General features: G+C 67.9%; 51 protein-coding genes, 1 tRNA gene and 1 pseudogene (1 of these 53 running past the window's edge). 30 read left to right on the top strand and 23 right to left on the bottom strand.

What is annotated here, in order from left to right:
* A pseudogene (locus BLV25_RS05220) lies at nucleotides 1-338 on the top strand (IS6 family transposase); the annotation flags it as partial.
* A gap of 86 nt (nucleotides 339-424) precedes the next feature.
* On the opposite strand, the gene BLV25_RS05215 reads toward BLV25_RS05220, so the two are convergent.
* The 5 genes from BLV25_RS05215 to BLV25_RS05195 form a co-directional block, all read right to left on the bottom strand.
* Nucleotides 425-1,141: an energy-coupling factor transporter transmembrane component T family protein gene (locus BLV25_RS05215; RefSeq protein ID WP_092731216.1), complete on the bottom strand. Its 717-nt coding sequence runs from the start codon at nucleotides 1,139-1,141 to the stop codon at nucleotides 425-427.
* Nucleotides 1,138-1,830, bottom strand: coding sequence for an energy-coupling factor ABC transporter ATP-binding protein (locus tag BLV25_RS05210; protein ID WP_092731214.1), 693 nt, complete (start codon nucleotides 1,828-1,830; stop codon nucleotides 1,138-1,140). The genes BLV25_RS05215 and BLV25_RS05210 overlap by 4 nt, the downstream gene beginning before the upstream one ends.
* On the bottom strand, nucleotides 1,827-2,408 hold the full coding sequence (locus BLV25_RS05205) for a biotin transporter BioY (RefSeq protein ID WP_021075234.1): 582 nt from the start codon (nucleotides 2,406-2,408) through the stop codon (nucleotides 1,827-1,829). Before BLV25_RS05205 ends, BLV25_RS05210 begins: the two co-directional genes overlap by 4 nt.
* Before the next feature lie 149 nt (nucleotides 2,409-2,557).
* Nucleotides 2,558-3,385: an undecaprenyl-diphosphate phosphatase gene (locus BLV25_RS05200; RefSeq protein WP_021075235.1), complete on the bottom strand. Its 828-nt coding sequence runs from the start codon at nucleotides 3,383-3,385 to the stop codon at nucleotides 2,558-2,560.
* Nucleotides 3,386-3,452: 67 nt separating this feature from the next.
* Nucleotides 3,453-4,196 (bottom strand): hypothetical protein, encoded by a 744-nt coding sequence (locus tag BLV25_RS05195; protein WP_092731212.1) that lies wholly within the window; start codon nucleotides 4,194-4,196, stop codon nucleotides 3,453-3,455.
* A gap of 145 nt (nucleotides 4,197-4,341) precedes the next feature.
* Here BLV25_RS05195 and BLV25_RS05190 point away from each other — a divergent pair, with 145 nt between their 5' ends.
* Nucleotides 4,342-4,953 carry a MaoC family dehydratase gene (locus BLV25_RS05190; protein ID WP_021073593.1) on the top strand — a complete coding sequence of 204 codons (612 nt, stop codon included), beginning with the start codon at nucleotides 4,342-4,344 and terminating at the stop codon, nucleotides 4,951-4,953.
* A 57-nt stretch (nucleotides 4,954-5,010) separates the two neighbouring features.
* Here BLV25_RS05190 and BLV25_RS05185 read toward each other — a convergent pair whose 3' ends face one another.
* Nucleotides 5,011-5,595 carry a zinc ribbon domain-containing protein gene (locus BLV25_RS05185; RefSeq protein WP_021073592.1) on the bottom strand — a complete coding sequence of 195 codons (585 nt, stop codon included), beginning with the start codon at nucleotides 5,593-5,595 and terminating at the stop codon, nucleotides 5,011-5,013.
* A 91-nt stretch (nucleotides 5,596-5,686) separates the two neighbouring features.
* On the opposite strand from BLV25_RS05185, the gene aspS reads away from it, so the two are divergent.
* Entirely contained in the window at nucleotides 5,687-7,000 is a 1,314-nt protein-coding gene (aspS, locus tag BLV25_RS05180; protein ID WP_092731210.1) for an aspartate--tRNA(Asn) ligase, read from the top strand.
* A gap of 10 nt (nucleotides 7,001-7,010) precedes the next feature.
* The gene (locus tag BLV25_RS05175) at nucleotides 7,011-7,874 is read left to right on the top strand and encodes a pantoate kinase (RefSeq protein ID WP_092731208.1); all 864 of its coding nucleotides are present in this window, start codon (nucleotides 7,011-7,013) and stop codon (nucleotides 7,872-7,874) included.
* 77 nt (nucleotides 7,875-7,951) lie between these two features.
* Here BLV25_RS05175 and BLV25_RS05170 read toward each other — a convergent pair whose 3' ends face one another.
* The gene (locus BLV25_RS05170; protein WP_092731206.1) at nucleotides 7,952-8,743 is read right to left on the bottom strand and encodes a CPBP family intramembrane glutamic endopeptidase; all 792 of its coding nucleotides are present in this window, start codon (nucleotides 8,741-8,743) and stop codon (nucleotides 7,952-7,954) included.
* 31 nt (nucleotides 8,744-8,774) lie between these two features.
* Nucleotides 8,775-11,126, bottom strand: a complete 2,352-nt coding sequence (lonB, locus tag BLV25_RS05165; RefSeq protein ID WP_092731204.1) for an ATP-dependent protease LonB — start codon at nucleotides 11,124-11,126, stop codon at nucleotides 8,775-8,777.
* A 170-nt stretch (nucleotides 11,127-11,296) separates the two neighbouring features.
* On the opposite strand from lonB, the gene BLV25_RS05160 reads away from it, so the two are divergent.
* A complete protein-coding gene (locus BLV25_RS05160; RefSeq protein ID WP_021073587.1) occupies nucleotides 11,297-11,818 on the top strand; it encodes a nicotinamide-nucleotide adenylyltransferase in 522 nt (173 codons plus the stop codon).
* Between the two features lie 28 nt (nucleotides 11,819-11,846).
* On the opposite strand, the gene BLV25_RS05155 is transcribed toward BLV25_RS05160, so the two are convergent.
* Nucleotides 11,847-12,743, bottom strand: coding sequence for an SDR family NAD(P)-dependent oxidoreductase (locus BLV25_RS05155; protein ID WP_092731202.1), 897 nt, complete (start codon nucleotides 12,741-12,743; stop codon nucleotides 11,847-11,849).
* A 49-nt stretch (nucleotides 12,744-12,792) separates the two neighbouring features.
* A complete protein-coding gene (ncsA, locus tag BLV25_RS05150) occupies nucleotides 12,793-13,806 on the bottom strand; it encodes a tRNA 2-thiolation protein NcsA (RefSeq protein WP_092731200.1) in 1,014 nt (337 codons plus the stop codon).
* A gap of 165 nt (nucleotides 13,807-13,971) precedes the next feature.
* On the opposite strand from ncsA, the gene BLV25_RS16670 reads away from it, so the two are divergent.
* The 4 genes from BLV25_RS16670 (at nucleotide 13,972) to BLV25_RS05130 (ending at nucleotide 17,339) form a co-directional block, all read left to right on the top strand.
* Nucleotides 13,972-15,462: a DUF7093 family protein gene (locus tag BLV25_RS16670; RefSeq protein ID WP_143114385.1), complete on the top strand. Its 1,491-nt coding sequence runs from the start codon at nucleotides 13,972-13,974 to the stop codon at nucleotides 15,460-15,462.
* A 206-nt stretch (nucleotides 15,463-15,668) separates the two neighbouring features.
* Complete coding sequence (locus BLV25_RS05140) at nucleotides 15,669-16,052, top strand: DUF5611 family protein (RefSeq protein WP_021073583.1); 384 nt, start codon at nucleotides 15,669-15,671, stop codon at nucleotides 16,050-16,052.
* Between the two features lie 223 nt (nucleotides 16,053-16,275).
* The gene (locus tag BLV25_RS05135; protein ID WP_021073582.1) at nucleotides 16,276-16,704 is read left to right on the top strand and encodes a 30S ribosomal protein S12; all 429 of its coding nucleotides are present in this window, start codon (nucleotides 16,276-16,278) and stop codon (nucleotides 16,702-16,704) included.
* A complete protein-coding gene (locus tag BLV25_RS05130; protein ID WP_021073581.1) occupies nucleotides 16,701-17,339 on the top strand; it encodes a 30S ribosomal protein S7 in 639 nt (212 codons plus the stop codon). The genes BLV25_RS05135 and BLV25_RS05130 overlap by 4 nt, the downstream gene beginning before the upstream one ends.
* Nucleotides 17,340-17,482: 143 nt before the next feature.
* On the opposite strand, the gene BLV25_RS05125 is transcribed toward BLV25_RS05130, so the two are convergent.
* Entirely contained in the window at nucleotides 17,483-18,214 is a 732-nt protein-coding gene (locus BLV25_RS05125) for a DUF5781 family protein (RefSeq protein WP_092731196.1), read from the bottom strand.
* A gap of 183 nt (nucleotides 18,215-18,397) precedes the next feature.
* Here BLV25_RS05125 and BLV25_RS05120 point away from each other — a divergent pair, with 183 nt between their 5' ends.
* The 7 genes from BLV25_RS05120 to BLV25_RS05085 all read left to right on the top strand — a co-directional run bounded on the left by BLV25_RS05120 (nucleotide 18,398) and on the right by BLV25_RS05085 (nucleotide 26,892).
* Nucleotides 18,398-20,587 (top strand): elongation factor EF-2, encoded by a 2,190-nt coding sequence (locus BLV25_RS05120; RefSeq protein ID WP_021073579.1) that lies wholly within the window; start codon nucleotides 18,398-18,400, stop codon nucleotides 20,585-20,587.
* Nucleotides 20,588-20,753: 166 nt separating this feature from the next.
* A complete protein-coding gene (locus BLV25_RS05115) occupies nucleotides 20,754-21,641 on the top strand; it encodes an acyl-CoA thioesterase (protein WP_092731194.1) in 888 nt (295 codons plus the stop codon).
* A gap of 186 nt (nucleotides 21,642-21,827) precedes the next feature.
* Complete coding sequence (gene tuf / locus BLV25_RS05110) at nucleotides 21,828-23,093, top strand: translation elongation factor EF-1 subunit alpha (RefSeq protein ID WP_092731192.1); 1,266 nt, start codon at nucleotides 21,828-21,830, stop codon at nucleotides 23,091-23,093.
* A gap of 3 nt (nucleotides 23,094-23,096) precedes the next feature.
* Nucleotides 23,097-23,405 carry a 30S ribosomal protein S10 gene (gene rpsJ / locus BLV25_RS05105; RefSeq protein WP_021073576.1) on the top strand — a complete coding sequence of 103 codons (309 nt, stop codon included), beginning with the start codon at nucleotides 23,097-23,099 and terminating at the stop codon, nucleotides 23,403-23,405.
* A 313-nt stretch (nucleotides 23,406-23,718) separates the two neighbouring features.
* Nucleotides 23,719-23,790 (top strand) — tRNA-Ala (locus tag BLV25_RS05095).
* Nucleotides 23,791-24,160: 370 nt separating this feature from the next.
* On the top strand, nucleotides 24,161-25,330 hold the full coding sequence (locus BLV25_RS05090) for a poly-gamma-glutamate biosynthesis protein PgsC/CapC (protein WP_092731190.1): 1,170 nt from the start codon (nucleotides 24,161-24,163) through the stop codon (nucleotides 25,328-25,330).
* Nucleotides 25,327-26,892: a Mur ligase gene (locus BLV25_RS05085; RefSeq protein ID WP_256335647.1), complete on the top strand. Its 1,566-nt coding sequence runs from the start codon at nucleotides 25,327-25,329 to the stop codon at nucleotides 26,890-26,892. The genes BLV25_RS05090 and BLV25_RS05085 overlap by 4 nt, the downstream gene beginning before the upstream one ends.
* A 6-nt stretch (nucleotides 26,893-26,898) precedes the next feature.
* On the opposite strand, the gene BLV25_RS05080 is transcribed toward BLV25_RS05085, so the two are convergent.
* The 4 genes from BLV25_RS05080 to BLV25_RS17285 form a co-directional block, all read right to left on the bottom strand.
* A complete protein-coding gene (locus BLV25_RS05080; RefSeq protein WP_021073575.1) occupies nucleotides 26,899-27,210 on the bottom strand; it encodes a hypothetical protein in 312 nt (103 codons plus the stop codon).
* A 145-nt stretch (nucleotides 27,211-27,355) separates the two neighbouring features.
* Entirely contained in the window at nucleotides 27,356-27,841 is a 486-nt protein-coding gene (locus tag BLV25_RS05075) for a DUF2062 domain-containing protein (RefSeq protein ID WP_021073574.1), read from the bottom strand.
* 134 nt (nucleotides 27,842-27,975) lie between these two features.
* Nucleotides 27,976-30,306: a nitric-oxide reductase large subunit gene (locus tag BLV25_RS05070; protein ID WP_021073573.1), complete on the bottom strand. Its 2,331-nt coding sequence runs from the start codon at nucleotides 30,304-30,306 to the stop codon at nucleotides 27,976-27,978.
* A 128-nt stretch (nucleotides 30,307-30,434) separates the two neighbouring features.
* Nucleotides 30,435-30,602 (bottom strand): hypothetical protein, encoded by a 168-nt coding sequence (locus BLV25_RS17285; RefSeq protein ID WP_176819435.1) that lies wholly within the window; start codon nucleotides 30,600-30,602, stop codon nucleotides 30,435-30,437.
* Between the two features lie 92 nt (nucleotides 30,603-30,694).
* Here BLV25_RS17285 and BLV25_RS17280 point away from each other — a divergent pair, with 92 nt between their 5' ends.
* Entirely contained in the window at nucleotides 30,695-30,856 is a 162-nt protein-coding gene (locus BLV25_RS17280; protein ID WP_021073571.1) for a hypothetical protein, read from the top strand.
* Complete coding sequence (locus BLV25_RS05065) at nucleotides 30,849-32,486, top strand: sodium/proline symporter (RefSeq protein WP_021073570.1); 1,638 nt, start codon at nucleotides 30,849-30,851, stop codon at nucleotides 32,484-32,486. Before BLV25_RS17280 ends, BLV25_RS05065 begins: the two co-directional genes overlap by 8 nt.
* A 12-nt stretch (nucleotides 32,487-32,498) precedes the next feature.
* Here BLV25_RS05065 and BLV25_RS05060 read toward each other — a convergent pair whose 3' ends face one another.
* The 3 genes from BLV25_RS05060 to BLV25_RS05050 form a co-directional block, all read right to left on the bottom strand.
* Nucleotides 32,499-32,966: a hypothetical protein gene (locus BLV25_RS05060; protein ID WP_218128603.1), complete on the bottom strand. Its 468-nt coding sequence runs from the start codon at nucleotides 32,964-32,966 to the stop codon at nucleotides 32,499-32,501.
* A 69-nt stretch (nucleotides 32,967-33,035) separates the two neighbouring features.
* The gene (locus tag BLV25_RS05055; RefSeq protein WP_092731188.1) at nucleotides 33,036-34,238 is read right to left on the bottom strand and encodes an NAD(P)/FAD-dependent oxidoreductase; all 1,203 of its coding nucleotides are present in this window, start codon (nucleotides 34,236-34,238) and stop codon (nucleotides 33,036-33,038) included.
* Between the two features lie 99 nt (nucleotides 34,239-34,337).
* Nucleotides 34,338-35,633 (bottom strand): RNB domain-containing ribonuclease, encoded by a 1,296-nt coding sequence (locus BLV25_RS05050; RefSeq protein ID WP_021073567.1) that lies wholly within the window; start codon nucleotides 35,631-35,633, stop codon nucleotides 34,338-34,340.
* 190 nt (nucleotides 35,634-35,823) lie between these two features.
* Between BLV25_RS05050 and BLV25_RS05045 the strand changes: the two genes are divergently transcribed.
* The 5 genes from BLV25_RS05045 (at nucleotide 35,824) to BLV25_RS05025 (ending at nucleotide 39,985) form a co-directional block, all read left to right on the top strand.
* Nucleotides 35,824-36,303, top strand: a complete 480-nt coding sequence (locus tag BLV25_RS05045) for an RNA-binding protein (protein WP_092731186.1) — start codon at nucleotides 35,824-35,826, stop codon at nucleotides 36,301-36,303.
* A 152-nt stretch (nucleotides 36,304-36,455) separates the two neighbouring features.
* Entirely contained in the window at nucleotides 36,456-37,298 is an 843-nt protein-coding gene (locus tag BLV25_RS05040; RefSeq protein ID WP_021073565.1) for a polyprenyl synthetase family protein, read from the top strand.
* A gap of 106 nt (nucleotides 37,299-37,404) precedes the next feature.
* A complete protein-coding gene (locus BLV25_RS05035; RefSeq protein ID WP_021073564.1) occupies nucleotides 37,405-38,118 on the top strand; it encodes a phosphoribosyltransferase family protein in 714 nt (237 codons plus the stop codon).
* Between the two features lie 111 nt (nucleotides 38,119-38,229).
* The gene (locus BLV25_RS05030) at nucleotides 38,230-39,609 is read left to right on the top strand and encodes an NCS2 family permease (RefSeq protein WP_092731184.1); all 1,380 of its coding nucleotides are present in this window, start codon (nucleotides 38,230-38,232) and stop codon (nucleotides 39,607-39,609) included.
* A gap of 121 nt (nucleotides 39,610-39,730) precedes the next feature.
* On the top strand, nucleotides 39,731-39,985 hold the full coding sequence (locus tag BLV25_RS05025; RefSeq protein WP_021073562.1) for a glutathione S-transferase N-terminal domain-containing protein: 255 nt from the start codon (nucleotides 39,731-39,733) through the stop codon (nucleotides 39,983-39,985).
* 109 nt (nucleotides 39,986-40,094) lie between these two features.
* Here the strand turns inward: BLV25_RS05025 and BLV25_RS05020 are convergent, their stop codons facing one another.
* Nucleotides 40,095-41,069 carry a transcriptional regulator gene (locus tag BLV25_RS05020; protein ID WP_021073561.1) on the bottom strand — a complete coding sequence of 325 codons (975 nt, stop codon included), beginning with the start codon at nucleotides 41,067-41,069 and terminating at the stop codon, nucleotides 40,095-40,097.
* Nucleotides 41,070-41,223: 154 nt separating this feature from the next.
* Between BLV25_RS05020 and BLV25_RS05015 the strand changes: the two genes are divergently transcribed.
* The gene (locus BLV25_RS05015; RefSeq protein WP_092731182.1) at nucleotides 41,224-42,681 is read left to right on the top strand and encodes a tRNA(Ile)(2)-agmatinylcytidine synthase; all 1,458 of its coding nucleotides are present in this window, start codon (nucleotides 41,224-41,226) and stop codon (nucleotides 42,679-42,681) included.
* Between the two features lie 58 nt (nucleotides 42,682-42,739).
* Here the strand turns inward: BLV25_RS05015 and BLV25_RS05010 are convergent, their stop codons facing one another.
* The 4 genes from BLV25_RS05010 to BLV25_RS04995 form a co-directional block, all read right to left on the bottom strand.
* Nucleotides 42,740-43,696 (bottom strand): succinylglutamate desuccinylase/aspartoacylase family protein, encoded by a 957-nt coding sequence (locus BLV25_RS05010; protein WP_021073559.1) that lies wholly within the window; start codon nucleotides 43,694-43,696, stop codon nucleotides 42,740-42,742.
* A 150-nt stretch (nucleotides 43,697-43,846) separates the two neighbouring features.
* The gene (ubaA, locus tag BLV25_RS05005) at nucleotides 43,847-44,659 is read right to left on the bottom strand and encodes an SAMP-activating enzyme E1 (protein WP_092731180.1); all 813 of its coding nucleotides are present in this window, start codon (nucleotides 44,657-44,659) and stop codon (nucleotides 43,847-43,849) included.
* 159 nt (nucleotides 44,660-44,818) lie between these two features.
* A complete protein-coding gene (locus BLV25_RS05000; RefSeq protein WP_021073557.1) occupies nucleotides 44,819-45,409 on the bottom strand; it encodes a 50S ribosomal protein L15e in 591 nt (196 codons plus the stop codon).
* Between the two features lie 273 nt (nucleotides 45,410-45,682).
* Nucleotides 45,683-47,044, bottom strand: a complete 1,362-nt coding sequence (locus BLV25_RS04995) for an aspartate aminotransferase family protein (RefSeq protein ID WP_092731178.1) — start codon at nucleotides 47,042-47,044, stop codon at nucleotides 45,683-45,685.
* Between the two features lie 343 nt (nucleotides 47,045-47,387).
* Between BLV25_RS04995 and BLV25_RS04990 the strand changes: the two genes are divergently transcribed.
* The 6 genes from BLV25_RS04990 to BLV25_RS04965 all read left to right on the top strand — a co-directional run.
* The gene (locus BLV25_RS04990; protein WP_092731176.1) at nucleotides 47,388-48,767 is read left to right on the top strand and encodes a substrate-binding domain-containing protein; all 1,380 of its coding nucleotides are present in this window, start codon (nucleotides 47,388-47,390) and stop codon (nucleotides 48,765-48,767) included.
* Between the two features lie 101 nt (nucleotides 48,768-48,868).
* Complete coding sequence (locus BLV25_RS04985; RefSeq protein WP_092731174.1) at nucleotides 48,869-49,291, top strand: GNAT family N-acetyltransferase; 423 nt, start codon at nucleotides 48,869-48,871, stop codon at nucleotides 49,289-49,291.
* Nucleotides 49,278-50,789: an amidase gene (locus BLV25_RS04980; RefSeq protein WP_092731172.1), complete on the top strand. Its 1,512-nt coding sequence runs from the start codon at nucleotides 49,278-49,280 to the stop codon at nucleotides 50,787-50,789. Before BLV25_RS04985 ends, BLV25_RS04980 begins: the two co-directional genes overlap by 14 nt.
* On the top strand, nucleotides 50,786-51,496 hold the full coding sequence (locus BLV25_RS04975; protein ID WP_092731170.1) for an ABC transporter ATP-binding protein: 711 nt from the start codon (nucleotides 50,786-50,788) through the stop codon (nucleotides 51,494-51,496). The genes BLV25_RS04980 and BLV25_RS04975 overlap by 4 nt, the downstream gene beginning before the upstream one ends.
* A gap of 1 nt (nucleotide 51,497) precedes the next feature.
* Nucleotides 51,498-52,214, top strand: a complete 717-nt coding sequence (locus tag BLV25_RS04970; RefSeq protein ID WP_092731168.1) for an ABC transporter ATP-binding protein — start codon at nucleotides 51,498-51,500, stop codon at nucleotides 52,212-52,214.
* Nucleotides 52,215-52,280: 66 nt separating this feature from the next.
* On the top strand, nucleotides 52,281-52,522 hold the beginning of the coding sequence (locus tag BLV25_RS04965; protein WP_021072549.1) for a branched-chain amino acid ABC transporter permease. Its footprint extends 631 nt past the window's final position; only the first 242 of its 873 coding nucleotides appear in the window; its start codon is at nucleotides 52,281-52,283; its stop codon lies off the right edge, out of view.

The following is a 52,522-nucleotide window of genomic DNA, read 5'->3' as shown; positions in this document are numbered from 1 at the left end:
CTGCAGACCCGCAAACCAGCGATCTGCTTCACGTCCGGTTGTTTTCCACGACCACGACATCGTTAACCGAGATCTTTCTTCGCGAATTACGAGACAAACACGATGTCGAAACTGCTGTCTTTCTCGTTGATGGCGCTCAACACCTCCAAACTGCGCTTTCCCGAGCCGGACTCCGATTTCAGATGTGTCGCCACGGAAATCGGAACGCTGTCGAACGGATCTTTCGAGAGCTGAAGCGCCGAACGTCGTCGTTCTCAAATTGTTTCAGCCACGTTGAACCGGAAACAGCAGAATCCTGGATCTTAGCCTTCGCTCGCTGGCACAATGCCACTAACTAAACACCACCATCCGGCGGTTATCACACGAAAAGTCGGATATAATATATAAATAAATAGAGCGAATGATCCGGTAGTATATAAATAAGTCACGCGACCGCGATGATCGCGGCGACGGTCAGTCCCGTCGCGAGCAGCACCGCCGGGACGTCGGTCCGCGAGAATCGAAGCGGCGGCAGCGTCGGGTTCCACGCGAAACACCGCGCCGTCAGCGCGGTCGCGAGCCGGTCGGCCCGCCCGATCGCGCGAGCGATCCCCGCGACCGCCACGATCCGCATTCGATGGTGAACCGAGCGTTCCGCGCCGCACCGCGCGTGAATCGCCGCGCGCGTGCTCGCGAGGTCGTGACGCAGCAGCGGGAGGAACCGGAAGACGAGCGCGACGCCGATGCCGAGGGCTCGCCCCGGCCGACCGGGGACGAGCCACTGGAGCGCCGCACGCGACTCCCGGACCGGCGTCGACCGGACGAACGAGGCCGCGACGAGCAACACGATCCAGACCCGGTAGCTCGCGAGCCCGGTCGTCAGCGCGTCCGCGGCCCGGATCCACGGCGGTCCGACGGTGACCCCCGCGACGACGGGCGCCGCGAGGAGGAACGGGGCGCTCCAGCGGTAGCCCCACGCGGCCTCACGAACGGTTCCGCCGGCGGCCCACACGCAGCTCACGGCGAGAACGGAAAGGACCGCCAGTCCTCGCGGCGTGGTGTACGCGTACGCGGCCGCGGCGAAGGCGACCTGGAGGAACAGCTTCGACCGCGGATCGAGCCGATGGAAGCGGGAGTCGTCCGGAACGTACGCGACCGTCATTCGGGATCGCCGAGGATCGGGCGATCGATATCGCGGTCATCGTCCTCGACGGCCGCGATCTCGCCGTCGGCGAGGACTACGCTCCGGTCCGCGAGATCGCGAACGGATCGGGGGTCGTGGGTGACGACGACCACGCTCGTGCCCTCGTCGTGGAGGGCCTCGAGGCGGGACCGGACCGACCGTCGGGCGGCAGCGTCGAGTCCGGTGAACGGCTCGTCGAGCACGAGATGGGACGGCCGCATCGCGAGCGCGCCCGCGATCGCGAGGCGCTGCCGCTGCCCGCCCGACAGCTCGTCCACGCGGGCGTCTCGCCGGTCGGAAAGTCCGACGGCCTCCAGGGCATCGTCGACCCGTTCGTCGATGGCCTCGCGGTCGAGGCCGAGGTTCTCCGGACCGAAGGCGACGTCGGCGGCGACCGTCGCCGCGACGATCTGGTCGCGCGGGTGTTGAAACACCATCCCGACCGCGCGTCTCGCGGCCAGCAGGTCCGCCTCGACGGGAGTCCCGTTCACGCGGACGGTGCCCGAATCGGGGGTGACCAGTCCGTTGAACGTCCGAACGAGGGTCGTCTTGCCGGCCCCGTTCGCCCCGGCGAGGATCAGGAACTCGCCGTCCGGAACCGTCAGCGAGACGTCATCGAGGGCGCGAACGCCGCCGCGGTCGACCGTCACCGCGTCGACGTCGATCATGTCGCGGCCAGGGCGTCCGAGCGCACGATCCCGACCGCGGCGGCGATCTTGGCGGCCTCGGCGGGGAGGAAGACGAGCGCGCCCTGGACCACGGCCTCGACCGGGGCGAGTCCGAGCACGAGCGCGAGCCCGGTCACGCCGACCGCGTAGATGACGACCGTGCCGGCGATCAGGCCGCCGACGAGCGTCGGAACGCCGACCCCATCGAGGTCGCGAAGCGCGGGTCCGCGATGGACGGCGAGGCCGACGACCCCGGCCGCGACCGGATACGACCAGAGGTAGCCGGCGGTCGCGCCGACGAGATGGCCGAGCCCGCCCGCACCCCCGGAGAAGACCGGCGCGCCGAGGGCGCCGGCCGCCAGGTAGATCCCGAGCGCCGCCGGCCCCCAGACGGGACCGAGCAGCACCCCGGCGAGGAAGACGCCGAGGACCTGCAGCGTGACCGGCGCGGGCGAGAGGGGAACGGGAAACGAGACGTACGCGAACGCACCGACGAGCGCCGCGAACAGCGCCGCTCGGGCGAGATTTCGGGTCGATTCGTGGCCGACGAGGTCGACCGACTCCGTGGCGGTTGACATACGCGAGCGTTTTCGTAAACCCACTTTAGAATTCTGGTTTACGAGACGGGCATCGAGTCGTGGTTCGACGATCGTGGAAAACCCACGGCTACGGAATCGATCCGGAAGTCATCGGAGAACGGTGCGGTCGACGGCGTTCCGGTCCGATATCAGGCGACGACGGAGACCACGCCGCCGCCGACGATCGCGAGGGTTCCGAGGGTGACGCAGACGATCCAGAAGGGGATGCGCTCGACGACCCGCATCAGCGCGTCGATCGTCAGGTAGCCGACCACGGCGCTGACCGAGAGCGCGACGGCCGCCGCCACGGGACTGATCCCGGGAAGGCCCCCGGCGCCCGCGATCGTCAGCGCGGCGGCGGCAAGGCTCGCGGGAATCGACAACAGAAAGGAGAGCCGGAACGCGGCCGGCGGCTCGTAGCTGCGGAACAACAGCGCGCTCGTGGTGACGCCCGACCGGGAGACGCCGGGGAGGATCGCGATTCCCTGGACGCCGCCGACGAGCAGGGAATCGAGGAGCGTCGGGGTCTCCCGTCCGCCCATCGCGACCGATTCGGAGGCCAGCTGCAGCGCGCCAGTGAGCAGCAGCAGGACGCCGATGGCCGCGATGAAGACGCCGCCCGCGAGTTGCCCCGCCAGATCGACGGCGAAGATGTATAGCGGAATGCCGACGAGCCCCGTCATCAGACAGGCGACGACCACGTACGAGACGATCGCGTTATCGGCGTCATACGCCGACCGGGGTCGCCACCCCGGGGCCGCGGCGAACGCGGTCGCGATGTCCGACCGGTAGTAGGTCGCCGCCGAGAGGGTCGTCCCGACCTGCAGAAACAGCGCGAGCTGAAGCGCGACCTGCGGGTCCGTCCCGACCGCGGTGAGCACCAACGCGAGATTGCCCTGGCTCGAGACCGGCAGCCATTCGACGACCCCCTGGACGATCCCGGCGAGGACCGCCACGGCGAGTTCCGTGAGAGTCACTATCGGGAGAGGGGGCGCGACGACACTTAAGGAGCGTCGATCCCGGTGGCGATCCGGGAGGATTCGGTCACTGGGACTTTCCCGGGTGGGAATCGGCGCGTTCAGTGGCAGGATCGTCCTCGGCGGTCCCGTCCCCGACGTCCCCGTTGGCGCCCGGCGGTTCCGGCGGTTCGGACGGTTCCGGCGGTTCGGGCGGCTCGAGCGCGGCGACGAGCAGCTCGACCGGCTTCGACTCCCGAAGGGTCGCCCACGACCGGTCGTCCCGGAGCGCGAGCGCGCCGCCCGCAACGAGCGCGAGCGCGAGGACGGTCGGCGCGCCGAGGGTCGGTCCGCCGCCGCCGACCGACGCGCCCAGGGTCGCGATGCCAGCGCCGATCGCGAGGACGCCCGCGACGCGCAGGGGCGCGGCACGGAGTTCGGCGTGAACCACGCTCGCGAGCGCGACGACCCGCGAATCGGCCACGCCGCCGGCGAGGCGGTCGAACAGATGGTCGAGCAGGCGAATGACGGGACCCACGGTCCACGTCTCCCGGAGGTCGATCACGATCACCTCCGGTTCGGGCTCGGCGGTGAGCCACCGGAACAACCACGATCGCCGGGTCGTCCGGACCAGAAACCGGCCGCCGTCGGCGAGCGTCGAGTCGGTCGCGGCGTCGCCCGCGCGGTCGAGTTCCCGGCGGGCGATGCCGAGGATCGCGGACTCGTCCGCGGCGGCTGAAAGGCGGGCCGCCGCGCCCGCGAGCGCACGGCCGATGAGCGACTCGCCCGGGTCGATCGACCGGGACGCGGCGGCGTCGGTGTCGGATGACATACGCTGGGTCGGCCTCGTGTCGATCGATCGCGGTTGCGGGCATAAAGAGATGCGCGATCCGTGCGGGCGCGATCCACGGCCGAAACGAAACCCCTGATCCGAGAAAAACGGAACCGCCTTGAGCCCGGTTTGCATACGCCGCGGTATGAGCGATCGACCCGAAAACGTCGAGACGACCACGAGCGGAGCGAGCGACGCGATGACGACCGGCAGCGAGGGGATGACCGACGACGAGGGGGCGGCGGGCGAAGATACGGCGACGGACGCGACGTCCGAGGCCGATGACGAGGACGACGGGACCATCTACTTCGAGGACGTCGAGCCCGGGACGGTCACGCAGTGCGGCTCGACGACGGTCTCGCGCGAGGAGATCCGCGAGTTCGCCGAGGAGTACGATCCGCTGGACATCCACACCGACCCCGAGGCCGCCGCCGAGAGCCCCTACGGCGACGTCATCGCCAGCGGCTACCACACGCTCGCGCTGTCCGTCCGCCTGCTGGTGGACGCCGCGCGGGGCGACCGGGCGGTCATCGCCGGGCTCGGGATCGACGACGTCCGGTGGCACGCGCCGGTCCGGCCGGGAGACACGCTCTCGGTCGCGTTCGAGATCCTGGACACGCGCCCCTCCGAGAGCAATCCCGACGCCGGGATCATCCACGAGGCGATCACGGTGACCAACCAGGACGGCGAGACGGTCCTCACTCTCGAGAACAACGAACTCGTCGAGCGGCGGGAACCGGCCGAGGGAGCGGAGTGAGAAGGCCGGGTCGATCCCGCGGTCGCCGTCCTCCCGAACGGCGCCGGTCCCGTCGTCCTATCGAACGGCGCCGGTCCCGTCGTCCTCGGCGGTCGGCAGCGGTTCGGTACACCAGTGACAGAAGTCGAGCTCCGCGTCGGTCTCCTTGCCGCAGTGGGGACAGGTCACCGCCGGAGTCTCCTCCGGCGCGGCGGGAACCGCGTTTCGCGTCGGAGGACGTTCGGTTCCGGTCGTGGTCGGTCCGCTCCCGGACGACCGGTCAGGCGTCCCGGACGAACGGTCCGACGTCCCGGACGAGCTCTCGGCGGGGCCGTCGGCGGACCGGTCGTCCGTTCCGCCGACGACCGTTCGGGCTTGGGTCCGAGCGCGATCGCGGTCCCGTCGCCCCAACACGTAGGCGTCGACGGCCGACAGGAGGACGAGGACCGTGATCGGAACCAACACGACGGCCGGGACGCCCTCGGGGTTCGTGAGCGGGTTCACGGGTTCCACGTCGTTGACGGAGTGGAGGACGACGGACGCGCCCACGACGGTGAGCAGCCAGACGAGTCCACGACCCCACCGACGGAGATACGCGTGACCGAGTCCGACGATCGCGAGCGCCAGCGCGGCGGCGATCCACGGCCGCAACCGGTGCAACATATTCGAGCGTTACGGGCGCGGCGTACTGAAACTTCTGGGTGGCGGACTCCGAATCAACGTCTTTTAAGCCTTCTCCCCGGAACGGGGAGGTATGCACGGACTCGAAGACCGCACGTACACGTCCGACGCCGAGCCGGGCGATCACGTCACGGTCGCCGGCTGGGTACACGAGGTCCGAGACCTCGGTGGCATCGCGTTCCTCATCCTCCGGGACACCGAGGGCCGGATCCAGGTCAAGTTCGAGAAGGACGAGATGGACGACGAGCTCGTCGAGACCGGTCTCGGCGTCGCACGCGAGTCGGTGATCGCGGTGACCGGCGCCGTCGACGAGGAGCCGCGCGCGCCGACGGGCGTCGAGATCACCCCCGATTCCGTCGACGTGCTCGCGGAGTCGGACACCGAGCTGCCGCTCGACCCCTCCGGCAAGGTCGACGCGGAGCTGTCGACCCGGCTCGACAACCGGACGCTCGACCTGCGGAAGGACGAGGTCAAGGCAGTCTTCGAGATCCGCGGCGAGATCTTCCGCGCGGCACGGGAGGCCTTCCGCGACGCGAACGCCACGGAGATCACGACCCCGAAGATCGTCGCGACCGGGACCGAGGGCGGAACCGAGCTCTTCCCGATCACCTACTTCGGCGAGGAGGCGTTCATGAACCAGTCGCCGCAGCTGTTCAAGCAGCTGACGGCGGGGTCGAGTCTCGAGCGCGTCTTCGAGATCGGACCGATCTTCCGCGCCGAGGAGCACAACACGCCGCGACACCTCAACGAGGCCACCTCGATCGACTTCGAGGGCGCCTTCTGTGACCACGAGGACGCGATGGACGTCTGTGAGTCGGTCATCCGGTCGGCCTACGAGGCGGTCGAACGGAACTGCGAGCCGCAGCTCGAGGCCCTCGGGCTCGAGGCGGAGTTCGAGGCGCCGACCGAGTCGTTCCCGCGGCTCACCTACGAGGAGGCGATCGAGCGGATCAACGCCACCGGCGAACTCGACGAGCAGCTCGTGTGGGGCGACGATCTCCCCACCGAGGGCGAACACGCGCTCGGGGAGGACGTCGGCGAGCACTACTTCATCACCGACTGGCCCTCCGAGATCAAGCCGTTCTACATCAAGGATTACGACGGCGACGACACGCTCTCGACCGGCTTCGACCTGATGCACCCGCGGATGGAGCTCGTCTCCGGCGGGCAGCGCGAACACCGCTACGAGGAGCTCATCGCGGGCTTCGAACAGCAGGGGCTCGACCCCGAGGAGTTCGAGTACTACACGAAGATGTTCAAATACGGGATGCCCCCGCACGCCGGCTGGGCCATCGGCGCCGAGCGGCTCGTGATGACGATGCTCGGCCTCGACAACATCCGCGAGGCGGTGCTGTTCCCGCGCGACCGCCAGCGGCTCAGTCCGTAACTCCATTCGAATGACCGACGATCGATCGAGCGCGTTCGTCCCCGGACACGTCACGGCGTTCTTCAGCGCCCATCCGGACGAGGTCGTTCACGCCGCCGGATCCCGCGGTGCGGGAGTCACGATTTCGGACGGCGTGACGGTCACCGTCGATCCGGTCGCCGAGCCGGGCGAGACGCCGACCCAGACCGTGAACGGCGAGTCGACGACGATCGAACCGGTGACGCTCGTTCTGTCGAAGCTGGACGTCGACGCACGCGTCGCGATCGAGACCGACCTTCCGCTCGGCGCCGGATTCGGCGTTTCGGGGGCGGCGGCGCTGGGGACCGCGCTGGCGGCCGCCGACGCACTCGAGGCCGGCCGGTCGGAAAACGACCTGATTCGGACCGCCCACGCCGCCGAGATCGAGGCCGGAACCGGACTCGGTGACGTCGTCGCGCAGGCGCGTGGCGGGATCCCGATCCGCCTCGAACCGGGTGCTCCCGGGTACGGGGCGCTCGACGGCGTCCCGGCGACCGCCCGCATCGAGTACGTCACCTTCGGCGAGCTTTCGACGGAGTCGGTCCTTGCCGACGACACTGCCGACCTCTCGGCCGCCGGCGAACGTGCGTTGACGACCGTGGAAGCGGATCCGACGCTGGAGACGCTGATGGACGCCTCACGGACGTTCGCACGGGAAGCCGGGCTGCTCGTTCCGCCGGTCGCGGAGGCGATCGACCTGGTCGACGACGTCGGCGGCGAGGCGTCGATGGCGATGCTCGGGCGAACCGTCTTCGCGCTCGGGACCGGTCTCTCCGACGCCGGCTACGATCCGACCGTCTGCCGCGTCCATCCCGGCGGCTCACGGGTGTGCGGGACGGACGACACGGCGGAGTGAGGCACGGCGGAGCAAAACAAGGCGGAGCGAAACAAGGTGGAGCGAGAAGCAAGCGGTGCGAGAAGCAAGCGGCGCCCTCACCGACCGAACCACGTGCCGATGTCCGGACCGGGTCCTTCGTGGACGACGAATTCGACCGCGTTGATGACGTAGTGGGCCACGATCACGACCACGAGGGATCCGGAGCGGACGAAGAGGCCGCCGAGAACCGTTCCGAGGACGGCGGTCACGACCACGCCGAGGCGTCCCTGCGCGCCGTGCCCGATCCCGAACACGATCGCGGATCCGACGACCAGCAGCCACGGATCGATCCCCAGTCCGGTCGCGAACGCGCCGATGAGCACGCCGCGAAACAGCAGCTCCTCGAAGACGGCGATCGTCGGCAGGACGACCACGAGCAGCACCGCCCACTCGACCGCGTCCGTCGGCGCCAGCGACTCCCGGAGTCGTTCCGGCCCCGGAAGCCCGACCCGGCGACCGATCCCCGCGCCGAGTTCGTTCAGAACGGCCACGGCGGCCCCCGCGAGGACGCCGTATCCGACCGAACGGACGGCGATCGGGTCCGCCGGGAGACCGAGGGTCGCTGCCGGCACGTCGTACCACCACACGAGCGCCACGACCGCGGCCAGGAACAGGCCCTGTGAGACCGCGACGTTCGCCAGGAGCAGTCGCGTGGTGATCGTCGGCGACGGATCGGAACGCACGCCGGAATTCGAATCAGCGTCGTGATTCGAACCGGGCGCGGTCCGTGAGGTCACGTCGTCGACGACCCGGACGTTCTCCAGTACGGCCTGCGACCGACGAGTCAGTCCCAGCAGAACGAGCGTGAGAACGGCGATCGCGAGCGTGAAACCGGTCCAGTTCGGCATACGAAAAGGCGAGGGCCGTCGGGGACGAGCCCTACTGCGGGCTCGGGTTGGAGGGGTTCGCGACGCCCTGTTCCTTCAGCGCCGATCCGGTGATCGACTTGAGCCGGGAGACGAGCGAGTCCTTCTCCCCCTCGCCCTCCAGCGCGATGTCGAGCACCTCGCTGATGTGGCTGACGGGGATGACCTCGATCATCTCCTCGTACTCGTCCTCGATCATCACGTCCTGTTCGTTGGCTGCCGGGATGATGACCCGGTCACAGCCGGCCTTGGCCGCGGCCTCGATCTTGTGGGTGACGCCGCCGACCGGGAGGACGTCGCCCCGGACCGACAGCGAGCCCGTCATCGCCAGGTTCTGGTCGACGCCGACGTTCTCCAACGCTGAGATGACGGCGGTCGCGACCGTGATGGACGCGGAGTCGCCGTCGACGCCCTGCTGGCCGGTCTGGACGAACTGGATGTGGATGTCCTTCTCGGAGATGTTCTCGTCGGAGAACTTCTTGATGATCGCCGAGACGTTCGAGACCGCCTCCTGGGCCATCTCCTTGAGCTGGCCGGTGGCGATCACCTCGCCGGGGCCCTGGGAGGGCGTGACCTCGGCCATCACGGGCAGCATAATGCCGGAGTCCTCGCCCATCACGGCGAGGCCGTTGACGCGGCCGACGACGTAGCCCTCCGAGACCTGCAGCTCGTAATCCTTCCGGCGCTCGATGAAGTCGTCGGCGAGCTGCTGTTCGATCGAGCGGGAGCGCCCCTTCGCCTGGAGCACGTGGTCGCGGGTGGTGTACTCCGCGCCCTCACCGCGGGCGATGTCGCCCGCCACGCGGACGAGCCCGCCGAGGTTCCGGAACAGCAGCGTCAGGTGGCCCTTCCGGCCGGCGCGGCGCTTCGCCTCGAGGATGACCTCCTCGATCGCCTCCGCGGTGAACTCGGGGAGCCGCCCGTCGTTGGAGACCTCCTGTGCCACGAAGCGGGCGTACTTCCGGCGCATCTCGGGGGTGTCCTCGATGGTGTCCTCCATATACACCTCGTAGCCGTACCCCTTGATCCGGGAGCGCAGCGCCGGGTGCATGTTCTCCATCGCGTCCAGGTTCCCGGCGGCGATCATCACGAAGTCCGTGGGGACGGGCTCGGTCTGGACCATCGCGCCCGAGGAGCGCTCGGACTGGCCGGTGATCGAGAACTCGCCCTCCTGGATCGCCGTCATCAGGTGCTGCTGGCTGCGGATGTCGAGGGTGTTGATCTCGTCGATGAACAGCACGCCCTTGTTCGCCGTGTGGATGGCGCCCGCCTCCACGCGGTCGTGGGAGGGCGTCTCCATCCCGCCGGACTGGAAGGGGTCGTGGCGGACGTCGCCCAGCAGCGCGCCGGCGTGGGCGCCGGTCGCGTCCTCGAACGGGGCGGTCTTCGTGTCCGCGTTGTTGACGAGCAGGTTCGGGATCATCGCGTCCGACCCGCGGTTCATGTACCGGAACGCGAGCCAGATGACGCCGGCCGCGATGATGCCGAGGAGGATCTGGCCGGCGATGATGAGCGCGTAGCCCAGCACGACGGCGATGATGATCCACATCAGGAAGCTGCGCATCTGGTTGCGCTTGCGGGCCTCCTCCTTGTGGGCGTCGACGATCTGTTCGCCCTTGCCGGCGGGAACCGTCCGGACCTTCGGGTTGTTCCCGTCGTCGGGGTTGTGGTAGACGAGGACGTCCTGCAGCTCCTCCTTCGGGAGCATCTCGGCCATCGCCTTCGCGAGCATCGACTTGCCGGTCCCCGGCGAGCCGATCATCATCACGTGGCGGCGCTGCTTGGCCGCCTTGATGATGACGTCGCGGGCGTGTTCCTGCCCGATGACCTGGTCGACGAGCCGGTCGGGGATCTCGATGTCCTCGGTCGAATCGACCTTGAGGCCGCCGAGGAGGTCGTCCTCGTCGGGGTCCTCCTCGACCTCGGCGCCGTGGACCTCCACGTCGCTGCCGAGCTCCTCGATCGACGGTCGGTCGTCCTCGGGCTCCCCGGGGTCCCGGTCCGCGTCGGGGCCCGCTTCCTCGTGGGGGACGTCCTCCGATATCTCGGTCGTGAGCGCGCCGTTCGAGTCGGGCCCGGGATAGATCATCCCGTCGGAGTCCTCCTCGGAACCGGTTCCGGTCGGCCGGTCGTGGTCGGGCCGATCGTCGGCGGCCGAACCGTCAGCTGGCCGATCGTCGGCCTCGTTTCGGTCGCCGTTCCGGCCCTGGTCGGTCGGTTCCTCGGATGCGTCCCCGTCCGCGTCCGGACGTCCGCGGTCGTCGCCGCCGCTCTCGCGGTCGGCTGGCGCCGCCGGATCGCCCTCCTCGGAGGGGGGTGCCCCGTGCTCGCTGGAGCGCTCGTTCTCGTCCTTCTCGTTGCTCATAGAATCGTTCGTCGCTGTTTGGATCGAGGTGACGGCGATTGATATACTTTCTCCCCTCGTCGTTATCGCCGAGGCGTTCGAGAACGGCCACGAGAGAGGCTGTCGGTCGCCATCACGGGAGCGAAAGGAACTCGCCGTCTTTAATACCCATCCCGCCGGTAGGTCCGGACATGCGGGGGTTCTACATCGGCCGGTTCCAGCCGTTTCACGACGGCCACCTCCATATGGTCGAGGAGATCGCCGAGGAGGTCGACGAGCTCGTCCTCGGGATCGGGTCGGCCGGCGACTCACACTCCACGCGAAACCCCTTCACGGCGGGCGAACGCGTGATGATGGTGACCAAGGCGGTCGAGGACCTCGATCTGACGACCTACGTCGTCCCGATCGAGGACCTCGAACGCAACTCCGTCTGGGTGAGCCACGTCCAGAGCATGTCGCCGGCGTTCCAGGTCGCCTACTCGAACAACCCGCTCGTCATCCGGCTCTTCGAGGAGGCCGGCGTCGAGGTCCGGCAGTCGCCGATGTTCCGGCGCGACGTCCTCGAGGGGACCGAACTGCGCGAGCGGATGATCCACGACCGCGACTGGCAGACCCTCGTTCCCGACGCCGTCGTCGAGGTCATCGAGGAGACCGACGGCGTCGACCGGATCCGGCGGATCGCCGAGACCGACTCGAACGGCAACTCGCTGTAGGCGCGGGGAGGTGGGCCGGCGACGCCGTCTACGCGGATCCGTCCGACGCCGACCCGTCCCGATCCAGCCGCCGTTCCCACTCCGCGGCGGGGTGTGACTCGCGGGTGACCCCGTCCGGTCCCTGCGCGAGCAGCCTGGTCGCCGCCTCGTCCATCACGTCCGGTTCGAGGACGTCGTCCCGTTCCTCCTCGGGGAGGTGATCCCAGAACCGCGTTCCGACCCGGCCGCCGGGGTCGAGACAGTTGACGTTCACGCCCGCGTCCGCGATCTCGTCGGACAGCGTGCGGCTGAATCCCTCGAGCCCCCACTTCGAGGCGACGTAGGGACCCCAGCCGGGCGCCGCGCGTCGTCCCAGCCCGGAGGAGACGTTGATCACGTTCCCGGCGCCGGCGTCGAGCAGTTCCGGAACGGCGTGGCTGACACAGAGAAACGCGCCCGTCAGATTGACCTCGAGGATCCGGCGCCAATCCGCGGGCTCCGTCTCCAGGACCGTGCGTCGCTCATCGTGCAGGCTCAACGTCCCGATCCCCGCGTTGTTCACGAGACCGGTCACCTCGCCGAACGCATCGACCGTCGCCTCCACGAGCGCGGCGACCGTCGCCTCGTCGGTCACGTCGGCGGGGACGACGATCGTGTCGCCCGGCGCGTCGGCAACCGATTCGGCGACCGCACGGAGGTCCGGCTCGCCGCGGGCGGAGAGCGCGACGTTCGCGCCCTCGCGAACGAACTGCCGCGCCATCGAGGCGCCCAGCCCGCGGCTGGCACCCGTGAGGATCACCGTCTCGCCGTGGAGCCGTCCGTCGCCGTCACGTCGATCGCCGTCGTCCCGACGATCGTCCCGGCGGTCGTCGTGCCGTCGATCAGCGTCCTCACCGCGTCGGTCGTCGGCATTCTGCCGGTCGCCGTCGGACGTGCCTCGCGTCATACCGGCACCTCGCCGGCGATCGATAAAAAGGGGGTGGCGACCGCGGCCGCTAGACCGCCTCGATCGACTCGATGAGCCGACACTTCCGGCAGACCTCGCGGCTCGTGGTCGACCCGCACTCGGTACACTCGCCGAGATCGGCGTCGTCATCGTCGCCGTCCTCGCGGTAGCGGTCGGCGACGATCCCCGCGATCTCCTCGTAGCCGGCCATGATCGAGTGGCGCGTGCCCGGGTGTGACTCCTCGAGCTCGTGGAGAACCGACTTGATCTCGCCGCGGTAGGCCTCCTCGGCGTGGGGACACTCGGCCATATGCGAGGGGAGATCGCGGAGGTGACAGTAGAGCGCGACCTCCTTTTCGGGAACGTCCCGGAGCGGCTTCGCGCGCGGAACGAAGTGGTCCGATTCGGCACGAGCGTTCGGGTCCGCCCCGTCGTCCGAGCCGGGATTCCGATCCGCGAAGGGCCCGAGCGAGGCGTCGAAGTGTTTGGCGATCTGGCGGACGTCCCCCTCGAGAACGTTCATCAGCGCCGTCTGTGCCTCGTCGTCGAGGTTGTGTCCGGTCAGGAGCTTGTCGGCGTCGAGCTCCTCGGCGTACGTCTCGAGGAGGTCCCGACGGAAGACGCCGCAGTAGGCGCAGGCGGCCATGTTCTCGGGGTCGGTCTCGACGACGTCGTCCATCTCGACGCCGAACTCCTCGGCGTAGGAGACCACCTCGTGGCGCATTCCGAGGTCGTCGGTCAGTTCCCGACAGGCCGCGAGGCTCTCGTCGCGGTATCCCTCGATCCCCTCGTGGATCGTCAATCCGATCAGCTCGACGCGGGGATCCTGGCCGAACGTCTCCTCGAGGATCGTCGCGAGGACGACGCTGTCCTTGCCGCCCGAGAGCCCGATCACCCACCGATCGGGGTCGTCAGGCGTGGCGTCGGGATCGAGCAGGCCGTCCTCGCGAACGCGTCGCCGGACGCGCTTCTCGACCGACCGGCGGAAGTGCTCCCCACAGAGGTGGGCCCCGGAGTAGGCGGCGTGGGTCACCGCGTCGGCGCCGCACTTGTCACAGTCCATCGCGCGTGAGTTGTCGACCGGGCGGGATACGGGTTTCGGGCCGAGCGCGCCGGGGACGGGCTGACCGCGCGCCGGTTTCGGGCCGGACTCGCGTCCGATCCGTCCGCCGCCCGTCGGACGCCGACGGCGACGTTTTTTACGTTCGGACCGCACAGGGCACGGTAAATGGGACTCAGGTGTCTGCTCGGACACGACTTCGGGGAGCCGGAACTCGAGCGCGAGCGCGAGGAGGAGGGGGAACAGGTCGTCGTGACCGTCCGCGAGGTGAAACGGTGTGACCGCTGCGGCGAATCGCAGGTCGTCAGCGAGAACACTGAAGTGACCTCCCTCGACCGCCTCACGGAGGAGGCGAACCGCGCCGATCGGGACGGGACGCCCGCGGACGCCGGGTCCGCCGACGGGAGGATCGAGGACGATGCCGGATCCGCGCCCGGGGACGAGCGGGGCATCGAAGCCGAGGCGACGACGGAGGACGCGGAGATCATCGAATCGACGACGACCGAGCAATCGGCGACAACCGGTCCGGACGCAACCACGGGGAACGCCGACGTGGCCGCCGATAACACGGCCGATCCGGCCACCGCCGACGCGACCGATCGAGCCACCGCCGACGCAGCCGATCCGGCCGGCGGAGCGTCGGCGGACGACCACGGGATCACGATCGAGGGGGACGTCCCGGCCGACGGCGACGTCGATCCCGACGCCGTCGAGGAGGCGCCGCCGGTTCACGAGACGACCGGCACCCTCTCGCCGGACGACGACGCGGACGCCACCGCTGCGGACGCGCCCGATACGGACGACGGTGCCGAACTGATCGATGCCGATGAAGACGGGGACGGGGCGGTCGGCGACCCGGGTGTGACCGCCGAGAAGACGGGATCGTCAGCGAGCCCGTCGACGGAGCCGTCGGCCGTCGCGGATGCCGAACCGGCGACGAGTTCGGCGACCGACGATCCCGACGGCGACCACCCGACCGACGACGGAGTCATCCTCGATGACGACTCCGGCGGCGCGGACGACGTCCCGGACCGGGAGCACGGCGAGTGGCCCGCGGAGGAGCGCACGCGAGCGAGCGCGGCCGACTCGAATCACGATGGAGCCAACGCAGCACACGGCGGATCCGACGCGGCGGACGCGTCGGGCGCGACCGACGTTGCGGATGAGGCCCGATCGGAGGGAGCCGGCGACGTCGGCACCGAGGACGGGGGAGGAGCCGAGGCCGATCTGCGCACCGGTCACTCGCCGTGGCCCGACCAGCGCGGCGAGGACGAGGGGTTCAGCGCGGACGCCGACCCGGACGCCGGCGAGTCCGTGGAGTCGGCGGTTTCCTTCGAGGGCGGACTGACCCCGGAGGCCGACGGCCCGACCGACTACGAGGAGGCGGCCGACGTGCTCGACCGCCCCGAAGGAGCCGATTCCGCCGTCGTATCCGGCACCGCCGGGGATCGTGGAGGATCGAGCGTGGAGGATCCCGGGATCACGGCGGCCCGCGAGGCGGACGTCGCTGCCGAGCCGGAGGAGTCGACGACCGAGTACTTCTGCCCCGAGTGCGACCTCGTCCAGCCGGCGGGCCGGAGCTCGATGCGGGCCGGCGACATCTGCCCCGAGTGCAAACGCGGCTACATCGCCGAACGTCCCGCCTCCGAATCGGCCTAGTTCGCGGCCCGATCCGGCATTCCCGAGGGTTGCTGCTCGCCGGAGGTTGCTGCTCGCCGGAGGTTGCTGCTCGCCGGAGGTTGCTGCTCGCCGGAGGTTGCTGCTCGCCGAGGGGTGCCGCTCGCCCGTACTCATCGCTCGGTAGCCCCTCACGCGCGTCGATCGTGACGAAACTGGTTTACCGCCCGCTTTCGAACGTCGCGGCAATGAAGGAGTACAAGATGCGCCGCGGCGAGTACCTCGAGGAACGGATGCCCGACCTGAAGGGCTCGATCGAGGAGTACTTCGGCGAGGTCACCGGCACCGAGGAGGCCAACGGTCACGAGCTGTACGTCGTCGAGGACCCGGAGAATCCGGTCTTCGAACGGATACTCGCCGGTGCGGCGAGCTACGACGGCAAGAAGGACAAGCTGGCGGTCCACTTCGAGGAGCGGCCCGCCGAGGAGGTCATCGCCGACGGGGACGCCGAGGCCGCCGCCGACGCGGTGGACGCGAAGAACGACTTCCTCCTCGAGGCGACCGGCCGCGACGCCAAGTCCCGCCGCGACTCGATGAAACGCGCGGTCGAGGACGAGTCGCCCGACTACTGACCGGAACCGAACCGCCGGGGACGGTCCATCGAACGGAGCGATCCGAGACGACCGCTGCGTGCTCGTTACCGGCTCATCGTTTCTGAGCGCCCGCCGCTCCGGTTCCCCTCCCGATCGAAAACCGGCTCAGATCCGACGAGGGATAGCTATCGCGGATTCTGAGCCGGTTTCGCCGGTCCGGAAAGCGGGCGCTTAAGTAGCTCCGTTCGGAAAGGAGGGTACGATGGCGAACGGTAAGTACGCGGCCCGCAAGCTCAAACAGGACCGGCAGAAGCGACGCTGGTCCGACTCCGAGTACGCTCGACGCGAGCGCGGGCTCAAGAAGAAGTCAGACCCGCTCGAGGGCGCGCCGCAGGGCCGCGGCATCGTCCTGGAGAAGGTCGGTATCGAAGCCAAACAGCCCAACTCCGCGATCCGGAAGTGCGTCCGGGTCCAGCTCATCAAGAACGGCAAGCAGGTCACGGCGTTCTGTCCGGGCGACGGCGCGATCTCGTTCATCGACGAACACGACGAGGTCACGATCGCCGGGATCGGCGGCGCGAAGGGTCGCGCGATGGGCGACCTCTCCGGCGTCAACTACAAGGTCGAGAAGGTCAACGGCGTCTCGATGATCGAACTGGTTCGCGGCAACGCGGAGAAGCCCGTCCGATGAGCGAGAGCGACGACTCGGAGGCGGCCGAGGCACAGACGCCCGAGCCGGACGCGCCCGCGGACAGCGAGACCGCCACCGAGAACGCCCTGCTGTTCGGCGTCTGGGACGTCTCGGAGATCGCCTACAGCGACCCCTCCACGAAGCGGTACCTCAACGTGACGCCGATCGCCCACACGATGGGCCGTCACGCCTCCAAGCAGTTCCAGAAGTCGGAGATCTCGCTCGTCGAGCGGCTCATCAACCGGCTGATGCAGAACGAGGAGAACACCGGCAAGAAACAGCAGGCCACGCGGATCGTCCGTGACGCCTTCGATCTCGTCCACGAGCGGACCGACGAGAACCCGGTGCAGGTCCTCGTGACCGCCGTCGAGAACGCGGCGCCGCGCGAGGAGACCGTCCGCCTCAAGTACGGCGGCATCTCCGTGCCGAAGGCCGTCGACGTCGCGCCCCAGCGCCGCGTCGATCAGGCCCTCAAGTTCATCGCCGACGGCGTCGAGTCGGCGACGTACAAATCCACCACCACGGCCGCCGAGGCGCTGGCCAGCCAGCTCACCGGCGCGGCCGACTACGACGTCGAGACGTACGCGATCTCCCAGAAGGAGGAGCGCGAACGCGTCGCGGCGGCGGCCCGCTAGGACGGGCCGCGTTTTCCCTCCCGTTCTCCGACCCGATCAGCGGCGGTGCCCGGCGGGTCGAGCGCCGAGGTCGCCGATCGGCGCCTGAGATCGTTCTCGGCGCTCGAATGGGCTTGGAGCGTTCTCGGCGCTCGAATCCATCTCTAGACCGCGTACGCGCGAGTCGCGTCGACCAACGCCTTTCGGTAGTCGCTCTCGGAGGGGTCGGGCCCGAGCGCGAGGAACCGGCGCTTGAAGTTCGCGACGTCGATCGCGGGGGCGTCGCTCCCGGCCGCCCGTGCGAGGTCGTACAGCCGGTGGTCGCGGTCGGCGAGGTCGTGGCGCTCGACGAGCGCGAGGGCGAACGCGGCGTTGACGGCGGTGATCTCCGGATCGGCCCCGGCCGTGACCGGGGTCGATCCCGGACGTGGCGGGGTCGGGCGGTCCGCGACCGCGCCCGCGAGGGTCGACTCGAGGAACCCGAGAAGCTTGTCCGCGGGCGCGACGGAGAGCGTGATGTCGTCGGCGTAGATGTCCTTCATATGGTTCGCGATCTGATAACAATGGGCGAGCTTCCGTCGCTCGATCGACTCGCCGGCGAGTCCGAGATAGAGCGCCTCCTCGGTGGACTGGGTGTGTGACGGATGCGACTCCTCGTGACGGACCATATGGGCGAACTCGTGGATCGCCAACTCGCGGGCCATCGCGCTGGTCGCCGCCCGCCTGGAGATGTTGAGCACGTGGTGGTCCGGATAGTGGGCGGCCCACGTTCGCTCGTCGGGATTCTCGCGGACGCGAACCCGGACCGGGTCCGCGACCGCGAACTCCGTCTCGAAGAGGTCGGCCGCGCCCAGGAACGGATCGGGGGCGACGTCGCCGTGTACTCGGAGGTCCATGGCTATCAGTACCACGGTCTACCGCCCTAAAGCGCTTTCGTGGATCCGGTCCGCGACGGACGATCGGTCCACCCGGCTGTGAGTCGGATCAACACGAAACGTGCCGAAACGGGCCGAGACGCCCGTCTCCGGCCGGCGTGAAACACTACCCTTTTGACCCCGCTGGCGGTACAACGCATCATAATGGGCCGACGCAAGAAAATCGTCCAGGAATGTGAACGGCTGATGGACAACCCGGAGCACATCCGGAACATCGCCATCGCCGCTCACGTCGACCACGGCAAGACGACGCTCTCGGACAACCTCCTCGCCGGAGCGGGGATGATCTCCGAGGACACCGCGGGCGAGCAGCTCGCGATGGACACGAAGGAGGACGAACAGGAACGCGGGATCACGATCGACGCGGCGAACGTCTCGATGACCCACGAGTACGACGACACCAACCACCTCATCAACCTCATCGACACGCCGGGTCACGTCGACTTCGGCGGCGACGTCACCCGCGCGATGCGCGCGGTCGACGGCGCGCTGGTGGTCGTCGACGCCGTCGAGGGCGCGATGCCGCAGACGGAGACGGTGCTTCGGCAGGCCCTCCGTGAGGGCGTCAAGCCGACCCTGTTCATCAACAAGGTCGACCGCCTCATCTCAGAGCTCCAGGAGGGTCCCCAGGAGATGCAGGAGCGCCTGCTCGCGGTCATCAGCGACGTCAACGAGCTCATCCGCGGGATGGCGGAGAACATGGACGACATCCCGGAGGACTGGACGGTCTCCGTCGAGGACGGGACCGTCGGCTTCGGCTCCGCGCTGTACAAGTGGGGCGTCTCGATGCCCTCGATGCAGCGGACCGGAATGGACTTCGGCGACATCATCGACCTGGAGCGCGCCGACAAACGCGAGGAACTCCACGAGCGCACGCCGCTGTCGGACGTCGTGCTCGACATGGTCTGTGAGCACTTCCCGAACCCGGTCGACGCCCAGCCCCGCCGTGTCCCGCGCATCTGGCGCGGCGACCCTGACTCCGAGCTCGCGGAGTCGATGCAGCTCGTCGACGAGGACGGCGAGGTCGTCTTCATGGTCACCGACATCTCGATGGACCCGCACGCCGGCGAGATCGCGACCGGCCGCGTCTTCTCCGGCACCCTCGAGAAGGGACAGGAGCTGTACGTCTCCGGAACGGCCGGCAAGAACCGGCTCCAGAGCGTCGGCCTCTTCATGGGATCGGAACGCGAGGAAGTGGAACGCGTCCCCGCCGGGAACATCGCCTCGGTCACCGGCCTGCGTGACGCGATCGCCGGTTCGACCGTCTCCTCCGTGGAGATGACGCCGTTCGAGTCGATCGAGCACATCTCCGAGCCGGTCATCACGAAGTCCGTCGAGGCGAAGAACATGGACGACCTGCCGAAGCTCATCGAGACGCTCCAGCAGGTCGCCAAGGAGGACCCGACCATCCAGATCGAGATCAACGAGGACACCGGCGAGCACCTGATCAGCGGACAGGGCGAGCTGCACCTCGAGGTCATCACCCAACGGATCCGCGACAATCAGGGCATCCCGGTCATCACCGGCGAACCGATCGTCGTCTACCGCGAACAGCCCCAGGAGGAGTCCCGCGAGGTCGAGGGGCAGTCGCCGAACCGCCACAACAAGTTCTACATCACCGTCGAGCCGATGGACCAGGAGATCGTCGACGCGATCCAGCTCGGCGAGGTTTCGATGGATATGCCCGAACTGGAGCGCCGCGAGGCGCTGCAGGAGGCCGGAATGGACAAGGACACCTCCCAGAACGTCGAGGACATCCACCGGACCAACATCCTCATCGACGACACGAAGGGTATCCAGCACCTCAACGAGACGATGGAGCTCGTTCTCGAGGGGCTCCAGGAGGCCCTCGACGACGGCCCGCTCGCCGCCGAACCGGTCCAGGGCGCGCTGTTCCGCCTGCACGACGCCAAGCTCCACGAGGACACGATCCACCGCGGTCCCGCCCAGGTCATTCCGGCGGTCCGTGACGCGGTCCACCGCGCGCTCATCGACGGCGAGGTTCGCCTGCTCGAGCCGATCCAGGACGTCCGCATCGACGTTCCCTCCGAGCACATGGGCGCCGCCTCCGGCGAGATCCAGGGCCGCCGTGGCCGCGTCGACGACATGTACCAGGAGGGCGACCTGATGGTCGTCGAAGGGATCGCGCCGGTCGAGGAGATGATCGGCTTCTCGAGCGACATTCGTTCGGCCACCGAGGGCCGCGCCTCCTGGAACACGGAGAACGCCGGCTTCCGCGTGCTCGCCGACAACCTCCAGCGTGAGAAGATCATGGAGATCCGCGAGCGCAAGGGAATGAAGCTCGAGCTGCCGCAGTCGATCGACTACATCTAGCGACGACCCCGTCGTCCCGATCCGTTTCGTTCTTCCTCCGTTCCCGGTCGGCCGCCGCTCCGCTTCCGCTCGGATTCACGCTGTTCGGCATCCAGCCGTTCAGCCAGGCGAGCCGATCCACGCCGGAACCTAAACGCTGTAGTGGATCGGCCGCGTTCCCCCGAGCGTGCAAACGATCGACTCACATCCGATCCGCTTCGGCGAACTGGCCGGACCGCTCGTCCACGGCTCCCTGTTCTTCGATTGGGAGCTGATCTCGACCCAGGAGATCACCGACGCCCTGGGGCACCGATTCCAGGACATCGTCGCGGCCGACGGGATCCCCTACGCACCCGTCGTGGCCAGCACCTCGGTCCACCGCTATCCGACCTTCGAGGACACGGTCTCGGTCGAGACCGTCCCCGTCGACGTCGGCGACTCGAGCGTCGAGCTCGTCTACGAGATGACCGACGGCGACGGCGAGGCGGTGGCGACCGGGCGGATCACGCACGTCACGATCGCGCCCGAGGGCGGCGCGCTCGATCTGCCGGACGCGACGCGGGAGGCCTTCGCGGACCGTCTCGTCGACCGAGATCCGGCCGTCGGACCGGATGCGCCGCGAATGAAAGCCGACGGGGCCGGGGGCGAAGACGGAGCCGCGGCCGAGACGGGGGACGCGCTCCCGACCTTCAGCGCGTCGTTCCCGATCCGGAGTCCCCACATCGAGGGCTCGGAGCTGGCGTACTTCGAGGAGTACCCGAGCTTCGCGGACGCCGCGCTCGAGGCGTTCCTCGAGGACGCGGGGACGAGCCGCGCCGCATTGAGCGGGGCGCGACAGCCGTTCCGGCTGGCGGACTGGCGCTGGGAGTTCACCTCGCCGGTGCCCGTCGAGTCCACGCTGCGGGTCGAGTCGGACGTCCGCGCGGTCGACGACCGTGCGGTCCGCATCGAACACACCCTGCTCAGCGACGACACGCCGAGCATCGAGGGCGTCACCGAGTACGGCTGCTTCGACCGGTCCGGGGAGCGCGTTCCGTTCGAAGCCGACGCCCTCGAGCCGTTCCGGTCCGCCTAGCCCGTCCCCGTCGCGGACGCTGACGCGGTCTCGAGGCATACGATCGCGAGAGGCCACGATCGACCCATATGCCAACTCGGCACAAACCGCCAGACGGCGTCAGATCGACCGTAGTCCGTATCGAAACCGTTTTAGTGGAATCTCCCGAAAACATCCTCACAGAGCGCCTTAGCGCGTGATTACCCCATGAGTGACAAACCGCACCAGAATCTGGCCATTATCGGCCACGTCGACCACGGCAAGAGTACGCTCGTGGGCCGACTCCTCTACGAGACGGGGAGCGTCCCCGAGCACGTCATCGAGCAGCACCGCGAGGAAGCCGAAGAGAAGGGCAAGGGCGGGTTCGAGTTCGCCTACGTGATGGACAACCTCGCCGAGGAGCGCGAGCGTGGCGTCACGATCGACATCGCCCACCAGGAGTTCGACACCGACGAGTACTACTTCACCATCGTCGACTGTCCGGGCCACCGTGACTTCGTGAAGAACATGATCACGGGCGCCTCCCAGGCCGACAACGCCGTCCTCGTCGTCGCGGCTGACGACGGCGTCGCGCCCCAGACGCGCGAGCACGTCTTCCTGGCCCGCACGCTGGGCATCAACGAGCTCATCATCGGCGTGAACAAGATGGACCTCGTCGACTACGAGGAGTCCAAGTACGAGGAGGTCAAGTCCGAGGTTCAGGACCTCCTCAACCAGGTCCGCTTCAACGCGGACGACGCCAAGTACATCCCGATCTCGGCGTTCGAGGGCGACAACATCGCCGACGAGTCCGAGAACACGGACTGGTACGACGGCGAGATCCTCCTGGAGGCACTCAACAGCCTGCCGGAGTCCGAGCCGCCGACGGACGCGCCGCTGCGGCTCCCGATCCAGGACGTCTACACGATCTCCGGCATCGGGACCGTCCCGGTCGGACGTATCGAGACGGGCGTCCTCAACACGGGCGACAACGTCTCCTTCCAGCCGTCGGACGTCGGCGGCGAGGTGAAGACGGTCGAGATGCACCACGAGGAAGTGCCGAAGGCCGAGCCCGGCGACAACGTCGGGTTCAACGTCCGCGGCATCGGCAAGGACGACATCCGCCGCGGCGACGTCTGTGGTCCCGCGGACGACCCGCCGACGGTCGCCGAGACCTTCCAGGCCCAGGTCGTCGTGATGCAGCACCCGAGCGTCATCACCGCCGGCTACACGCCGGTCTTCCACGCCCACACGGCGCAGGTCGCGTGTACGATCGAGTCGATCGACCAGAAGATCGACCCGTCCTCGGGTGAGGTCGCCGAGGAGAACCCGGACTTCATCAAGTCCGGCGACGCCGCAGTCGTCACCGTGCGCCCGCAAAAGCCCCTCAGCATCGAGCCGTCCGGCGAGATTCCGGAGCTCGGCAGCTTCGCGATCCGCGACATGGGTCAGACCATCGCTGCCGGCAAGGTGCTCAGCGTCACCGAGCGATAATCGATGCAGCAGGCACGCGTCCGCCTCGCCGGCACCCGCCCCGAGGACCTCGACGACATCTGCGACGACGTCCGCGAGATCGCGGACTCGACGGGAGTCTCCCTGTCGGGCCCGATCCCGCTGCCGACGAAGACGCTGGAGATCCCGTCCCGAAAGTCGCCGGACGGAGAAGGCACGGCGACGTGGGAACACTGGGAAATGCGCGTTCACAAGCGTCTGATCGACATCGACGCGGACGAGCGGGCGCTTCGCCAGCTGATGCGCATCCAGGTGCCGAACGACGTCAGCATCGAGATCGTACTCGAGGACTAGCGCTAGGGCGCATTCTCGCGCACCGCAGTTTCCTTCGTTTTTCGCGTCGATCAGCTGCAGGATCAGTGACGATTCTTTCGTAAGGAAGAGGACCGGGGTTCAAATCCCCGCGAGGGAACGAGGCTCACGTCGTTCGCCCCGTTCCCTCGCGTGGTCCCCCTCGCTCCCTGCGGTCGCTCGCGGGACCCCCGCGAGTCCATCGCGATCGAGACGGTGACGGCGTCCCCGTCGAACCAGCGACCGGTGGCTCGTACCACGGAGCCCGCGAAAAGTAAGGTACAAGTACGGCGGTCGGTTGGGTATTGATGTCGGCGGGCTCGTAGATCAGTGGCAGATCGCTTCCTTCGCAAGGAAGAGGCCCGGGGTTCAAATCCCCGCGAGTCCATCGGAGCGACCGAGTTCTACGAGGGAGCGAGAATGGTCGAGTCGGATTTGAACCCTACCAGTCGCAGCACCCGAGCGAAGCGAGGGTGACCGACTGGTTCTGGTTCAAATCCCCGCGAGTCCATTCGGCTCGCTTCGCTCGCCTCATTCCCTCGCGTGGTCCCGTTCGCTCCCTGCGGTCGCTCGCGGGACCCCCGCGAGTCCATCGGAGCGACCAAGTTTCTCGACGTGAGTTCATTCTTCGAACGCAGGTCGCGTCGTGCGTTCAGCGTTCGCAACACGGCGTTTCGTCCTGGCTTCCCATCACTCGTGGTAGTCACAACTGATATATGAGAGCCACCGGAACGCGCCGGTAGACAGCTGGTTTTTAAATGATCGTCGCCGTCACCGTCACCGCGCTCGGCGTGCTCGCGGTCGGGGTCATCACGCAACTGTTCGGCTACCGAACGGGAGGAACGATCGCGATCCCGGTGTTGGCAGTGTACACCCTGAAGAACGCGCTGATGTTGCCGATCTTTCTGCTCAGCACGTGTCTCGCATACCTCGGGCTGTCCGTCGTCAAACGGCGGACGCTCATCTACGGACGCGACGAACTCCTGGTGGCGATGGCCATCGGCAGCGGCGTTCCGCTCGTCCTTCTGCTCGCCATCTGGTCGGTGCTCCCGGAATCGCTCCGCAGCGTGGTCTTCATCGGCAGCATCCTTCCCGGACTCGCCGCGTACAACTACCATCAGATCAAGTCGCAGTATCGGAAGTGGGACCTTCTGACGACCGCCGGTCTGCTCGTGGGCCTGATCGCCGTCGGCTGGTCACTCGTGTCGCCATCGCTCGTCGGGACGCTCGGCACCGCCACCGAGCCGGTCCTCTACAGCGCGACGGCCGACGTGGCAGTTTATAAAAACGCCGTCGTCGCCGAACAGTTGGACCGGACGATCCTGGCACGGCCGATCGCCGTCGTCGTGTTTCTGATCGGCGTCGTGCTCTCCGAGCGTATCCGAAGTCGGTACGGGATTCGAACGGGGCTGGTGGCGATGGCGCTGTTGGCCATCTACGCGCTCGCCAACACGTGGTTGCTCGTGTTGTATCTCGCCGTGTTGCTCGTCGCGTATCTGGGCCTCAAAACCGTCCACTACGTGACCCTGCTGTACGGGCGCGTGTTGATCTCCGTCGCGACCGCCACGGCGCTCGTCGCCGTCGTGCCGCTCGCGCTCTCGCTGCCGATCACGCGCGGCCTGTCGGCGTACTTCGTCGCGATCCTGGCCGGCGTGAACGCCTACAGCTGGCACGTGACCGCACCGGCACAGCGCGTGCTCTTCGTCCCGTTACAGATCGGGGCGTTCCTGCTGTTATTGGTCACGACACAACTCATCAGTTTGATTCGACCGACCCTGATTCCTCGGGTGTTCGGGGTCCCGGCGATCATCGCGATGGTGGTCGGCACCGTGCTGTGCGTCGCGGTCGTCGAGCATCGGACGGTCGATCTGCCGGACCGGGAATCGGTCTTCGAGGCGTCGATCCTGTCGGGCGGTGACGAGGCGTGATCGAACAGGGTCACTTCGAGGTGATCGCGACGGCCGACGGCTGGGCCTGGGAGTTTTACGACGGCGACGTCCCGCTCGCGGTGAGCCCGGCTCTCTACGGGACGTCACACGAGGCGCGCGACGCGATCGATGCGGTTCGGGATGCCGTCGCGGAGGTCGAACACCTGTCGGAGTTCGAGTTCGCCGTCGACCCGACGGAGCACGACCGGTCCCGGATCCGGATCCGGGGTGAGGCGTCCAACGACGTTTATCAGTGGTCGCTCGAGCAGGGCGAAACGACCCTTGCGGTGCCGAGCTACACGTACACGGAACGGGATCGAGCCGTCGATGCAGCAGGGCGATTTCGCGAACTCGCGGTCGGGGCGATGCCCATCTACCTGACCGGGGCGCGGGACGAATCGGTCACGTGGGACCCGTTTACCGTCGACCGCGGAACGCTCGGAAGTCGATTGTGGTCGCTGCTCACGCGGGGCAAGCGACATCGGGAGTTCCTCGACAACACCGAGATCCGGATCGTCGTCTCCGGCATCCGCGGCAAGTCCTCCACGGTCAAACGGCTCGATGACGTGTTCAACCGACGTGGATACGACGTGCTGACGAAGATCACGGGCAACCAGCCGACGCTCATCCGGAACGGCGACGTCATCCCGATCGACCGGCCGGGGCCGTACACGACGCTGTACGAGAACGTCAACGTGCTGCGGGAGTTCACGCCGATCTTCGACGCGTACACCCCCGAGAACGTTGCCATCTTCGAGAACCAGGGGATCACCGAGTACACGACGCGGCTGTTCAACCAGCGGTTCGTCAAGCCCCACGTCGTCGTGATGGCGAACGTTCGACAGGACCACCAGGACACGCTCGGAAAGACCCGACGTGACATCGCTCGCGCCTTCGCACGGACGATCCCGCCGGACACGCACGTCGTGAGCGGGGAACTCCATCCCGTGCTTCACGAGTATATGGCCGCGGAGATCGAGCAGGCGGGCGGGACGCTCACGCAGGTCTCCATCCCGGAGGAGCAACGCGGTCGGATCGGTGCCGAAACGGTATACGCGGTCAACGACGTCCTCCGAGTGTTGGATATGGACCCGGTTTCCGAGGAACAACTCAACGAGTATCTCGACGCGATCCAGCCGAAGTGGGTCGACGTTCCCGGCGGCCAGGTGTTCAACGGGGCGGAGATCAACGACATCGAGAGCACGGAGGCGATCCGCCGGGCGCTTGCGGGCGAGAACTACGTCCTCCCGTTCGTGTACCTCCGCGCCGACCGGCGGAGCCGCACCGCCTCGTTCGCGAACTACCTGAACACGCTCGCGGACCGGGACCTGATCCGGCAGGCGAGGGCGGGCGGCGCGTTCACGGACGTGTTCGCGTCGAACGTGGACGTGCCGGTGACCACGCACGGTCGGGACGAGGACGCCGGCGTGGTCTTGGAGGAGATGCTGGCGGAGGACTACCCGGTGCTGCTGATGGGAAACACCGTCGACGAGTTCATGCGGGATATGGAAGCCGAGATCGCAGAGCGCGCACAGCAGGTCGCCATCGGCGAGGCCGATTGAACGGTATCACCGCGTGCCCCGACACCCGCCGCGGAGCCGGCTGCACTCGGAGCTCCGGGTCCGAACGCAGACGTCCCGGTCGGCGTACTCCTCCTCGACGATCTCCTCGAGAAGGTCGAGCTCGCGCTGTCCGTGCTGGTCGCTGGCGAGGAAGTAGGGGCCGAGCCGCTGTTCCACGACGCGACGACCACAGAGCCCCTCCGCCCGCAGCGACCGAACGGCCTCGCGGATCGCCGCCTCCGAGGGGGTCGGTTCGAACTCGAAGTCCGCGCCCCGCTCGCTGGAGAGCCGCTCAAGCAGCCGTTTCGTGTCGATCATACCCGGAGGAACGGGCCTGGACCACTTCAATGATGACACGAATACGTTCGATGGTGCGTCGTGATCGGCGGACGGAACGGAATTTCGGTCGTCCGGACTGGGTCGGTCGTCCGGACTGGGTCGGTCGTCGGGATGAAGCCGATCGTCACTTCGGCCCGACGTCGATCGGGAGCGACTCGAGGTCGGCCTCGCGGCGACGGAACGCGTGAACCAGCCGGAGCGCGATCACGTAGGCGACCACGGCGAAGACGACCGCGAGGACGAGGTTGCCGACCCAGAGCCGGAGCAGGTGGTGGGACCCCGCGATCGGGGTGAACGTGCCTACGGCCTCCGGGGGGATCGGGCCGAGCAGGCGGCGACCCAGCCAGTAGCTCGTCCCGTAGACGCCCCATTTCACGGCGGGGTTGAGGACGATGACCGACGCGAACAGGGCGATCTTGCTCAGCTGCTTGAAGAGGTACGCCAGCGCGAGGAAGACGGCGACGCCGAATCCGAGCGTCGGCAGGGCGGTGATGAAGACGCCGAGGCTGAAACTGAACGCGACCTCCCGCGGCGAGTGGTCCTCGATGAAGGCGGCCTCCAGCCGCGACCGCACCCGATCGCGGGCGTCGCCGACCCGTCCCCGAATCATCACCGTCCCCTACCGTGGGTGTCCGTATCAATGCTTCGGCGCGGGTGGGGCGGCCCGAGGTCGTCGGTTCGACGTCGGGGGCGGACCAGGTCGATTCGATGAAGTCACGACCGGCGCACGCGAGCGGCCGATCGTCAGTCGTCGTCCTCGGCGACGGTCCGGTCCTCCTCCGCGGCGGCGATCATCCGGTCGGGGATCGAACCCGACGCGGGCGGGTCCGCGGGCATCGAGACCGACCGGAGGGTGAAGCGCTTGGCGACCATATCGTACAGGAACACCAGCGTGCCGAGGATGATCAGGGTGTCGCCGGGGAGCCGCGCCCAAAACAGCGCCTGGACGAGATCGCCGTTGTAGAACGCGAGGCTCCGGGCGGCCGCGTACCCCTCGGTGAAGGCCACCTCCAGCTGGAGGAACCCGACGGGGAGCACCGAGACGAACACCATCACCGCCAGACCGACGTTCCACAGCCAGAATGCCCACCGGAGCCGGCGCTCGGTCCACTGCGATGGGACGGTGGCGATCCGGAGCATGTACGTCGCCATTCCGAGCGCGAGGAAGCCGAACGCGCCGAACATCGCGGCGTGGGCGTGCCCGACGGTGAGGTAGGTGCCGTGCTCGTAGTAGTTGACAAGCGGCAGGTTGATGAAGAAGCCGAGCACGCCGGCGCCGAGGAAGTTCCAGAAGCCGCTCGCGATGATGAACATGAAGGGCAGCGTGTACGGGAACGTCTCGTCGCTGGTGGCCAGCGCGCGGTACTGGCCCATCGCCTCGAAGAGGATGAGAATGAGCGGGATCAGCTCCAGAGTCGAAAAGACCGTCCCGAGCGGGATCCAGACGTCGGGCTGGCCCACCCACCAGTAGTGGTGGGACGCGCCGATGACGCCCGACCCCATCACGAACAGCGCCTGAAAGGCGACGGCCTTCTCGGCCGAGCGCTTGCGGAGAAGCCCCATACTCACGAGCGTGAGCCCGATGATCGCGACGATGAAGAACTCGAAGGCGCCCTCGACCCACATGTGGACGACCCACCAGCGCCAGAACTCCGTCATCACGATGTTCGTCCGCGGGGTGTAGAAGAACCCGGCGGTGAACAGCAGGCCGATCGATCCGCCGGCGTAGACGATCATGTGTGCGAGCCCGTAGGGCGACTCGCGATCGAGTAGCGGCCTGAACCCGCGCCAGACGAACGCCGTCCAGGCGACGAACCCGACGAGGAGACCGACCTGCCAGAGGCGACCGACCTCCAGATACTCGAGGCCCTCGTTGCCGATGATCCACCAGAGGTCGCCGTCGATGTAGCCCTGCGCGCCCAGCCAGACCCCAGCGAGGCCACCCACGGCGGCGACGACGAGCGCGACCAAGAGCCCGTTCACCGCGGTCCGCTGGCGGTCGGGCTCGTGGCCGGTCAACAGCGGGGGCAGGAACAGCCCGGCCCCGAGCCACAGCGCGGCGATCCAGAGGATCCCCAGATCGAGGTGGAACGTCTTCGCCAGCGCGAACGGGAACGCCTCGAGGATCGAGACGCCGAACACCTCCTCGATCCCGAAGAACGCGTGGCGTTCGACGTAGTAGTGGGCCAACAGGCCACCCAACAGCACCTGCACCGCGAAGAGCGCGCCGGCGAGGGGGATGAACCGCGTCGCGGCACGCTGGCTCGGCGTGAGGCTGATCTCGTCCGGCGGCGGGATCTCGATCCCCGTCACCTCCGGCTCCGGCAGCGTGACGGACCGGTAGAGCCAGACGCCGATCCCGACCGCGCCGACGAGGATGACCATGCTGATCACGCTCCAGACCATCGTCGCGCCGGTCGGCGTGTTGCCCGCGTCGGGGTCGTACGGCCAGTCGTTGGTGAAGCTGCCCTCCCCGCCCGGCCGGTCGGTGTGGGAGATCCAGGCGGTCCACAGCGCGAAGTCGGCGAACTCGCCGGCCGCCTCGGCCGATCCGACGAATCCGGCCGGAATGCCGCGTTCGGGCGCCCCCTCGTGATAGCGCTCGACGTAGGTCTCACGCACCCGTTCGTGGGCGTACGCCTCCGCGGCGGAGTACTCGATCGTCGTCGTTCCCTCCTCAACGGTGCCATCCAGGTCGTCACGAACGAGCCGGTCGACAGCGGACTGCTCGGGGCCCGGCAGGGCGTCGTAGGACTCCCCGTACCGCTCCCGTGCGTAATAGCTCCGCATATGCTCCGTCTTGAGTCGGAGCGCGTCCGCGGTGTAGTCGACGCCGTAGTAGGCGCCGTTCCCGAGGATCGACCCGTGATTCATCAGCCCGTTCTTCTGAAAGGCGATCTTGCCGTCCTGCACCTGCGTTTGCGTGACGACGACCTCGCCGTCCGGCCCCGTGACCTCCTGCGGGATCGGCGGGACCTGCTGGGCGGAGTAGACGGCGCCGCCGCCCATCACAATCAGGTTCACGACGAACACGACGGCGAGGACCTTCGCGATCGTGCGCCGAGCGAGCTCCATATCGGGGGCGATTCGCCGACGCCACTAATAGTTCGTGTCAATACTATTTAATTTAAAGCGACCGGTCGGAGCGGCGGTCGACGTCAGCGTCGGTGGACCGATCTCGGATCCGGTCCCCGATCGTGACGTTACGGGCCGATGCTACCGATGACGTCGACGGCACCGATGACCCCGTCGATCGACCGTTCCGCGGCGCCGAGGACGACGACCACGACGACCAGGAGGGTCACTAACACCACGCCGGCAAGCAGGACGGCGATGAGCTTCTTCGAGCTCGCTCGGGTATCCGAGATCATCGGTCTCGTTCGGATGAGGCCACGCATCCGACATATAGCTTCGCTTCAATGTCTCCCGAACATATATATAATGTAATGGAAAACCACGGAACATGCTCACGTGGACCGAACTACTGCTCTTTTACGGGGCAAACGTGGTCGTCTGGCTCGGAATCGCGCTCCTCTACGTCCATTATTTCTACGAGTCGGACGCGACCCTGATCGGAAACGCGGACGCGGAAACGAGCACCGAGGAGGGCGTTGATCATGGTTGAGACGATCATCTACGTGGAGTTCATCATCTACCTCGTCGCGCTGCTCGTCATCGGCGCATACGGGGGTCGACTCACCGAAACGGCCCCGGATTACCTGCTCGGCGGGCGGAAACTGGACCTCTTCAGCGGGGCGTTAAGCGAACAGGCCAGCCTCTGGAGCGGGTGGCTCGTCATCGGGTTTCCCGCGTTAGTCTACGCGAACGGGATCTCATCGCTGTGGTGGATGGTCTGGCAGATCCCGCTCGGGATCGTCACGTGGGGCATTCTCGCGAAACGGATCGGCCGATACTCCCGCGTTCTCGACTCCCTGACGATCCCCGGCTTTCTGGCTTCGAGGTACGGTGATACCCGACACTTGATCCGGATAACGAGCACGCTCGTCATCGCGATCTTTATGGCGGGATACATCGCGGGACAGCTGCTCGCCGCCGCGAGCGCCATCTCCGTCGGATTCGACCTCTCCTATAACCTCGGGTTCGCGATAGCGCTCGGCGTCGTCGTCGTGTACACCGTGATGGGCGGCTTCACGGCCTCCGCGTATACGGACGTGCTGCAGGCGCTGTTGATGACCGCCTTCGCCATCATCGTCCCGATCGCGGTGGTGGTGGTGGTCGGCGGGCCCGGCGAACTGATGACCCAGTTCAACGCCGCCGCGAGCGATAGCATGACGTCGTTCACCGGCGGCCGGACGCCGTACGAGTTCCTCATCTTCTCGACGATCGCGGTCATCGCGCTCGGCGGATTAGGGCAGCCGCACGGCGTCGTTCGATACATGGGGATGGAACGACCGTCCAAGGCCGGGCTCTCGATGGTCGTCGCGATCGTGTTCATGCTGATCGCCCTGGTCGGCATTCCGATAATCTCCCTCGGTGCCGTCTTCATGCTGCCGGGGATAGAGAACCAGGACCTCGTCGCGCCGATGATGATCCTCGAAACCCTGCCGCCGTGGCTTGCCGGCTTCCTGCTTGCGGGTGGCGTCGCCGCGATAATGAGCACCGCCGACTCACAGCTCCTCGTCGCCGGCAGCGCGTTCGGCGAGGACGTGTACAACGGGATCATCAACCAGGACGCGAGCGACGGAAAGATCCTGCTGGCGAATCGGATCGCCGTCCTCGGGGTCGGGGTGCTCGCCGCTGCGTGGGCGTGGGTGACGCCCGGTTCGGTACACACGACGATCCTGTTCGCGTGGGCAGGATTGGGCGCGGGACTCGGGCCCGCGTTGGCGCTGTCGGTGTACTGGAAACGAACGACCGGCCCCGGCGTGATCGCGGGAATGATAACCGGCCTCATCACGACGGTCGTTTGGAACCAGCTGTCCGGCGGCCCCGGGATGGTCTTTGACGTGTACGAGCTGCTTCCCTCGTTCACGCTCGCGGTGGCGGCGATCGTCATCGTGAGCTATCTGACCGGCCCGCCCAACCGCGGCGAGGAGGAGATTCAACGGGAGCTCACGGAGATCGCGAAACCCCTCCAGGACGAGATCGATCTCGCCCGGGAACGCCAGCGGACGGCAACGGGACCGTCCGCCGAAGCCGATGACCAGCACCTCGTCGCGGCCACTGAGGAGGAGATCGCCACGACCTACCTCTCGGAACGCCGGCTGGACGACCTCTCCACGGCAAGCAGCTGATCGCGACCGCCGTTACTCGATCGACGGGTCGTCGGTGAACGCATCCAGTTCAACGTCCTCCGCAACGAGTCGGTTCGTTATCGTATCGATAACGGTGACCGTGGACGACGAGGGGGACGGGACGACCCAGAAGAGCTTGAAAACGGTTTCCTCGCGAACCGGATCGATTCGAGGCGCGGTGAACGTCGTGTACGTCTGCGTGATCGTTCGCCGCACGAACGTGTGCGCCGTGTCCGCCGCCGCGTCCCGGTCCACGCGAGGGTTCAGGAGGGACGTGGAGGATAGCGTTCGCGGCTGCAGGTCGGGATACGTATCGTTCTTCCGGCACGTTCCCGTTAACAGGTCCACGGTGACGGAGAGCGTGGTCTCCCGATCCGCGAGGAATCGACGTTCGATCCCGACGTCGAACTCGAACAGGGTTTTCGGAAAGCCCAGCAGGCGTACCTCGTCGGCGGTCGCTGCGAGCTCGGTTCCCTCCAACGCGGACTCGGGGGATCCGTTCGGCCGAATGACCGTTATATCAGGCATAGTGGTGGCCATCCCGCCGGGCTAGACGTTGTCCGCAACCGCACCGTGTCCCGCCGGGGAGTCGTCGAACCGGTCGGCGGAGAAGAAGTCGGCGTCGACGAGCGACGTCGAGCCATCCACGATCAGGTCACGCATGATCTTCCCGACGGCGGGCGCCTGCTTGAACCCGTGGCCGGAGAATCCACAGGCGAAATAACAGCCATCGGGGCCGAGCTGGTCGAGGATGAAGTCGTGGTCCGGCGTCGACGAATAGACGCCGCAGTACCGGCCCCGAATGCCCGCATCACGCAGCTCGGGAATGAGCTCGCCGAGTTCGTCGGTCAGCTCGAGGATCGTCTCCTCGTCGGGCGTCCCGTCGTATCGGTCGGGGTCGACCGCCTCCCCGGTATGGTGGGTGGCAACCAGAATGCCGTCGCCGAAGTCCGGGCGGATATACCACTCCCCGCCGGGGAGGGCCGTCGTCGGCGTCAGGGAGGGATGGTCATCGACGTACTCCTCGGGCGGATCGAGGATGAGAACCTGTTCACGCGTCGGCGTGATCGGGAGGTCGACGCCCACCGTCTCGGCGAGCCGCGGCGTCCACGGACCGGCCGCGACCACGACGGTCTCACACGCGATCTCGCCGGCCTCGGTGTCGACGCCCACGACGGCTCCGTCGTCGACGACGATGGATTCGGCGCCGACCCCCGTGAGAACGGTCGCCCCGTTTCGCCGGGCTGCACGGTCGAACCCGTTCGCGGCATCGGCACCGTCCGAGTAGCCCGCCTCGTCGTCGGAGATCGCGAAGTCGTATTCGGCGACGCCGGTCAGCATCGGATACTGCTCCGGCAGGTCCTCGCTCTCGTACCGTGTCACGGGGATGTCGAGCTCGGAGAGCGTCTCGTACCCGGCCTGCGCGTACTCCCCGCCGGGCGTGTTCTCGTTCGCGAACCGAACCATCGGGTTCCCCTCGTACGCGATGGCCGCCCCGGTTTCCTCGTCGAACCGGCGATAGAAGTCGTGACTCCACCGGGCCATCCGGCTATAGATCTCCTGGTCGCCGTAGTGATGCCGGAGGATCGCCGAGGAATCGCCGGTCGATCCGGATCCGATCCCGTCCTTCTCGACGAGCGTCACGTCGAGGTCCGTTTCGGTCGCGAGAAAGAACGCCGTGCTCGTCCCCATGATTCCGCCGCCGACGATGACGACGTCGGACGAATCCGGCAGATCGATTCCGGCTGACATATGGGATCCATCCCCCGTCGGTCGTCTTAACGGTTGGGTCACCGCGCGAGGTTCGGGACGATCGGCGCGGATCGACGACTATCGCTTCGATCCGCGCAGTCAGACGCCGTAGTCCGCCTCGTCGGGGTCCTCGACGACCTCCACGCCGCGGTTGTTGACCGCGTAGGGGTCGACGCCGACCTCCTGGAGGAACTGCTTATAGAGCCGCTCGGCGGTCTCGCCGTCCTTCTGTTTATCGGAGGCGCGGTCACAGAGCTTGATCAGGGTCTCCGGGACGTCGTTCGTGTGGACGATCCAGTGGTTGATCAGGTCGGAGAGCCGCCGGATCGGGGAGGTGAAGTGGCCGTAGATGTCGAAGTTGAGCGCGTGGTGGCCGCCGAAGGGGTCGTTCATGTACTTGGCGCGCGGCATCACCTTGAGGACGGCCCGCTGGATCTTGTTGAGCTGGCGGTCGGGCGACTGCTCGAGGGCGGCGTTGACGGCCTTTCGCGGGTCGTCCCACGACGAGCCGGGGATCGACACGGAGTCGAGCTCCTGGATCTCCCGCAGCGCGTCGTTCCACTGGTCGGGGGTCGGCTGCGGGTGGACCCGGTACATCGCCTCGACGCCGCGGTCCCACATCAGCGTGTGCGTGACGGCCTTGTTCGCCTTGAGCATCGACTCCTCGATGATGGTATGCGCGCGGTCACGGCGGGGATTCAACACGAGCGAGCCGTCCGCCTTGCGCTGTTCGTGCATCCGGTCGGCCAGCTCGAACGCGAGCACGTTCTCGTCGTGCAGGGGCGCGTCCTCGTCCTCGAGGCGGTTCTCACACTCCGTGTAGGTGAGCCGCTCGTCGGAGTTGATGACGGACTTGTAGATGTCGACGTCCTCGAAGGAGAGCGTCTCGTCGTCGATCTCCATCTCGACGGTGTGGGCGAGCCGGTCCTCCTGGGGGACGAGCGAACAGACCGTCTCCGCCAGGATCGGCGGCAGCATATGGACGGTGTAGCCGGGGAGATAGACCGTGTTACACCGCTTGACGGCCTCCTCCCACATCGAGGTCTCGGGGGTCACGTAGTGGGTGACGTCGGCGATGTGGACCCACAGCCGGTAGGCGTCCTCCTCGCGTCGGATCGAGATGGCGTCGTCGAAGTCCTGCGCGTCGACCGGGTCGGTCGTCCAGGTCGTCAGGTCCCGGAGGTCCTCACGTCCGTCGATCTCCGCCTGGATCTCCGACTCGACGTCCTCCGTGCGGGCTTCGGCCTCCGCGATGACCTCCTCGGGGAACTCGTCGGGGATCCCGAACTCCTCGAAGAGCTCCTCGCGTTTGTTCGCCATGTGCCGGGCCAACTCCTCCGTGACCCGAACGGGTCCCTCCTCGTCGTCCGACTCCGACTGCGCATCCGGTGACATACGCGACACAACGCGTGTCGGGTAGAAAGGCGTGTCGGGGTCAGTAGCACGGGGTGGATCGGATCGCCGATCTCGGACGGGGGCGGGTCACCGGTTCCGAACTGGGATCGGATCGCCGGTTCCGAACTGGGATCGGATCACCGGTTCCAAATGGGGACGATTTATGCGCGTGCCCGCCGCACCCGAGGGTATGCAGGTGAAATCCCGCCACCACCTCCGAAGCGACGCCATCGACGAGATCCGGACGGCCCTGGCCGACGGGCTCGGCGTCGAGATCGACGGGGACGCCTTCGAGCTCGTCGAGCTGACCGACTCCGCGTTCGACCTCGTGCTCGTCGACGGGGAGCCGCTGGTGTTCTACGCCGACGAGGAGCCGTTCGTGACGGTTCGCGGCGCCAACGAGACCGACCCCGACTCCGGGGTCGTCACCGTCGACGCGGGCGCGATCTCGTTCGTCTCCAACGGAGCGGACGTGATGCGGCCGGGGATCGTCGAGGCCGATCCCGACATCGAGACCGGCGACCTGGTCGCGATCGCCGAGGAGACGCACGGGAAGGTGCTCGCGATCGGGCGCGCGCTCGTCGACGGCGAGGAGATGGTCGGCGAGGAGGGGAAGGTCGTCGAGTCGGTCCACCACGTCGGCGACGACCTCTACGAGTTCGAGCCGTGATCGGGCGGCCGGACGGCCGGACGATGAACCAACGGAGCGGGCAAACGATGAACCGACGGGAACCGCACGTGGACGGGGGGAACCGCTCTCGAACGGGCGGGTCACGGCCCGGACCGTCACACCTTTGCGCCGGGGGAGCATTTATATAGTCGATGGAGTACCTGGAACGGCGGGTCACGCTCGTCGACGAGCGGATCGAGGAGGTCCTCGCGGCGGTCGATCCCCCGGAGCTCGCCGACGAACTCGAACACGTCGTTCTCGCGGGCGGCAAGCGGGTGCGGCCGGCGGTGACGATCCTCGCCTGCGAGGCCGTCGGCGGCGACCCCGACGCCGCGGTCGACTTCGCCGCCGGGATCGAACTCGTGCACAACGCCTCGCTGGTCATCGACGACATCATCGACCGTTCGGACGTCAGGCGCGGGACGCCCTCGGCGTGGGCCGAATACGGCTACGGCCCGGCGATCGTCGCCTCCGACGGCCTGCTCGGCGAGGCGTTCGCGCTCTTTTCGTCGAACGAACGGGCGATGGGGATCGTCGCCGAGGCGATGGTCGAGCTCGGCGAGGGGGAGGCCACGGAGCTCGTCGACCGCCCGACCGACGAGGCCGAGTACAAGACGCTCGCGCGCCGCAAGACCGGCGCGCTGTTCCGTGCGGCGGCCGAACTGGGTGCCGTCGCCGCCGAGGCCGACCCCTTCGTCGTCGAGTCGTTCGGGGAGTACGCCGAGCGCGTCGGCGTCGCGTTCCAGATGCGCGACGACGTCCTCGACACCACGGCCGACGCCGACTCGCTGGGCAAGCCGACCGGCCAGGACGCCGAGATGGACCGCCCGTCGGTGGTGCAGGTCACCCGCCTCACCCCCGCGGAGGCGACCCAGGAGGCGCGCGCGCAATCCGACGCCGCCCTCGAGGCGCTGGAGGCGACCGACCTGCCCGACACCGAGGCGATGCAGTACCTCCGCGACCTCGCCGAGTTCGTGGTCGTTCGCGAGCGGTAGGCGGGCCCGCGGAGGACGCCTCCGCCGTCGGATGTGCCACGTTCGTGGATATCTTCTCGATTTTTAATATCGATATATTCATACATACGCATTTACGATCGGGATTATGAACCGTGCTGAGAAGGCAGCCCTCCAGCTGCAGGCGGTCGCCGTGCTCCGGATGTTGAAACGGCCCCGGACCTACGACGAGCTGGCCGAAACGACCGGCCTGCCGGCGGGGGACCTGAATCGCTACGTCAACGGACACGTCCTCCCGGGCCCCGACCGCGCCCGCGAGATCGTCAACGGCGTCGGCCGCGACGCCCTCGCGGACGAGCTGCGGTCGCGGATCGCCTTCGACGAGGAGGGCTACGTCGACAACTCGGCGGTCGTCTTCGACCAGTCGTTCCTGGACCTGGTCGCGCCGGTGGCCGCCGAGTCGTTCGCCTTCGAGACGCCGGACGTCGTCCTGACGGCCGCGACGGACGGGATCACCCTCGGCGCGGCGATGGCCTCCTTCTTCGACGCCCGGCTCGCGTACGCCAAGAAGTCGAAGGAGACCGCCGTCGAGGAGTTCATCGAGTCCCGCCAGCGGCTCGCGTCCGGCATCGAGCTGACCTACTACCTGCCGGCCAACGCGATCGACGCCGGGGAGACCGTCCTCATCGTCGACGACCTCATCCGGTCGGGCGAGACCCAGGAGCTGCTGCTGGACATCGCGCTCCAGGCCGACGCCGAGGTCACCGGCGTCTTCGCGCTCATCGCGGTCGGCGAGGAGGGGCTCGACCGGGCCCGCGAGATCACCGACGCGCCGGTGGGCGCACTGGAGACGATCGAGTAGCCGACGCCGCCCGAGCGTGCTACAGCGCCGATGCCGTCGGCATATCCACATCCGTGATCAGCGGCATCAGCAATACTTATAAACCAACCGCGAGAGACGCACAATCATCCAATGGGATTCACGGAAACGCTCGCCGACCGGTTCGACGTCGGGGCACGCGGCTCCGACGTCAGGACGGAGCTGATCGCGGGGATCACCACATTCCTCGCGATGTCGTACATCATCGTCGTCAACCCGTTCATTCTGGCGGAGGCGATCCGGATACCCGGGTACGAGTTCTTCGAGGTCGTCCAGATGATCGCGATCGCGACGGTCCTCGCTTCCGCGGCCGCGACGCTGGTGATGGCGCTGTACGCCAACCGGCCGTTCGGCCTCGCGCCCGGGATGGGGCTCAACGCGTTCTTCGCGTTCTCGGTCGTCCTCGGGCTCGGCATCCCGTGGCAGACGGCGCTCGCGGCGGTGTTCGTCGAGGGGATCCTCTTCATACTGCTGACGCTCGTCGGCGCGCGCAAGTACGTGATCCAACTCTTCCCGGAGCCGGTCAAGCGTGCGGTCGGCGCCGGCATCGGGCTGTTCCTGCTGTTCATCGGGCTCCAGGAGCTGCAGATCGTCATCCCCGACGAGTCGACGCTCGTCACCCTCGGCGGCGTCTTCGGGAACCCGTGGGCGATCCTCGGCGTCCTCGGGCTCGTTCTCACCTTCGCCCTGTGGGCCCGCGGGATCACCGGCTCGATCGTCCTCGGGATCCTCGCGACGTCGCTGGTCGGCTGGGGGCTGACGCTCGCGGGCGTCTTCGAACGCGGCGTCATCACGCCCGAGACCCTGCCCGCGGCGCAGTACGACATCACGCCGCTTGCGGGCGCGTTCGTGGACGGGTTCGCCGAGATCGAACCGCTCACCTTCGTGTTGGTCGTGTTCACCTTCTTCTTCGTCGACTTCTTCGACACCGCCGGCACGCTGATCGGCGTCTCGCAGTACGGCGACTTCCTCGACGAGGACGGCGACCTCCCCGAGATGGACAAGCCGCTGATGGCCGACGCGGTCGGGACCACGGTCGGCGCGATGGTCGGCACCTCGACGGTGACGACCTACATCGAGTCCTCCACGGGCGTCGAGGAGGGCGGTCGGACGGGACTCACCGCGCTGGTCGTCGCGCTCTGTTTCCTCGCGTCACTCGTGGTGATCCCCGTCGTCGCCGCGATCCCCGGATACGCCTCCTTCATCGCGCTGGTCGTCGTCGGCGTGATGATGCTGCAGGGGCTCACCGAGGTCGACTGGGACGACCCCGCGTGGGCCGTCTCCGCGGGACTCACCGTCACCGTGATGCCGTTCGCCTACTCGATCGCCGACGGGCTGGCCGCCGGCATCGTCGCCTACCCGATCATCAAGATCGCCGTCGGCGAGCCCGGCGACGTCTCGGCCGGACAGTACGTCCTCGCCGTCCTGGTGGCCGCCTACTACGTCCTCCAGACGAGCGGCGTGATCCTCTAGATTTTCGGACGAGCATCGGCTCTCGGCCCGGGCAAGCGGCGTGCTCCTCTCGGCTCGCGCCTGTGGACCTGCGGAACCACACACCACGGCCTTAATTTGCTGGCGGACGTATTCCCCGTCGATGTCGAACATCATCCTCTACGAACTCGAAGGGTGTCCGTACTGCGCGAAGGTCAAGGAGAAGCTCGCCGAGCTCGACTTGGAGTACGAGTCGCGGATGGTGCCGCAGTCGCACGCCGAGCGCGACGAGGTCGAGGCGGTGAGCGGACAGACCGGCGTGCCCGTGCTCGTCGACGAGGACCACGGCGTCGAGGGGATGCCGGAGAGCGACGACATCGTCGAGTATCTCGAGAAAACGTACGGCGCGGCGGCCTGATCGGGACGCGTCTTCCGGTGGGTGACGGGGCGGGACCACGGTCGGGACGGGAACGGAAGGAAACGGGACCGAACGGAAAAACGGGAACGGAGGTCGCGACGCGAGCGCCTCAGGCCTCGGCCGGCTTCTCGGCGCGCTCCTCGATCAGCTCGCGGATCGCGTCGGGGTCGTCCATCTCCGCGAGCTCCTCACAGGAGACGAGGCCGGTGCCGTCGACCCGCTCGCGCTTCCGGCGGTTCTCGGTGAAGTAGACGGACCGCGTTTGCGCGACCGTCCCGATGGAGGACATGATGCGGGCGCGCTTCTCGGCCGCCTCGGTGAACGGCGAGTGGCCGGTGAGCACGCGCATCTCCGAGCGGTCGTCATCGGACTCCGAGACCGCCTTGAACGGCGCCCGCGAGGTCGGATGGACGGTGAAGCCGGCCGCGGTGAGCACGTGCAGAACGTGCTCGTCGTCGGGGTCGGCGTCCGGCGGGGAGGGCGTCGGGTCGGCCTCGCGAACGTCCTCGGCACCCTCCAGCACTTCGACGGGGCTCGAGAACGGTTGGTCGAACAGCTCCTCGAGCTGGATCGCGACCTCGACGGAGGCGTTCATCCCGTCCTCGTACTTCGAGACGGTCCGGCGGGAGACGCCCAGTTCCGTGGCGAGCCGCCCGAGCGACCAGCCGCGCTCCTCGCGCTCGTCGGCCAGCAGGTCGCCGTCGAGGCTGACGTAGAGGCCGCCCGGTGCCGCGTAGATGAGCGGGGGAACCTCCTCGACGAAGAGGTCGTAGGCCGTGTCAGGGTTGAGCACCGGCACGCCGTGTCGGAAGTAGACGACGCCGGGCTTGAGGTCCTCGTCGCGCGTCCGCATTCCGATCACCATCGGGGTGGCGTCGAGGTACTCCCCGAGCCGGCGCATCTCCGCGCCCGTCTCCGCGTCGAGCGCGTCGATGTTCCCCAGGATCTTCAAGAGCAACAGGTCCTCGCCGCGCCGGGCCGCGAGGTCGAAGCTCTTCGGGCGGACCGCACAGCGATCGCTGACGAGGAACGAGGCGTCCTCCAGCATCGCCGTGAGGTTGCCGATCAAGGCTGCCCGTGACATATCCGTGAGTAACCCCTCACCACGTAAATACGTTGTGCCGGCGGACCGACGACGGGGACGCCGCCATCCGGTGGTTTTCGGGCGATTCGGCGACGCGGTTTAAATATCACTCCGGCCGCGAAACCGGCTTATTCGTCCGGGGCGAACGGCGACCGTGACCATCGTCGGCCTCGACGACACCGACTCCCGGTCCCGGGGGATGTGCACGACCTATCTCGCGACCCGCGTCGCCGAGCGGATCGAGGCGACGGACGCGAGGGTTCACCGGCGGTTGCTGGTCCGGCTCAACCCGGCCGTGAAACACAAGACCCGCGGCAACGCCGCACTCGCGCTTCACACCGACCTCGACCCGGACCGGGCGCTCGAGATCGCCACCGCCGCGATCCGGGAGTGGTCGATCGGCGAGGATCCGCGGACCTCCCCCGGCGTCGTCGTCGCCGACGTATCGCCGGACGTCGGGGCGGATGCCGGTCCGGACCCGGCAGCCGAAGCCGACGCCGTCCCGGGGGCGACGGACGAAGCGAATGCCATCCCGGAGCCGATCGCCGAGTTCGCTCGCGGCGCGTTACGGCGTCGCTACGACCTGTCGGACGCGATCTCGCTGATCGACGAGTACGACCTTCACCACGCCGGCTTCGCCGCCGAGGGCTGCCCGGTCGAGGGGCGCGGCCGGATCGGCGCGCTGGCGGCCGTCGGCGCGGCCGCCGCCTTCGAGGAGTGGACCCACGAGCACATCGTCTATCGCGAGTTCGACCGCTGTGGCACCCCGCGGTCGGTCGACCACGACTCCGTGTTCACCGCCGCCGACGCCGGCTATCCGACCGTCTGGGACACCGTCGATCGCGGCACCGACGCGGCCGTCTGCGTCCCGAACGCGCCCGGCCCGATCCTCTACGGGATCCGCGGCGACGACCCCGACGCGTGCCGGGCGGTGGCGGAGCGGATCGACTCGGAGCCGGTCGACCGGGCGGCGACGTTCCTGACGAACCAGGGAACCGACGCCCACCTCCGAACGGGCGAGATCGGGTCGCTCCGTACGGGTGCCGGCTATCGAGTGGACTGCGTGGTCGCGACCGCGCCCGAAACGCGACGCGGCGGCCACGTCTTCCTCGAGCTCGCCGCGCCGGGAACGAGCGCGGGAGCGAAAACGGGAGCGAAAACGGAAGCGGAAACCGAAGCGGAAGCGGATGACGCCCGTGACCGCCTGCTGGCGGCCGCCTTCGCCCCGACCGAGCGGTTCCGGGACCGCGTCCGCGCCCTCCGACCCGGCGACCGGATCACCGTCTGTGGGGAGGTGGCGACCGGCCGGGAGGCGGATGCGACCGCGCCGGAGCGGACGATCAAGCTCGAGAAGTTCGCGGTACGGGAGCTCGTCCGAACCGAACGCGTCACCCCGACGTGTCCCGACTGCGGCCGCTCGATGTCCTCGGCGGGCCGCGGGCAGGGCTACCGGTGTCGGGACTGCGGGACCGCCGCTTCCGGGAAGGAGACTCGGCGGATCGACCGGGACCTCGAGCCGGGCTGGTACGAGGTGCCGCCGTGCGCGCGTCGCCACGTCGCCAAGCCGCTGGTCCGCGGCGGCTTCGACGCGCCGGTTCACCCCGAGCAGTGAACAGCCGATTGACTGCGGGACGAACCGGATACGCGGGACGGCAGGACGTCGGAACCGATCAGTACGTCGCGAGGTTCGTGCCGACCGAGCAGACGTATTCGCCGGCCGCGACCTGCGGGAGCCGGCGCGACCGCCAGAAGATCCCGTCGCTGTCGGCGGTCACGCGGGCCCGCCGGTCGCCGAAGACGCCGGTCACCTCGAAGAGGGCGTCGCCGGCCTCGACGCGCTCGCCGAGCTCGCGCTCGAAGCGAACCAGCCCCCCGGCGGGCGAGCGGTACTGCTCGAAGCCGCGGGCCCGGGTCTGATTGGCGACCGATACCTCCCGGTCGAGGAAGCCGTAGTAGCCGAGGACGTTGAAGACGCCCTCGACGCCCTTCCGGATCGATTCCTCGTCCCAGCCGACGCAGCCCCCGAGCTCGGGATCGACCGTCGGGATCCCCTTGTTGGGTGCGATCCGGGCGAGCTGTCCGTCCGGGCCCTTCTGGTCGAGGACGTAGCCGCAGCCGAAGACCTTCGCGAGCCGGAGGCAGTCGCCGTGCAGGCGGTGCCTGGGGCCACACCGGACGCGGACCTCGTCGATCATCCGGCTCGTCGACCCCTGATGGAGGTCGAGGATCAGGTCGGCGCGCGTGGCGGCGTCGAAGGTGGCGTGGGCGATCCGTTCGGAGGTCGTCCCGGTCGCGCTCCCCGGGTACGCGCGGTTCGTCTTCGTGTCGTCGATGGGGTTCCGGTGTTCGGCGGCCTGGAAGCCGTAGTAGTTGACGATCCCCACGACGAGGACCGCCCCCGAGAGGGCCGCCGGGTCGATCCGGGGCACGACGCGGTTGACGACGCCGAGGCCGTTGAGCTCGTCCCCGTCGCTGACGGCCTGCATATACAGCGTCTTGCCGTCGTCGGCGCCGTTGATGACCGCCACCGGCAGTCGGACGGGCGAGCCGTCGCGCGCCTCGCCGACCTCGAGCCGCCCCGTCGCGGTCTCACCCGGGGCCGCGCTCGCCGTTCCGAGCGTGAGCATTACCGTAGCCACGACCGGCCCCGCCTAAACCGGTTCGATCCGCGTCGGGCGGCCGTGTTCGGAAGCAGGGGGAGACGGCGGGAGCGGCAGCGGCTGGTGGAGGCGACGGCAGTCAGCGGGAATGGAGGAAGACGGCGGGAACCGCCGCCGCTAGTCAGCCTGGATCGCGAAGCCGCCGGAGTAATCGATCCCCTCCATCGTCTCGATGGCGTCGTCGCCACAGACCGGACAGTCGGGGTTTCGCGCGTACTCGACCGTCTCGAAGGTCATCTCCATCGCGTCGTAGAACAGCATTCGCCCCGCCAGCGGATCGCCCGAGTCGAGCAGGACCTTGACCGCCTCCGTCGCCTGAATACAGCCGACCGTACCGGGCAGGACGCCGAGAACGCCCGTGGAGGCACAGTCGGGGACGGTTCCCGGCTCCGGCGCCTCCGGGAACAGACACCGGTAGCACGGGCCCTCGGGGAGCAGCGTCGTGGCCTGGCCCTCGAACTTGTAGATCGCGCCGTGGGCGACCGGAACCGACTCCAGCCGGGCGGCGTCGTTGACGAGATAGCGCGTTCGGAAGTTGTCCGAGCAGTCGACGACCACGTCGCGGCCGGCCAGCAGCTCGCGCGCGTTGGGCGCGTCGAGGCGGCTCTCGTGGGTCTCGACGTCGACGTCCGGGTTGAGCGCCTCGACGTACCGACGGGCGGACTCGACCTTCGGCTCGCCGACGTCGGCGTCGGCGTGGATGACCTGCCGCTGGAGGTTCGACCGCTCGACCACGTCGTCGTCGACGATCCCGATCGTCCCCACGCCCGCCGCGGCGAGGTACTGGATGACCGGCGCGCCGAGCCCGCCCGCGCCGATCACGAGCGCGTCGCTCTCGAGCAGCCGACCCTGGCCCTCGGGGCCGACCTCGTCCAGAATGATGTGTCTGGAGTAGCGGTCCAGCTGCGTGGCGTCCAGCGAGAGGCTCATACCCGACGTTGGCCGGTGACGGGCATAAGGCTACGGGGGCGATCCGAACGCGACCGGCACGCGACCGTCCGGGGCGTCGGCGCGGTGGCTGCCGGACGTGACGAGTCGCTAAAAAACGGCCGAACGCGTCGCCGACGGCGAATCGATCGGCGACGTCGATTACTTGCCGCGGCGCCGGTCGCCGCCGATCGACGGTCGCGTGTGTTCGGTGCCCTTGCCGCGCGTGCGCTGGCCGCGGCCCTTGGTGCCGGCGGAGGTGAGTCCGCGGAACGCGCGACCCCGGTGCTGGTCCTCGCAGATCCAGCTCAGGTCGTCGTCGTTCTCGATCGCGGGGTGGTTCGGGTCCACCAGGATCACCTCGTGCCACTTCTGGGAGCCGTCCTCGCCGACCCAGTAGGAGTTGAGCACGCGCAGGTTGCGGAACTTCCGCGAGGCGCGCTCCTCGGCGATCCGCTGGATCGACTTCCGGCGGGAGAGTCGGTTGACACCCTGGCGCTTCGACCGCCGACCGGCCGTGAAGCGCTGCTTGCGCGAGCCGCCCTTGCGGACGCTCACGCGGGCGACGACGACGCCCTGCTTGGCCTTGTAGCCGAGTTCGCGGGCCTTGTCGAGGCGGGTGGGGCGCTCGATCCGCTCGATCGCGCCCTGTTCGCGCCATTCCTGCTTGCGCTGCCACTGGAGCTCGGCGAGTTTCCCCTCCTTGGGGGACTGCCAGGCGTCCTTGATGTGCGAGTAGAAGCTTCGTGCCATGGGTTGTCCACGGACGCTTGCGATTCAGTCCCGCGACGACGCCGCGGAACCACATCTCGTCCCGTCCCCGACCGGCGTCGGCCGGGCGGCGGGTGCCCGCTGGAGGTCCGTCCCAGCGAGTTGTCGTTCCTTCCGGACGGATTCGCTTAAAAACGTCGGTCGCCGGTCGGCGGTGTGACGGTGCCACACGGTGGATCGACCGGTGGTCCCTCGGTTCCGTTTATAAATGGAACGAACGGCAGCGTCAGCGTCGCCGGGCCTGAGCTACCGGGACTAGTCGGTCTGTCGGTCGATGGCGTCGGCGACGATCGTCATCGCCGTGTCGGCCAGCTCCTCGGTCAACACCAGCGGCGGCACGAGCCGCAACACGTTGCCGTGGGGGCCGGCCTTCCAGACCAGGACGCCGTGTTCGAAGCAGTCGGTCTGGATCGCGTCGACCGTCTCGTCGGCCGGGTTGCCCTCGTCGTCGGTGAACTCGACGCCGATGAACAGGCCCTTGCCGCGGATCTCGGCGATCGCGTCGTTCGAGTCGGCGATCTCGGCAAACCGGCCGCGGATCGTCTCGCCCAGCTCGCGGGCGTGTGCCAGCAGGTCGTGGGCCTGGATGTACTCGATCGCGCGGACGCCCGCCCGCATCGCCACCACGTGGCCGCGGTACGTGCCCGCGTGGTCGCCCGACCCCCACGTGTCCAGGTCCTCGTGGTACATCAATCCCGACAGCGGGAATCCCACGCCGCCCAGCGCCTTCGCGGTCGTCATCGCGTCCGGCGTCACGTCGTACCACTCGCTTGCCCACCACTCCCCAGTCCGGCCGAACCCCGACTGGATCTCGTCGAACACCAGCGGCACGTCGTTGTCCGTCGCCAGATCCCGCAGGCCCTGTAAAAAGCCCTCCGGCGGCGCGACGATCCCGCCCTCGCCCTGGATCGGCTCGACGATGATCCCCGCCGGATTCGCCAATCCCCCGTACGGGTCCTCGAGGATCGCTTTGACCTCCTCGAGGGAGTGCTCGACCGCCTCCTGGGGCGGCTTCTCCTGGTGCAACGGATTCGGATACGGCGCGTGCACTACATCCGCGAGCAACGGCGTGTAGTGCTCCTTGAGCTTTTTATTGCCCGTGACGCTCATCGCCCCCGAGGACGTGCCGTGATAGGCCCCCCGGAACGAGATCAGCCCGTCGCCGCCCGAGTTGTACTTCGCCAGCTTGATCGCCGCCTCGATGGCGTCGGAGCCGGTCGGGCCGCCGAAGACGAAGCGGTTCTGGTCCTTGAGCCCGGGCGGCGCGATCTCGTTGAGCCGCTCGATGAGGTCGAGGCGTGCCTCGGTCGGGAAGTCGATCGTGTGAACGAGCTTGTCGGCCTGCTCGTGGACGGCCTCGAGCACGTACGGGTTCGAGTGACCCACGTTCAACACGCCGATGCCGGCGAACAGGTCGATGTAGGTGTTGCCGTCCGGATCGCGAACGGTCGCGCCCTTTCCCTCCTCGAAGGCGACGGGAATGTCCTCGGGATACGCCACCGCGCTCGAATCGATCTGGCGCTGTTTCTCCAGCAGTTCGCGTGATCGTGGTCCGGGGACGTCCCCGACTGACGGTGCGTCGTCGAAATGAAGCTCCTCGATCGGTGGTCCGGCCATACTCAAGGATTTGACCACTATCGTATAATTCTTACTCTCATCCGACGGCGGATATAAGATCGGGATACTATCCAAAGTAATCAGAATATATTCAACGATATCTAAAACAACGAGGCGTTCGGGTTCGGTCGGACGATGGTCGCGGATCCCGACGGCGGGAGCGATCGGCAGCTGAACGATGGATACGGGGACGGAGGAGCGTCCCGAAAAATGACACGAGGTTCAATCGAAAAGAGGACGATAAAACGGGGTTCCATTTTTACAGTATTAATGCGACATCCGCTAATCGCTTCCAGAACGGTTAAGTGTGCTCATAACATCCACGAGAGTGGTTATCAGACATATGAGACCGAATGACAATACGAAGTCGAACGGCGACAGCCGTCGAGCCTTCCTCAAGACGACCGGCGCCGGAATCGCGATCGCCTCCGTGGCCGGCTGCCTCGGCAACGGCGGCGGTAACGGTAACGGCGGCGGCAACGGCAACGGCGGCGGCAATGGAAACGGCGGCGGTAACGGTAACGGCGGCGGCAACGGCAACGGCGGCGGAAGCGGCGACGGGCTCAAGATCGGGTTCTACAACCCGTTCTCGGGGCCCACCTCCAACATCGGCGAACAGAAGCGGATCGGCGCCGAGATGTCACGGGACATGATCAACGAGGCGGGCGGCGTCCACGGCCAGGACATCGAGCTCGTCTTCGGCGATTCGGAGTCGCAGCCCTCCTCGGGGCGCAACGCGGTCAACCGGCTGATCCAACAGGAGAACGTCGACGTGATCGGCGGCGGCTTCCACAGCGACGTTGCGCTCGCGACCGTCGAGGTCACCGCCCAACACGACGTCCCGCAGATCATCGACGAGGCGGTGTCCAGCGCGATCGTCGATAAGATCAACGAGCAGGAGCTGTGGAACGTCTTCAAGACGACGCCGCCGTCGGAGGCCTACGCGGTGGGATGGCGCAAGCTGATCAACCAGTTCCAGGAGGAGGGAACGGGCTATTTCCCCTACGAGGACCAGACGATCGCCCTCATCGGCGAGGACACCTCCTACGGGCTGACGATCATGGACCTGATGGGGTCCGAGCTCGACGAGATCGGCTGGGAGATCATCTCCGAGGACGAGGTCAGCCTCGACGCGACGGACTTCACGTCGCTGCTCTCGCGGATCCAGTCAAACGACCCCGACGTCGTCTGGGCGGTCCAGACGTCCTCCTCGGGCGCCGGCAACCTCACGCGACAGTTCGCCGAGGCCGGCTTCGAGGAGACGCACTTCTTCCACAACTACGGGCTCACGATCGGGGACGCGCTCGAGACCGCCGGCAGCGCCGCCGACGGAGCGTTCACGATGTTGAACGCGGGCCGCGTCGACTCGCTGCTGGAGGAACAGGGCGCCCTCGAGGCGTGGAACGAACGCACCGACCTCGACATGACCGGCAGCGCGGCGCTGTCCTACCAGAACATCAAGGTCATCTCGGAGTACGTGTCGTCCTTCGAGAGCCTCGAGGCCTTCCGGTCGGCGAGCGTCGAGGAGTGGGAGTCGACGGTCCTCGAACACGACCCGATCCCGGGCGGCACCGGCTACATCAGCTACCAGGATAACCACCAGGCCGCCTGGGGCAGCGTCGACACCCAGCCCGCCCCCGGCTACCAGGTCATCGACCAGGAGCTCAACCTCGTGTGGCCCTCGGAGATCGCCACCGCCGAGATCGACACCTCGGTCTACTGATCACGGATGGCAGGACACGATACGGAGGCTGACCGCGGCCCGAACGGATTCGGAGCCGGAACCCGCGCCGGATCGGGATCGAGCCGGCCGAACGGGGAGCGATGCGGATAACGCGCGTCACCTCGGCGGACGAGCGTGACGCCGTCTTCCCCGTCCTGCGACAGCTCCGCGACCACCTCGACCGCGAGGCGTTCGAGGAGCTGTACGAGCCGATGGCCGAGGAGGGCTACCGGCTCTTCGCCGGCTACGTCGGCGGGGAGCCGGTGGCGGTCGCCGGCGTCACGATCTCGACGAACCTCTACCTCGGCCGGCACGCGTACGTCTACGACCTCGTCGTCGACGAGGACCACCGGTCGGAGGGCCACGGCGCCGAGATGCTCGAGCACGTCCACGAGTGGGCGGCCGAGGAGGACTGTGCGGCCGTCGAGCTCGAGTCGGGCCTGTGGCGCGAGGACGCCCACCGGTTCTACCTCGACCTGGGATACGAGAAATACTGCTACTCGTTCAAATATGACCTCGAGTGACGACACGACGGCCGTCTCGAGCGACGACGTGACCGACGTCTGTTACGCTCCCGCGACGACCCTCGCCGCGGACATCCGCCGCGGGGAGCGCTCGCCGGTCACGGTCGTCGACGCGTTCCTCGAGCGCATCGACCGGGTGAACCCCGAGATCAACGCGTACGTGACAGTCTGCGAGGAATCTGCCCGGGAGGCCGCCGCGGAAGCCGAACGCGCCGTCGAGCGCGGCGACGACCTCGGCCCGCTGCACGGCGTTCCGGTCGCGATCAAGGACCTGAACCGCGTCGCGGGCGTGCGGACCACGTTCGGTTCGCCCGCCTTCGCCGACCACGTCCCCGAGGAGGACGACGTGGTCGTCTCCCGGCTCCGGGAGGCGGGAGCGATACTCCTCGGGAAGACGAACACGCCGGAGTTCGGCCGGAAAACGATGACGGACAACCCCGTCTTCGGCGCCTCGGGGAACCCATGGGACCCGAACCGAACGACCGGCGGGTCCTCGGGCGGCAGCGCGGCGGCGGTCGCCGCCGGGCTGGCCCCGCTCGCGCTCGGCTCGGATGCGGCCGGCTCGATCCGAATTCCCTCGAGCGCCTGCGGCGTGGTCGGACTCCTCCCGGACTTCGGGCGCGTTCCCGCTGGCCCGGTTCGCTCGGACGCGTTTCAGGAGATCCTTCCGTACACGTTCTTCGGGCCGATCGCCCGCACCGTCTCGGACGCGGCGCTGATGCTCGAGGCGATCGCGGGCCCCGACGCGAGCGATCCCTACGGGCTCCCCGAACCGACGGAGTCCTATCAGGAGGCGGCCCGGGAGGCACCCGACCTCGCCGACCTCCGGATCGGCTACTCGCCGAACTTCGGCGACTTCGCCGTCTCGGACGCGGTCTCGAGCGCGGTCGAATCCGCCCTCGAGGAGCTTTCGGCGGCCGGCGCGACGGTCGAGGAGATCGAGGTTCCCTTCGAGGGGAGTTGGGAGGAGCGCCACGACGCGATCGAGTGGGTCCTCCAGTCCCGATACGTCGGACTGTACGAGAACCTCAAGCGCGACGCCGACGTCGACCTGCTGACGATCGACGAGCCGATAACGCCCGAGGTCCGCTCGCGGATCCGGGCCGGTCTCGAGCTCGATACGTCGACGCTCGCGACGGCACGCCGCCGCCGGACGGCGGTGTACGACGCGATCACGGCGTCGCTCGCGGACGTCGACGTCCTCGCGACGCCGACGCTCGGACGGACCGCGTTCGGGCTCGACGTCACGGAGCCGACCGTCGACGGCGAGTCCGTCCACCGGATGCACGGCTGGACGCTCACCTGGCCGCTGAACCTCAGCGGCCACCCGGCCGTCTCGATCCCGGTCGGGTTCGACGACGACGGGCTCCCGATCGGCATGCAGGTGGTCGGCGACCGGCTCGCCGACCGCGAGGTGGTCGCCGCGGGCGCGGCGATCGAGGACGCGATCCCCTGGGCGGACGCGTATCCCCCGACGGCGATCGGAGGTGACAGATGACGACAGTACTCTCAGTTGACGACGTGACGAAACGGTTCGGCGGCATCGTCGCCGTCGACGGGCTCGACCTGGCGATCGAGGAGGGCGAGCTCGTCGGCCTGATCGGCCCGAACGGGGCCGGCAAAACGACCACGCTCAACCTCATCACCGGGTTTCTGGACCCGGACGAGGGCACGGTCTCCCTCAACGGGGAGGACGTCACGGGCGCCTCGCCCGACGCGGTCTCGAAGCGCGGGATCGGGCGAACGTTCCAGATATCGAAGCCGTTCGGCCGCCTCTCCGTCTACGAGAACCTGCTCGTGCCGAACGTCTCGTGTGGGCCGGCCGAACAGGAGGCGCGCATCGAGCGGCTGCTCGAGGAGCTCCAGCTCGAGGAGGTGCGGGAGAATCGCGCCGACGAGCTCAGCGGCGGGCAGAAGAAGCTGCTCGAGCTCGCCCGCGTGCTGATGCTCGAGCCGGATCTCATCCTGCTCGACGAGCCTGCGGCGGGCGTCAATCCCGTGCTGATGGACGACATCATGGACGACATCCGCCGCATCAACGCGAACGGGACGGCCATCCTCGTCATCGAACACGATATGTCAGTGATAAGCGAGCTGTGTGAACGCGTCGTCGTGATGAACGCCGGCCGCAACATCGCCTCGGGCACCTTCGAGGAGATCCGCGACGACGAGAAGGTCCGCGAGGCCTACCTCGGGGGGACCTGAGATGAACCTGATCGAACTCGACGGCGTCGACGCGGGCTACGGCGAGAACCAGGTCCTCCACGACCTCTCGGCGACGATCGCCGAGGACCGCGTGAACTGCGTCATCGGCCCGAACGGGTCGGGCAAGTCCACGATGATGAAGTCCATCCTCGGGATGGTCGACGTCTGGGACGGCACGATCACGATACGTGGCGAGGACGTGACGAACGACCATCCACGGGAGGTCCTCGAACGCGGCGTCGTGATGCTCCCGCAGGGCGGCAGCGTCTTTCCGGACATGACCGTCAAGGAGAACCTCCGGATGGGCGGCTACCTGATCGACGACGACCTGCTCGACCGCCAGTACGAGGAGGTCTACGACATGTTTCCCGTCCTCGAGGAGAAGCGCGCCCAGCGCGCCGGGGACCTCTCCGGCGGACAGCAGATGATGGTCGCGTTCGGGCGGGCGATGATGCCCGATCCCGACATCCTCCTGTTGGACGAGCCGAGCGCGGGGCTTGCTCCCCACCTGGTCGACGACGTCTTCGAGCAGATAGCGGCCCTGAAGGAGCGCGGTCGGGACATGCTCATCATCGAACAGAACGTCCGACGGGTGCTCGAGATCGCCGAGTACGTCTACGTCCTCGATCAGGGGCGGCTGGAGTACGAGGGCGATACCGAGTCCCTGCGGAACGAGGACGACATAATGGAGATGTACATCGGAGAACGACACGGATGACGACGGAACCGACACCCACGAACCGCACCGTGTTCCGGCGGGCGACGCCGGGACGGGAGGTGGCGGATGGTTAGCGTCGCCCTGCTCGCCCAGCAGATCGTCAACGGGCTGTTGTTCGGCGGCCAGCTCGCGCTGATCGCCGTCGGGCTGACGCTCATCTGGGGCGTCGCGCGCGTGTTGAACTTCGGCCACGGGGCGATGTTCATGGTCGGCGGCTTCGTCGGCTTCTTCACGCTCGGCGCGACGGGAAGCCTCGTCGCGGCGGTGATCGCCGCCGGGATCGTGGTGTTCGCGCTCGGCTACGTGAC

The sequence above is a fragment of the Halopenitus persicus genome (assembly GCF_900107205.1).
In the GTDB taxonomy this organism is placed as follows: Archaea; Halobacteriota; Halobacteria; order Halobacteriales; family Haloferacaceae; genus Halopenitus; species Halopenitus persicus.
The sequence above is the reverse complement of the archived record's forward strand: the minus strand, read 5'-3'. Positions and strand labels throughout refer to the sequence as shown.

What these genes read in the sequence shown, in the direction of transcription:
- BLV25_RS04995 (WP_092731178.1), bottom strand. Translation starts at nt 47,044, where the DNA reads ATGGCCGGACCACCGATCGAGGAGCTTCATTTCGACGACGCACCGTCA.
- tuf (WP_092731192.1), top strand. Translation starts at nt 21,828, where the DNA reads ATGAGTGACAAACCGCACCAGAATCTGGCCATTATCGGCCACGTCGAC.
- BLV25_RS05070 (WP_021073573.1), bottom strand. Translation starts at nt 30,306, where the DNA reads ATGGAGCTCGCTCGGCGCACGATCGCGAAGGTCCTCGCCGTCGTGTTC.
- BLV25_RS05195 (WP_092731212.1), bottom strand. Translation starts at nt 4,196, where the DNA reads ATGTCATCCGACACCGACGCCGCCGCGTCCCGGTCGATCGACCCGGGC.
- BLV25_RS05090 (WP_092731190.1), top strand. Translation starts at nt 24,161, where the DNA reads ATGATCGTCGCCGTCACCGTCACCGCGCTCGGCGTGCTCGCGGTCGGG.
- BLV25_RS04980 (WP_092731172.1), top strand. Translation starts at nt 49,278, where the DNA reads ATGACCTCGAGTGACGACACGACGGCCGTCTCGAGCGACGACGTGACC.
- BLV25_RS04985 (WP_092731174.1), top strand. Translation starts at nt 48,869, where the DNA reads ATGCGGATAACGCGCGTCACCTCGGCGGACGAGCGTGACGCCGTCTTC.
- BLV25_RS05175 (WP_092731208.1), top strand. Translation starts at nt 7,011, where the DNA reads ATGACCGACGATCGATCGAGCGCGTTCGTCCCCGGACACGTCACGGCG.
- BLV25_RS04975 (WP_092731170.1), top strand. Translation starts at nt 50,786, where the DNA reads ATGACGACAGTACTCTCAGTTGACGACGTGACGAAACGGTTCGGCGGC.
- ubaA (WP_092731180.1), bottom strand. Translation starts at nt 44,659, where the DNA reads ATGAGCCTCTCGCTGGACGCCACGCAGCTGGACCGCTACTCCAGACAC.
- BLV25_RS17285 (WP_176819435.1), bottom strand. Translation starts at nt 30,602, where the DNA reads ATGATCTCGGATACCCGAGCGAGCTCGAAGAAGCTCATCGCCGTCCTG.
- ncsA (WP_092731200.1), bottom strand. Translation starts at nt 13,806, where the DNA reads ATGGACTGTGACAAGTGCGGCGCCGACGCGGTGACCCACGCCGCCTAC.
- BLV25_RS05020 (WP_021073561.1), bottom strand. Translation starts at nt 41,069, where the DNA reads ATGTCACGGGCAGCCTTGATCGGCAACCTCACGGCGATGCTGGAGGAC.
- BLV25_RS05035 (WP_021073564.1), top strand. Translation starts at nt 37,405, where the DNA reads ATGAACCGTGCTGAGAAGGCAGCCCTCCAGCTGCAGGCGGTCGCCGTG.
- BLV25_RS05030 (WP_092731184.1), top strand. Translation starts at nt 38,230, where the DNA reads ATGGGATTCACGGAAACGCTCGCCGACCGGTTCGACGTCGGGGCACGC.
- BLV25_RS05125 (WP_092731196.1), bottom strand. Translation starts at nt 18,214, where the DNA reads ATGGACCTCCGAGTACACGGCGACGTCGCCCCCGATCCGTTCCTGGGC.
- BLV25_RS05080 (WP_021073575.1), bottom strand. Translation starts at nt 27,210, where the DNA reads ATGATCGACACGAAACGGCTGCTTGAGCGGCTCTCCAGCGAGCGGGGC.
- BLV25_RS05000 (WP_021073557.1), bottom strand. Translation starts at nt 45,409, where the DNA reads ATGGCACGAAGCTTCTACTCGCACATCAAGGACGCCTGGCAGTCCCCC.
- BLV25_RS05045 (WP_092731186.1), top strand. Translation starts at nt 35,824, where the DNA reads ATGCAGGTGAAATCCCGCCACCACCTCCGAAGCGACGCCATCGACGAG.
- BLV25_RS05075 (WP_021073574.1), bottom strand. Translation starts at nt 27,841, where the DNA reads ATGATTCGGGGACGGGTCGGCGACGCCCGCGATCGGGTGCGGTCGCGG.
- BLV25_RS05050 (WP_021073567.1), bottom strand. Translation starts at nt 35,633, where the DNA reads ATGTCACCGGATGCGCAGTCGGAGTCGGACGACGAGGAGGGACCCGTT.
- BLV25_RS05155 (WP_092731202.1), bottom strand. Translation starts at nt 12,743, where the DNA reads ATGACGCGAGGCACGTCCGACGGCGACCGGCAGAATGCCGACGACCGA.
- BLV25_RS05140 (WP_021073583.1), top strand. Translation starts at nt 15,669, where the DNA reads ATGAAGGAGTACAAGATGCGCCGCGGCGAGTACCTCGAGGAACGGATG.
- BLV25_RS05215 (WP_092731216.1), bottom strand. Translation starts at nt 1,141, where the DNA reads ATGACGGTCGCGTACGTTCCGGACGACTCCCGCTTCCATCGGCTCGAT.
- aspS (WP_092731210.1), top strand. Translation starts at nt 5,687, where the DNA reads ATGCACGGACTCGAAGACCGCACGTACACGTCCGACGCCGAGCCGGGC.
- BLV25_RS04990 (WP_092731176.1), top strand. Translation starts at nt 47,388, where the DNA reads ATGAGACCGAATGACAATACGAAGTCGAACGGCGACAGCCGTCGAGCC.
- BLV25_RS05210 (WP_092731214.1), bottom strand. Translation starts at nt 1,830, where the DNA reads ATGATCGACGTCGACGCGGTGACGGTCGACCGCGGCGGCGTTCGCGCC.
- BLV25_RS05190 (WP_021073593.1), top strand. Translation starts at nt 4,342, where the DNA reads ATGAGCGATCGACCCGAAAACGTCGAGACGACCACGAGCGGAGCGAGC.
- rpsJ (WP_021073576.1), top strand. Translation starts at nt 23,097, where the DNA reads ATGCAGCAGGCACGCGTCCGCCTCGCCGGCACCCGCCCCGAGGACCTC.
- BLV25_RS05040 (WP_021073565.1), top strand. Translation starts at nt 36,456, where the DNA reads ATGGAGTACCTGGAACGGCGGGTCACGCTCGTCGACGAGCGGATCGAG.
- lonB (WP_092731204.1), bottom strand. Translation starts at nt 11,126, where the DNA reads ATGAGCAACGAGAAGGACGAGAACGAGCGCTCCAGCGAGCACGGGGCA.
- BLV25_RS05205 (WP_021075234.1), bottom strand. Translation starts at nt 2,408, where the DNA reads ATGTCAACCGCCACGGAGTCGGTCGACCTCGTCGGCCACGAATCGACC.
- BLV25_RS04970 (WP_092731168.1), top strand. Translation starts at nt 51,498, where the DNA reads ATGAACCTGATCGAACTCGACGGCGTCGACGCGGGCTACGGCGAGAAC.
- BLV25_RS05135 (WP_021073582.1), top strand. Translation starts at nt 16,276, where the DNA reads ATGGCGAACGGTAAGTACGCGGCCCGCAAGCTCAAACAGGACCGGCAG.
- BLV25_RS05120 (WP_021073579.1), top strand. Translation starts at nt 18,398, where the DNA reads ATGGGCCGACGCAAGAAAATCGTCCAGGAATGTGAACGGCTGATGGAC.
- BLV25_RS05185 (WP_021073592.1), bottom strand. Translation starts at nt 5,595, where the DNA reads ATGTTGCACCGGTTGCGGCCGTGGATCGCCGCCGCGCTGGCGCTCGCG.
- BLV25_RS05065 (WP_021073570.1), top strand. Translation starts at nt 30,849, where the DNA reads ATGGTTGAGACGATCATCTACGTGGAGTTCATCATCTACCTCGTCGCG.
- BLV25_RS05055 (WP_092731188.1), bottom strand. Translation starts at nt 34,238, where the DNA reads ATGTCAGCCGGAATCGATCTGCCGGATTCGTCCGACGTCGTCATCGTC.
- BLV25_RS05160 (WP_021073587.1), top strand. Translation starts at nt 11,297, where the DNA reads ATGCGGGGGTTCTACATCGGCCGGTTCCAGCCGTTTCACGACGGCCAC.
- BLV25_RS05170 (WP_092731206.1), bottom strand. Translation starts at nt 8,743, where the DNA reads ATGCCGAACTGGACCGGTTTCACGCTCGCGATCGCCGTTCTCACGCTC.
- BLV25_RS05010 (WP_021073559.1), bottom strand. Translation starts at nt 43,696, where the DNA reads ATGCTCACGCTCGGAACGGCGAGCGCGGCCCCGGGTGAGACCGCGACG.
- BLV25_RS17280 (WP_021073571.1), top strand. Translation starts at nt 30,695, where the DNA reads ATGCTCACGTGGACCGAACTACTGCTCTTTTACGGGGCAAACGTGGTC.
- BLV25_RS16670 (WP_143114385.1), top strand. Translation starts at nt 13,972, where the DNA reads ATGGGACTCAGGTGTCTGCTCGGACACGACTTCGGGGAGCCGGAACTC.
- BLV25_RS05130 (WP_021073581.1), top strand. Translation starts at nt 16,701, where the DNA reads ATGAGCGAGAGCGACGACTCGGAGGCGGCCGAGGCACAGACGCCCGAG.
- BLV25_RS05025 (WP_021073562.1), top strand. Translation starts at nt 39,731, where the DNA reads ATGTCGAACATCATCCTCTACGAACTCGAAGGGTGTCCGTACTGCGCG.